Source organism: Bradyrhizobium sp. MI1.7 (genome assembly GCF_055811795.1).
On record NZ_JBVVPO010000012.1, the window covers coordinates 76,081 to 132,621 of the forward strand.

At 64.0% G+C, this 56,541-nt stretch carries 51 protein-coding genes (1 of these 51 only partly in view); 26 read left to right on the forward strand and 25 right to left on the reverse strand.

Annotation, left to right across the window (positions count from 1 at the left end):
* Positions 1-553: 553 nt before the first annotated feature.
* The 3 genes from AC0L3X_RS14235 to AC0L3X_RS14245 all read right to left on the reverse strand — a co-directional run bounded on the left by AC0L3X_RS14235 (position 554) and on the right by AC0L3X_RS14245 (position 3,128).
* Positions 554-1,423: an alpha/beta fold hydrolase gene (locus AC0L3X_RS14235; protein WP_199877122.1), complete on the reverse strand. Its 870-nt coding sequence runs from the start codon at positions 1,421-1,423 to the stop codon at positions 554-556.
* A gap of 143 nt (positions 1,424-1,566) precedes the next feature.
* The gene (locus AC0L3X_RS14240) at positions 1,567-2,427 is read right to left on the reverse strand and encodes a DMT family transporter (protein ID WP_063981099.1); all 861 of its coding nucleotides are present in this window, start codon (positions 2,425-2,427) and stop codon (positions 1,567-1,569) included.
* An 86-nt stretch (positions 2,428-2,513) separates the two neighbouring features.
* Entirely contained in the window at positions 2,514-3,128 is a 615-nt protein-coding gene (locus AC0L3X_RS14245) for a TetR/AcrR family transcriptional regulator (protein ID WP_187388042.1), read from the reverse strand.
* A 232-nt stretch (positions 3,129-3,360) separates the two neighbouring features.
* Here AC0L3X_RS14245 and AC0L3X_RS14250 point away from each other — a divergent pair, with 232 nt between their 5' ends.
* Positions 3,361-4,278: an alpha/beta fold hydrolase gene (locus AC0L3X_RS14250; RefSeq protein WP_063981100.1), complete on the forward strand. Its 918-nt coding sequence runs from the start codon at positions 3,361-3,363 to the stop codon at positions 4,276-4,278.
* A gap of 186 nt (positions 4,279-4,464) precedes the next feature.
* Here AC0L3X_RS14250 and AC0L3X_RS14255 read toward each other — a convergent pair whose 3' ends face one another.
* Together AC0L3X_RS14255 and AC0L3X_RS14260 are read right to left on the reverse strand one after the other, a co-directional pair.
* Positions 4,465-6,258: an adenylate/guanylate cyclase domain-containing protein gene (locus tag AC0L3X_RS14255; RefSeq protein WP_346283384.1), complete on the reverse strand. Its 1,794-nt coding sequence runs from the start codon at positions 6,256-6,258 to the stop codon at positions 4,465-4,467.
* A gap of 255 nt (positions 6,259-6,513) precedes the next feature.
* Positions 6,514-9,000 carry an arylsulfatase gene (locus AC0L3X_RS14260; RefSeq protein ID WP_283017561.1) on the reverse strand — a complete coding sequence of 829 codons (2,487 nt, stop codon included), beginning with the start codon at positions 8,998-9,000 and terminating at the stop codon, positions 6,514-6,516.
* A 367-nt stretch (positions 9,001-9,367) separates the two neighbouring features.
* On the opposite strand from AC0L3X_RS14260, the gene AC0L3X_RS14265 reads away from it, so the two are divergent.
* Positions 9,368-9,817 carry a MaoC/PaaZ C-terminal domain-containing protein gene (locus AC0L3X_RS14265; protein ID WP_063981102.1) on the forward strand — a complete coding sequence of 150 codons (450 nt, stop codon included), beginning with the start codon at positions 9,368-9,370 and terminating at the stop codon, positions 9,815-9,817.
* Positions 9,818-10,071: 254 nt separating this feature from the next.
* Here the strand turns inward: AC0L3X_RS14265 and AC0L3X_RS14270 are convergent, their stop codons facing one another.
* Together AC0L3X_RS14270 and AC0L3X_RS14275 are read right to left on the reverse strand one after the other, a co-directional pair.
* Positions 10,072-10,350, reverse strand: coding sequence for a hypothetical protein (locus AC0L3X_RS14270; RefSeq protein ID WP_187387924.1), 279 nt, complete (start codon positions 10,348-10,350; stop codon positions 10,072-10,074).
* 238 nt (positions 10,351-10,588) lie between these two features.
* Positions 10,589-12,076 carry a hypothetical protein gene (locus tag AC0L3X_RS14275; RefSeq protein ID WP_473316479.1) on the reverse strand — a complete coding sequence of 496 codons (1,488 nt, stop codon included), beginning with the start codon at positions 12,074-12,076 and terminating at the stop codon, positions 10,589-10,591.
* A gap of 399 nt (positions 12,077-12,475) precedes the next feature.
* On the opposite strand from AC0L3X_RS14275, the gene AC0L3X_RS14280 reads away from it, so the two are divergent.
* Positions 12,476-12,640 carry a Flp family type IVb pilin gene (locus AC0L3X_RS14280; protein WP_014492421.1) on the forward strand — a complete coding sequence of 55 codons (165 nt, stop codon included), beginning with the start codon at positions 12,476-12,478 and terminating at the stop codon, positions 12,638-12,640.
* 450 nt (positions 12,641-13,090) lie between these two features.
* Positions 13,091-13,771: a TetR family transcriptional regulator gene (locus AC0L3X_RS14285; RefSeq protein WP_063981105.1), complete on the forward strand. Its 681-nt coding sequence runs from the start codon at positions 13,091-13,093 to the stop codon at positions 13,769-13,771.
* Between the two features lie 151 nt (positions 13,772-13,922).
* Here AC0L3X_RS14285 and pyk read toward each other — a convergent pair whose 3' ends face one another.
* Both pyk and AC0L3X_RS14295 read right to left on the reverse strand, forming a co-directional pair.
* Positions 13,923-15,359 (reverse strand): pyruvate kinase, encoded by a 1,437-nt coding sequence (gene pyk, locus AC0L3X_RS14290; RefSeq protein WP_063981106.1) that lies wholly within the window; start codon positions 15,357-15,359, stop codon positions 13,923-13,925.
* Positions 15,356-15,955, reverse strand: coding sequence for a DUF1036 domain-containing protein (locus AC0L3X_RS14295; RefSeq protein ID WP_063981107.1), 600 nt, complete (start codon positions 15,953-15,955; stop codon positions 15,356-15,358). Before AC0L3X_RS14295 ends, pyk begins: the two co-directional genes overlap by 4 nt.
* Before the next feature lie 180 nt (positions 15,956-16,135).
* Here AC0L3X_RS14295 and AC0L3X_RS14300 point away from each other — a divergent pair, with 180 nt between their 5' ends.
* The 3 genes from AC0L3X_RS14300 (at position 16,136) to AC0L3X_RS14310 (ending at position 17,486) form a co-directional block, all read left to right on the forward strand.
* The gene (locus tag AC0L3X_RS14300) at positions 16,136-16,438 is read left to right on the forward strand and encodes a DUF1244 domain-containing protein (RefSeq protein WP_063981108.1); all 303 of its coding nucleotides are present in this window, start codon (positions 16,136-16,138) and stop codon (positions 16,436-16,438) included.
* A 197-nt stretch (positions 16,439-16,635) separates the two neighbouring features.
* Positions 16,636-16,908, forward strand: a complete 273-nt coding sequence (locus AC0L3X_RS14305; protein ID WP_014492426.1) for a DUF2312 domain-containing protein — start codon at positions 16,636-16,638, stop codon at positions 16,906-16,908.
* Between the two features lie 152 nt (positions 16,909-17,060).
* A complete protein-coding gene (locus AC0L3X_RS14310; protein WP_063981109.1) occupies positions 17,061-17,486 on the forward strand; it encodes a hypothetical protein in 426 nt (141 codons plus the stop codon).
* A gap of 945 nt (positions 17,487-18,431) precedes the next feature.
* On the opposite strand, the gene AC0L3X_RS14315 is transcribed toward AC0L3X_RS14310, so the two are convergent.
* The 3 genes from AC0L3X_RS14315 to AC0L3X_RS14325 all read right to left on the reverse strand — a co-directional run bounded on the left by AC0L3X_RS14315 (position 18,432) and on the right by AC0L3X_RS14325 (position 24,380).
* On the reverse strand, positions 18,432-20,039 hold the full coding sequence (locus tag AC0L3X_RS14315; protein ID WP_283017559.1) for a peptidoglycan L,D-endopeptidase MepK: 1,608 nt from the start codon (positions 20,037-20,039) through the stop codon (positions 18,432-18,434).
* 285 nt (positions 20,040-20,324) lie between these two features.
* Complete coding sequence (locus AC0L3X_RS14320; protein WP_063981111.1) at positions 20,325-22,517, reverse strand: L,D-transpeptidase family protein; 2,193 nt, start codon at positions 22,515-22,517, stop codon at positions 20,325-20,327.
* Between the two features lie 366 nt (positions 22,518-22,883).
* Positions 22,884-24,380: a sigma-54-dependent transcriptional regulator gene (locus AC0L3X_RS14325; protein ID WP_063981112.1), complete on the reverse strand. Its 1,497-nt coding sequence runs from the start codon at positions 24,378-24,380 to the stop codon at positions 22,884-22,886.
* A gap of 127 nt (positions 24,381-24,507) precedes the next feature.
* On the opposite strand from AC0L3X_RS14325, the gene AC0L3X_RS14330 reads away from it, so the two are divergent.
* The 10 genes from AC0L3X_RS14330 to AC0L3X_RS14375 all read left to right on the forward strand — a co-directional run bounded on the left by AC0L3X_RS14330 (position 24,508) and on the right by AC0L3X_RS14375 (position 36,474).
* Positions 24,508-26,415 carry a M3 family oligoendopeptidase gene (locus AC0L3X_RS14330; RefSeq protein ID WP_354132152.1) on the forward strand — a complete coding sequence of 636 codons (1,908 nt, stop codon included), beginning with the start codon at positions 24,508-24,510 and terminating at the stop codon, positions 26,413-26,415.
* A 225-nt stretch (positions 26,416-26,640) separates the two neighbouring features.
* The gene (locus tag AC0L3X_RS14335; protein WP_063981114.1) at positions 26,641-29,628 is read left to right on the forward strand and encodes a patatin-like phospholipase domain-containing protein; all 2,988 of its coding nucleotides are present in this window, start codon (positions 26,641-26,643) and stop codon (positions 29,626-29,628) included.
* Between the two features lie 140 nt (positions 29,629-29,768).
* Positions 29,769-29,921, forward strand: a complete 153-nt coding sequence (locus tag AC0L3X_RS14340) for an aa3-type cytochrome c oxidase subunit IV (RefSeq protein WP_008136857.1) — start codon at positions 29,769-29,771, stop codon at positions 29,919-29,921.
* Between the two features lie 138 nt (positions 29,922-30,059).
* A complete protein-coding gene (locus tag AC0L3X_RS14345; protein WP_063981115.1) occupies positions 30,060-31,187 on the forward strand; it encodes a Re/Si-specific NAD(P)(+) transhydrogenase subunit alpha in 1,128 nt (375 codons plus the stop codon).
* Positions 31,188-31,197: 10 nt separating this feature from the next.
* Positions 31,198-31,515 carry a proton-translocating transhydrogenase family protein gene (locus tag AC0L3X_RS14350; protein ID WP_063981116.1) on the forward strand — a complete coding sequence of 106 codons (318 nt, stop codon included), beginning with the start codon at positions 31,198-31,200 and terminating at the stop codon, positions 31,513-31,515.
* A gap of 39 nt (positions 31,516-31,554) precedes the next feature.
* Positions 31,555-32,952, forward strand: coding sequence for an NAD(P)(+) transhydrogenase (Re/Si-specific) subunit beta (locus AC0L3X_RS14355; protein WP_063981117.1), 1,398 nt, complete (start codon positions 31,555-31,557; stop codon positions 32,950-32,952).
* 212 nt (positions 32,953-33,164) lie between these two features.
* Entirely contained in the window at positions 33,165-33,965 is an 801-nt protein-coding gene (locus AC0L3X_RS14360) for an alpha/beta hydrolase (protein WP_135216416.1), read from the forward strand.
* A gap of 60 nt (positions 33,966-34,025) precedes the next feature.
* A complete protein-coding gene (locus tag AC0L3X_RS14365) occupies positions 34,026-35,123 on the forward strand; it encodes a calcium:cation antiporter (protein WP_063981119.1) in 1,098 nt (365 codons plus the stop codon).
* Between the two features lie 13 nt (positions 35,124-35,136).
* Positions 35,137-35,421, forward strand: a complete 285-nt coding sequence (locus AC0L3X_RS14370) for a cupin domain-containing protein (RefSeq protein ID WP_063981120.1) — start codon at positions 35,137-35,139, stop codon at positions 35,419-35,421.
* Between the two features lie 93 nt (positions 35,422-35,514).
* The gene (locus AC0L3X_RS14375) at positions 35,515-36,474 is read left to right on the forward strand and encodes a hypothetical protein (RefSeq protein ID WP_063981121.1); all 960 of its coding nucleotides are present in this window, start codon (positions 35,515-35,517) and stop codon (positions 36,472-36,474) included.
* Between the two features lie 86 nt (positions 36,475-36,560).
* On the opposite strand, the gene AC0L3X_RS14380 is transcribed toward AC0L3X_RS14375, so the two are convergent.
* Complete coding sequence (locus tag AC0L3X_RS14380; RefSeq protein ID WP_166080021.1) at positions 36,561-37,214, reverse strand: tetratricopeptide repeat protein; 654 nt, start codon at positions 37,212-37,214, stop codon at positions 36,561-36,563.
* A 144-nt stretch (positions 37,215-37,358) separates the two neighbouring features.
* On the reverse strand, positions 37,359-37,658 hold the full coding sequence (gene rpsU, locus AC0L3X_RS14385) for a 30S ribosomal protein S21 (protein WP_063981123.1): 300 nt from the start codon (positions 37,656-37,658) through the stop codon (positions 37,359-37,361).
* Between the two features lie 264 nt (positions 37,659-37,922).
* Here rpsU and aqpZ point away from each other — a divergent pair, with 264 nt between their 5' ends.
* Positions 37,923-38,645, forward strand: coding sequence for an aquaporin Z (gene aqpZ / locus AC0L3X_RS14390; RefSeq protein ID WP_063981124.1), 723 nt, complete (start codon positions 37,923-37,925; stop codon positions 38,643-38,645).
* A gap of 36 nt (positions 38,646-38,681) precedes the next feature.
* Here the strand turns inward: aqpZ and AC0L3X_RS14395 are convergent, their stop codons facing one another.
* Both AC0L3X_RS14395 and purE read right to left on the reverse strand, forming a co-directional pair.
* The gene (locus tag AC0L3X_RS14395; protein ID WP_063981125.1) at positions 38,682-39,788 is read right to left on the reverse strand and encodes a 5-(carboxyamino)imidazole ribonucleotide synthase; all 1,107 of its coding nucleotides are present in this window, start codon (positions 39,786-39,788) and stop codon (positions 38,682-38,684) included.
* Positions 39,785-40,273, reverse strand: coding sequence for a 5-(carboxyamino)imidazole ribonucleotide mutase (gene purE, locus AC0L3X_RS14400; protein ID WP_063981126.1), 489 nt, complete (start codon positions 40,271-40,273; stop codon positions 39,785-39,787). Before purE ends, AC0L3X_RS14395 begins: the two co-directional genes overlap by 4 nt.
* A 141-nt stretch (positions 40,274-40,414) precedes the next feature.
* Between purE and AC0L3X_RS14405 the strand changes: the two genes are divergently transcribed.
* Positions 40,415-41,128: a GGDEF domain-containing protein gene (locus AC0L3X_RS14405; RefSeq protein WP_084794966.1), complete on the forward strand. Its 714-nt coding sequence runs from the start codon at positions 40,415-40,417 to the stop codon at positions 41,126-41,128.
* A gap of 62 nt (positions 41,129-41,190) precedes the next feature.
* On the opposite strand, the gene AC0L3X_RS14410 is transcribed toward AC0L3X_RS14405, so the two are convergent.
* The 3 genes from AC0L3X_RS14410 to AC0L3X_RS14420 all read right to left on the reverse strand — a co-directional run bounded on the left by AC0L3X_RS14410 (position 41,191) and on the right by AC0L3X_RS14420 (position 42,016).
* The gene (locus tag AC0L3X_RS14410; RefSeq protein WP_063981128.1) at positions 41,191-41,442 is read right to left on the reverse strand and encodes a hypothetical protein; all 252 of its coding nucleotides are present in this window, start codon (positions 41,440-41,442) and stop codon (positions 41,191-41,193) included.
* 21 nt (positions 41,443-41,463) lie between these two features.
* Positions 41,464-41,682 carry a hypothetical protein gene (locus AC0L3X_RS14415; RefSeq protein ID WP_014492449.1) on the reverse strand — a complete coding sequence of 73 codons (219 nt, stop codon included), beginning with the start codon at positions 41,680-41,682 and terminating at the stop codon, positions 41,464-41,466.
* A 127-nt stretch (positions 41,683-41,809) separates the two neighbouring features.
* Entirely contained in the window at positions 41,810-42,016 is a 207-nt protein-coding gene (locus tag AC0L3X_RS14420; protein WP_063986093.1) for a YdcH family protein, read from the reverse strand.
* A gap of 329 nt (positions 42,017-42,345) precedes the next feature.
* On the opposite strand from AC0L3X_RS14420, the gene AC0L3X_RS14425 reads away from it, so the two are divergent.
* On the forward strand, positions 42,346-42,528 hold the full coding sequence (locus AC0L3X_RS14425) for a YdcH family protein (RefSeq protein ID WP_008131172.1): 183 nt from the start codon (positions 42,346-42,348) through the stop codon (positions 42,526-42,528).
* 141 nt (positions 42,529-42,669) lie between these two features.
* Here AC0L3X_RS14425 and AC0L3X_RS14430 read toward each other — a convergent pair whose 3' ends face one another.
* On the reverse strand, positions 42,670-43,773 hold the full coding sequence (locus tag AC0L3X_RS14430) for an NAD(P)/FAD-dependent oxidoreductase (RefSeq protein WP_063981129.1): 1,104 nt from the start codon (positions 43,771-43,773) through the stop codon (positions 42,670-42,672).
* Between the two features lie 202 nt (positions 43,774-43,975).
* Here AC0L3X_RS14430 and AC0L3X_RS14435 point away from each other — a divergent pair, with 202 nt between their 5' ends.
* From AC0L3X_RS14435 to AC0L3X_RS14460, 6 genes are all read left to right on the forward strand, one after another.
* Positions 43,976-46,654 (forward strand): sensor domain-containing protein, encoded by a 2,679-nt coding sequence (locus AC0L3X_RS14435; RefSeq protein WP_063981130.1) that lies wholly within the window; start codon positions 43,976-43,978, stop codon positions 46,652-46,654.
* A 136-nt stretch (positions 46,655-46,790) separates the two neighbouring features.
* Positions 46,791-48,251, forward strand: a complete 1,461-nt coding sequence (locus tag AC0L3X_RS14440) for a glycerol-3-phosphate dehydrogenase (protein ID WP_063981131.1) — start codon at positions 46,791-46,793, stop codon at positions 48,249-48,251.
* A 75-nt stretch (positions 48,252-48,326) separates the two neighbouring features.
* Positions 48,327-49,484 carry an ABC transporter ATP-binding protein gene (locus AC0L3X_RS14445; protein WP_063981132.1) on the forward strand — a complete coding sequence of 386 codons (1,158 nt, stop codon included), beginning with the start codon at positions 48,327-48,329 and terminating at the stop codon, positions 49,482-49,484.
* The gene (locus tag AC0L3X_RS14450) at positions 49,481-50,395 is read left to right on the forward strand and encodes an ABC transporter permease (RefSeq protein WP_063981133.1); all 915 of its coding nucleotides are present in this window, start codon (positions 49,481-49,483) and stop codon (positions 50,393-50,395) included. Before AC0L3X_RS14445 ends, AC0L3X_RS14450 begins: the two co-directional genes overlap by 4 nt.
* Positions 50,396-50,399: 4 nt before the next feature.
* A complete protein-coding gene (locus AC0L3X_RS14455) occupies positions 50,400-51,212 on the forward strand; it encodes an ABC transporter permease (protein ID WP_063981134.1) in 813 nt (270 codons plus the stop codon).
* A 13-nt stretch (positions 51,213-51,225) separates the two neighbouring features.
* Positions 51,226-51,723 (forward strand): DUF6622 family protein, encoded by a 498-nt coding sequence (locus AC0L3X_RS14460; RefSeq protein ID WP_063981135.1) that lies wholly within the window; start codon positions 51,226-51,228, stop codon positions 51,721-51,723.
* Here AC0L3X_RS14460 and AC0L3X_RS14465 read toward each other — a convergent pair whose 3' ends face one another.
* The 5 genes from AC0L3X_RS14465 to AC0L3X_RS14485 all read right to left on the reverse strand — a co-directional run.
* Entirely contained in the window at positions 51,724-52,716 is a 993-nt protein-coding gene (locus tag AC0L3X_RS14465) for a hypothetical protein (protein ID WP_063981136.1), read from the reverse strand. It abuts the gene before it with no gap.
* A 211-nt stretch (positions 52,717-52,927) separates the two neighbouring features.
* Positions 52,928-53,794: a carbohydrate ABC transporter permease gene (locus tag AC0L3X_RS14470; protein ID WP_063981137.1), complete on the reverse strand. Its 867-nt coding sequence runs from the start codon at positions 53,792-53,794 to the stop codon at positions 52,928-52,930.
* Complete coding sequence (locus tag AC0L3X_RS14475) at positions 53,791-54,663, reverse strand: carbohydrate ABC transporter permease (protein WP_063981138.1); 873 nt, start codon at positions 54,661-54,663, stop codon at positions 53,791-53,793. Before AC0L3X_RS14475 ends, AC0L3X_RS14470 begins: the two co-directional genes overlap by 4 nt.
* A 97-nt stretch (positions 54,664-54,760) precedes the next feature.
* Positions 54,761-56,146, reverse strand: a complete 1,386-nt coding sequence (locus AC0L3X_RS14480) for an ABC transporter substrate-binding protein (RefSeq protein WP_063981139.1) — start codon at positions 56,144-56,146, stop codon at positions 54,761-54,763.
* A 208-nt stretch (positions 56,147-56,354) separates the two neighbouring features.
* Positions 56,355-56,541 carry the final stretch of an AsmA family protein gene (locus tag AC0L3X_RS14485; protein ID WP_283018935.1) on the reverse strand. Its footprint extends 1,703 nt past the window's final position, so the window shows 187 of its 1,890 coding nt (coding positions 1,704-1,890); the start codon falls outside the window, past its right edge; it ends in the stop codon at positions 56,355-56,357.

Sequence of the window (56,541 nt, forward strand, 5' to 3'; positions counted from 1 at the left end):
TGGGGGTGTTTGGTTTTTTGTGGTTGTTTAGGTTTTTTTTGTGTTCTTGTCTCTGTGTGCGGGGGGGGGGGGGGGGGGGGGGGCCCCCGCGGGGGCGGGCGCGGCGCCCCCCCCCCCCCCTTCCGGGGGGGGGGGGGGGGGGCCCCGCGCGGGGGGGCCCCCCCCCCCCCCCCCCCCCCCCCCGCGGCGGGGGCCGGCCCCCCGAGCCGGGGCCCATGTCTCCGCATCTTGCCGTGTGGCCTTCTGGATCCCGGCTCAGCGCAGCAGCGTTGCACGCAGCAGCGCGTCCGGGACACGAGAGAGGTGCGTGTCGTCGGCCCGCAAACTCCGTCATTGCGAGCGTAGCGAAGCAATCCAGAATGTTTCCATGGCAGCAGTCTGGATTGCTTCGTCGCTTCGCTCCTCGCAATGACGGCGTGGATGCAGTTGGGCTCGTAATGGCTCTGCACCGGTCGCGTAGGGTGGGCAAAGGCGCGTAGCGCCGTGCCCACCATCTCTCGGCAATTGCGATAGACGCGGTGGGCACGCTTCGCTTTGCCCACCCTACGATATCTCACTTCGCTGCCGCTCCGGGCCACTCACCGCCACGTTCCAGAAAATGCAGCACGTCGTCGCTGAACTGCTCGGGATCCTGCAGGAACGAGAAGTGACTGACCTCCGGCTGGATCAGCAGTCCGGCGCCCGGAATGTTCGCCGCCATGAATTCGGTGTTCTCGCGCTTGATCGCCTCGTCGTGGTCGCCGTCCACGATCCAGGTCGGGACCTTGATCGTCGCGAGATCCGACGCCGTCCATTTCGGCTGGCTCTCCCACATTTTGGTAATCTCCGCGACGAAGCCCTTGTACTCGGTCGGGGTCGGCGACAGGCGCTTGTACTCCTCGCCAGCTCTCGCGATGTAGGCGTTGAAGACGTCGCTCGACGCAATGTCCGCAACGCCTGACGGATCCGAATTCGCCGCGAAGGCGAACAGCTTGCTCACCCGTTCCGGGTGCTTCATCGCGATGTCGAGGCCGATGATCGCGCCGTCGCTCCAGCCGACGATCGCAGCTTTCCTGATCTTCAGGTGATCGAGCAGGGCGACCACGTCCGAGGCCATCAGATCGTAGCCATAGGGCTCCTGATTGCGGCTGCTGCGCCCATGCCCGCGGCTGTCCATGACGATGACCTGATAGTGCCGTTGCAGCGCGCGGACCTGGCGGCCCCAATAGTTGGCGTTGGCGAGGCCGCCATGCAGCAGGATGACAGGCTCGCCGCGGCCGAAAATTGCGTACCAGACCTTGATGCCGTTGACGGGCGCGAAGCCGCTCTGCGTCGCCCTGGGCAGTGTCGGCGTCGGCGGCAGGTTCAGCCATTGCGGTGCCGCATGTGCCGCGCTGATCGCGATCGTGACGAGAAGCGCGGCGAGAAGATTGCGAAACATCATGATACGCCCTCCTGTTCGATCGGATATTTGCGCACGGCAAGTTGGGCGCGTCACGTCGCAACACGGTCCACCACCGAGACGTGAAGCCTCGTGATCTCCATTGCCGGGCAGACGACATCGATCCCACAACGCAACATCCGGGCTCAACTGGGTCGCGCGCTCGGTCTGACCTGTGTCATCGCCACGCCTGCGATCGCGAGCAGCCCGCCGGCGATCAACTTCGGGGTCATGCGCTCGCCAAGGAACAGCACGCTCGACGTCAAGGCGAACACCGGAAGCAGCAGGCCGAAGGGCGCGACGCGGCCCATGGAGCAGCGGGCGATCAGCCAGAACCAGAGGCCGAACCCGACAATTCCGCCGATGAAAATCGTGTAGGCGAGCGCCAGCCAGCCGCGTCCATCCGCCGTGACGAGGCTCGCCAGTTGTCCGTATTCGAGCAGCAGCGACATCAACATGACCTGCGGCACTGTGAACAGCGACGACCACCCCATCAACATCAGGGGATCGAAAGGGCCGTAGCGTTTCGTCAGGACGTTGGACACCGCGAATGCGAAGGCCGCCCCGACCACTAGCAGCAGCGGAAGCCCGTTGGCCGACAGGCCAGGCTCCGCTGCCAGCACGACAACGCCGGCGAATGCGAGCAGCACTCCGGCGGTCGTGGAGAGAGACGGCCGCTCGGCGAGCAACGGCCAGGCCAGCAGGACGGTGAAGGGCGTGGCGAGTTGATACGCGACGGCCGACATGCTTCCCGAGCCGAGCCCGAGGCCGACATAGAACAGCCCGAAGTTCAGACCGCCCAGGAAGATCGAAATGGCTGCGACAGGGCCGAGCTGCGCGCGCGTGGGCCTCTTCACGAACGGAACGAGCAGCAGCGCGATGGCCAGGAAGCGCAGCGCGAGGAAGAACAGCGGCGGAAACTCCGCGACGCCCACCTTGATGGCCACGAACTGATAACCCCAGAGCAGGGGAACGGCTACCGCGCAGACGATCTGGATGGCAGACATGGCATCCTTCCTTTCACGACCGATCGGTCCATATATTGACGCGCCAGGTGCGGAGGCGTCCGGGGGTAGTTGACCTGATTGGGTTGCTACCTGACGAACCGGTCGAGCAAAGCGTCAGCGGTGGCTTGCGATGTGGCCCGCGCCGGCGCCGTCTTGCCGACCACGCGCAGGCCCTCGACGAAACAGACCAGAATTTTGGCGGCACTCGCGGGATCGACACCGTCGGCCAGCTTGCCCGCCACCTTCGCGCGGGACAGGGCATCGGCCAGGCGGGCCTCCATGGCCCTGAAGAAGCCCGCTACGCGACGACCAATCGCGGCATCCTGGCCGGCCAGCTCCATGGCCGTGGCCACCAGCAGGCAGCCGCGCCGGCCGTTGGCACCGCTGGTGCGATCGACATAGCCGGCAAGATAGGCCCGCAGGGCGTCGACCGGCTCCCTGCGGGGGGCGAGTTCGACATCCATCCGCGTCACGGCATCGGCAATGTAGCGATCGAGTGCGCGCAGGAAGAGCGAGTGCTTGTCGCCGAACGCGGCGTAAAGGCTGCCACGCGAGAGTTTCGTGGCCCGAAGCAGGTCCGGCAGCGCCGTGGCGTGATAGCCGCGCGACCAGAACACCCCCATCGCGCGTTCGACCGCGGCATCCACGTCGAAGCTTCGGGGGCGGCCACGGGGCGACTGCACTGGGGTTGGGCGGCTCATCATCGACATATAGACCGATTGGTCTTTAAATCGCAAGTGCCCGTTTCGGGGCGAAAGCCGATGTCAGCTTTGAACGCGGAAATGGCTGCTATGGGCCAGTTGCAGACATCCGACAGCCGTGTGACCATGGCGGCCGTTGTTGCAGCCTACGATCGAGAAATTCCAAAAAGAGTTGGTTGGCTGAGACAAAGGCTCCGCGAGATCGACGAGTCATCGAGGCCCGACGGAGGGCATGCATTTGAGAAATTCAAGCAACGCTGCGTGTCCTAGCGAAGGTGCAGTCCAGATCGGCGGTCGATCACTGGCTTACCTTCAGGTCGGCGATCCGAACGGTCCGCTCGTACTTCACAATCATGGCGGACCATCGAGCCGGCTCGAAGCCAAGGTTTTTGCGTCTCACGCGCTCAAACTTGGTTTGAGATTTGTGTGCGTGGACCGTCCAGGCCAAGGCAAATCAGATCCTCAACACGGTCGCACCTTCGCAGGCTGGGCCGCAGACCTGGAAGCGATTGCCAACGCTTTTGAGACCGATCGCTTTGCGGTCACAGGCTGGTCTGAGGGTGGTCCTTGGGCGCTCGCGGCAGCGGCGTACCTTGATCCCGCGAAGCTGGTACACGTGACCAGCATCGCTCCCGGATCCTACGGCGCATTCGGTACGAATTGGGCAGCGAAGGATCTGTCCTCGACCGACGCCATAGGCGGGTTCCTTGCACTGCATTTCCGGCCGGGTTTCCAGCTGATGTATGACCTGATCGATCTCGCTGCGACGCGGTTTCCGGAGCAGTACAAGAAGGCATTGCTGAAGGCGAGCTGCCCCGCTGACCTCGCGGCGCTTGCTGATGACGATGTGCTGAGTGCCATCGTGGAGTCTGGACGCGAGTGTTTCCGGCAAGGCGTTGACGGTCTCGTGGCCGATGCGCAGATGCTCTATCAACAGTGGCCATTCGACGTCACGGCGATCCATAGGCCGGTTCATCTGTGGCAAGGCAGCGCCGATACGTTTGTGCCTTACGCAGTAAACAAACCGCTGGGTGAGCGGATGCCTGGAGCGGTATGGCACGAAGTCGCTGATGGCGGGCACTTTATCGCGAGTTCACACGCCGCCGAAATATTGGCAGTCGTTGCCAACGATCTGGCAGCAACGGCGTGATTTCGGTCTCCCATCGTCCCGATGGGAATGTCCGCTACGGGCCAAAATGCGAAGAACGCAGAGCGGGCAAAGTCAGTCCGCTCTACTCCACCAAGCGGACCTCAATGAAAGGTGTCGCCATTTCGCTGATGGGCCGAGAGCGGAAGTTGCGGCTCTCACTCTCTTGCCGCACCGTGGCCGTAGAGGTCATTCGGGCAGCCCGGCTCGCCGCAACCCTTCTTCGTATCGAGCGAGATCTTCGGCACGCCGATAGGGGCCGAGCACGCTTTTGAGATTGGAGACACGCACCGAAGGATTCAATTGCCGCAGCCGAGCCACCGCCTTTTGTGCCTGCTCCAGTCGTCCGGCCATTGCCTTGCTTGCGGCGTCCATACGTAACGCAGGTTGAAAGTCCGGATTGTCCTGCAACGCCATTGCAGCCCACGATGCCGCGTCGCCATAGTGGCCCAGGAAGAAATGGGCATGCGAGGTCCCAGTTCGTACCCCGCTCATAAACGGATCAAGCGGGTTGAGGCGGATGGCACGGGCGAAGCGCTCGATTGCCGTTTCCGGCTCGCCTAGCCAGTTCTTCACCCAGCCACTCCAAAACCATGCCTCGGCCCAATTGGAATTGAACACGAGCGCGCGATCGATCAAGGCGGCGCCTCCCCCGAGATCGAGTAAAACAAACGCTGATACATATCCGCTCGCCGCGAGGGCGATCACGTCGTCTTTTCCTAGCTCAACCGCTCTCTGAACGAGCTTTTCTACTTTGGCAGTCTCGCTCGGTGTGACTGAAATCCAGCCATTGGTCTTGGCAAAGGTGTAGCAAAGGGCGGCACGACCGTAAGCTGACGCAAAACCTGGGTCGAGCTTGATCGCCCTGTTGAATAGGCGTAACGCCTCTTCGTTCGCTTGCCGGTTAGCAAACTGATAAGAGCTGGCCAAACCGCGTAAGTAGTGATCATAGGCATCAAGACTCTCGGTAGGCTTGCGTTTGGCGCGCTCGATCTCGGCTTTTTCAACCGCCGGCGCGATCGCTCCGACTATGCTCTCGGTGACCTGGTCCTGCAGGTCGAAGATGTCGGTGAGTCCACCGTCAAACCGGTCTGCCCAGAGATGTCCTCCCGTAGGGGTATCGACGAGCTGTCCCGTGATGCGCACCCGGTTTGCCGCCTTGCGAACGCTTCCTTCCAGCACATAGCGCACGCCAAGCTCGCGCCCCACTTGCTTGATGTCGACAGCGCGTCCCTTGTATGTGAAGCTCGAATTGCGGGCGATGACGAACAGCGCCTTGAAACGGGACAGCGCGGTGATGATGTCCTCCGCTATTCCGTCCGCGAAGTATTCCTGTTCGGGATCGCCTGACATGTTCTGGAACGGCAGCACGGCGATGGACGGCTTGTCGGGCAGCGCCAGAGCCTGGGTGGTCTCGACCGGCGACCTTTTCGAGATTGCCGCAGAACCGTCCGCGTTTATCCTCAATCGCCACGCGCGCATCGGCTCAACAATGTTCTTCAGATTCTGCGGACCCATGTCCTCGAAGGCGATATCGACCTTGCCGCGGATTTGACGTTGCGTGTCCTCGGAGATGCAGATGCCGCCGGGTTCCGCGATGCCTTCAAGGCGGGCGGCGATATTGACGCCGTCCCCGAAGATATCATTTTCGTCGATTATGATGTCGCCGACGTGGATGCCGACGCGAAATTCGATCCGCTTGGCCTGCGGCACCGCGGCATTTCGCTCAACCATGCCGCGCTGCACCTCGATGGCGCATCGCGCTGCATCGACGGCGCTGGCGAACTCGACCAGCATGCCGTCGCCGGTCGTCTTGACGATCCGTCCGCGATGCGCGGCGATGGAGGGATCGAAAAGAGACTTTCTGGCGGCCTTGAGGCGAGCCAGCACGTCTTCTTCGTCCATACCCATCATGCGGCTGTATCCGGCAACATCCGCCGCCAGAATCGCCGCAAGCCTCCGTTCCACGCAATTGTTGGCCAAAACGGCCCCCGCGAGATCGGTAGATTCCGTCCCACGTATCAAAGCACAGGGTGTTCCTTTTGGGCTAGGGTCAATGTCAGGTCAGGGTCAAAATGCGAAGAACGCAGAGCGGGCAAAGTCAGTTCGCTCCACCCCACCAAGCGGACCTCAATGAAAGGTGTCGCCACTTTGCTGATGGGCCAGGAGCGGACTGGTGTTGGCGCGGGACACAAAGAGAGCCCTCCTCGCGTAACGGGGAAGGGCCAAGTCTTGCGCTCAAGCCTTGTGTTTGATCTTCACGGTGTTGATGGTGCCGGTGAAGGCGTTTTCCCAAGGATCGTAGTCATCGCACACTGGGGAGTAGGCATCCACGCCGATGTCGGCGGTCTCACCGGCCAGCGACCACACCGCGCCCTGCGTCTTATTGATGCGGCCTTCGCCGACTTTCCTGCCGTTGATCGACAGCACGCCGGTGCCGCCCTTGTGCAGGCCGCCGCCGTCATAGGTGAAATCATAGACCAGCGTGACCTTGCCTTCCGGTAGAGCCTCCTTGCCTTCGATGAAGTATTTCTCCCGCGCCAGCCAGTTGTAGGCGAGCTTGGGTCTTCCGTCCTTGACGTAAAGACTCCAGCCGCCGAACAGGCCACCCTGCGAGACCACGACGCCGTTGGCGCCGCCTTTGGGAATGACCAGGTCGGCGGTGACAACATAGGAACGGCTGAGCGTGTCGATGAAGACATTTTCAGCCATGCCGGTCATCCCGGCGTAGTAGGTCACCTCGGTACGGCCGGCCATAATGTCGGGCCGTCCGGCATTGGTCGCATTCAGCCGTGCGAAGGAGCGGTCATCCATCGGATAAACGCCGAACTTGATCGCCTCCTGATGGAATAGGTCCTGCAGTTCTTTCAGCTTCGCGGGATTTTGCGCGGCGAGGTCGGTAGCCTGTCCGAAGTCCACGGCCACATTGTAAAGCTCCCATTTGTCCTTGGCGTAGTCATCGACGCGGGGGCTGCTCTCCCATGGCGCGCGGTGCATCACGCAGGCCATCCAGCCGTCCTTGTAGATGCTGCGATTGCCGCTGCACTCGTTGTACTGGACGGTGTGGCGATCCTTTGCCGCCGCATCGTCGAACGAGTAGATCATGCTGGTGCCGGCCATCGGAATCTGCTCGACGCCGTTGACTATCTTTGGCTCGGGGATGCCGACGGCTTCAAGGATGGTGGGGCCGACGTCGATCAGGTGGGTATACTGCCTGCGGATTTCCCCTTTCGATTTGATGCCGCCGGGCCAGCGAATGACCATGCCCTGATTCTGGCCGCCGCCCTGACAGGCATTGATGCACCAGGTTGCCGGCGTGGAGCCGGCCATTGCCCAAGCCACCGAATAGTTAGGGTAGGAGTTCGGTCCGCCATACTCGTCCATTCGGGTCTTGAGATACGGGATGTCTTCGGGTGCGTCGTTGAGGTTGGACCATTCGTTGAAGGTTCCGTTTAGACCACCGATCGCGGTGCCGCCATTGTCGCCGGCGATATAGATCACGATGGTGTTGTCGAGTTCGCCGAGATCCCCGATGGCGTCGATCAAACGCCCGATCTCGCGGTCGGTATGCTCGGCATAGCCTGCATAGACTTCCATTTGCCGCGACAGCACCTTCTTCGCGTCGTCCGAAAGGGCGTCCCATTTTGGAATTTCAGGAGGGTTTTCAGCAATCTTGGTGCCCGGAGGCATCAGGCCCATCTTTATCTGACGCGCAAGAATTTCCCCGCGTAGCTTGTCCCACCCCTGATCAAATTTCCCCTTGTAGACATCGAGCCATTCTTTCGGCGGCGTGTGAGGCGGATGCGCGCCGCCCGTGGCGTAATACATAAAGAACGGACGATCCGGGGTCAGCGAGCGCGTACCACGTATCCAGCCTATCGCCTTGTCCGTGATATCGACGTTGAAATGATAGTTTGGGTCGCGCGGCACGCCGAGTTCGGTAGTGCCATCCACGAGGTAGGGCCGGAACAAGTTCTTCTCGCCGCCGATGAAGCCATAGAATTTTTCAAAGCCCTGTCGCGCTGGCCAGCGGTCGAACGGGCCGCTCATGCTGGTTTCCCACGGCGGCGTCTCGTGGCTTTTGCCGAACATCGACGTGCAATAGCCCCACTGTCGAAGAATTTCAGCGATAGGCGCAACGCTCTTTGGCCGCATGCCGGTGTCGCCGGGATATGAGGTCGCACCGTCAACTACAGCGGCTTGGCTATTTTGATGTTGATTGCGTCCGGTCAATAGCGCGGTGCGGCTCGGCGAACACAGACTGTTGACGTGAAAGTTCGTGTAGGTCAGCCCCTCTTTGGCGAGACGATCCATGGTCGGGAAGTTGATCGGTCCGCCGAAGGTCGATGGGTCCGCATAGGAAGTCTGGTCTTGAAGAATGACCAGGATGTTGGGGGCGCCCTTCGGCGGCCGGATCGAGACTGGCTTCGGCTGCGGCACCTTGCGCCAATCCGGCTCGGTGATGACAGGACGCGGCGGCTGCGGAAACGGCAGGATCTCGCCAAGCTTCGGCCCCGTCGATGCGGGTGCTGCTGCGGGTGCCGGTGCAGCCTGTTGCACTTGAGCGGTCGCTGGCGCCGTCGCCGCCAAGGCCGTCATCGCAGCGAGCGACGAACCACCCAACAAAAGGTCGCGTCGTTGCATGCCGTCATTGCCGCGCCTATTTTTTTCGAATGCGTTTGAGGAGGATTCGTTCGGGGGACCGTCTTCTGGATGATCGCTCATAAGCGTCCTCTCTTGTTCGACGATTGAACCAAACTTCCCGGATGTACCTCGCGTTGATCTAGATCAATGGAAGACCGCTATGGGTCAAAATGCGAAGAACGCAGAGTGAGCAAAGTCAGTCCGCTCTACTCCACCAAGCGGACCTCAATGAAAGGTGTCGCCATTTCGCTGATGGGCCATAAGCTGATTTTCGGATGATGACCTTTGGTGTTTGCTCATCCGGGAAAGGCTGCCTTGGAAATTGGTGCGACTGGCCTGAACGACGTGTGGGTTAGCCGGACAAGAACAGAAATTGATGCTTGAAAAGGGTTATAATCCCGCCGCGTTGAGCCGTGCCTGATTTACTTCATCCGCAGAGGACGAAGCCATGACCCAGCTGTATTTTGAAGATGCCGAAATTGGTATGACTAGCAAGGCTGGTCCTTATCTGGTCTCGAAGGAAGAGATCGTCCAGTTCGCCAAGCAATATGATCCAGCGCCCCGTCACCTCGATGAGGAGGCAGCAGCACGTTCAATTTTTGGGGGACTAACCGCATCGAGCGCCCATACGTTTTCGATCTTCATCTCGCTCACGCCGAAGCTCCAGCCTCGGCTCCATGTCCTCGCCGGAATGGGTTGGGATGAGTTAAGGCTGCCGAACCCGGTACGCCCAGGAGATGAACTCGATCTTGAGATGATTGTTCTGGAGAAGCGGGAGTCTAAGTCGAAACCTGATCGAGGCATCGTGCGCAACCAAATCAGAGTGCGCAATCAACAAAACGAAATCGTCTTGCAGTGTATAGCCAATATTCTCGTTGCGAGACGAGCGGGTCCATAGCAAGGAGCCATCGTCCGTCTTGGCGGCGCTTGCCAACACAAAATGTTCACGTCCGCTATGGGTCAAAATGCGAAGAACGCAGAGTGAGCAAAGTCAGTCCGCTCTACCCACCAAGCGGGCCTCAATGAAAGGTGTCGCCACTTCGCTGATGGGCCACAAGCTGACATCGCTGATGCCATACTCAATCACTTCATCTGCGATGCCCAGCGTGGGCGGTATCGTTACCCCCCTGCGCCTTCGCGGTCTTGCGGAAATTAGCGCGCGAATTTGTAGTAAGCGAACGCCGCCGAAGTGACCGTAAGCAATGCCGAAGCAATCCAGATCGGCCCCAGCATAAAGATGGCTATCGCGCCCTGCCCACAGGCACCGCATGCAACCCAGAACAATATTGGAAAAAAACATAACAGGATGACTACGGCAAATCCTGTACTGAGCCAAACTCCTCTCGACCCCCATCGCGCACCCAAAAACCATGGCATGGCGGGAAAGCCGAAGGACAGAATAACCAGGAGGGTCATCAGATCGTCGAACATGATTGGCTCTTGGTCGTTAACACGAGGCAGATGGTTCAAGCCCATACGAAAACCGCGCGAGCCCTTGTCATCGCTGCTACGCTGACTCCGGGCGCATAAGTCGAATTAACAGCAACTGACATTGCCGCTTGACGACCGCCTTGGGGCAAACGGCGAAATGGCCGGAATGCGTGCCTAGGTCCGCTTCACATCTTTAAGCGAACGTCGGATCTGAGAGGACGCGCCGGAAGTCGCTTCCTCACTTCGACGGCGGCGCCGCTCCGTCCGCATTGTCCCGCACATGGATCACCGCGATGTCATCCGTATAGATCCGCTTCCAGCCCTTGAGCTGATCGAGGATTTGCGGGCCCGGCGCATCGGCGACCAGGAGCGTCGCGTCGATCTTGTACTGGTCGAGCAGGCGCGGCAGCAGCTCGGGCTTCTTGCCTTCCGTCGCCTTGAAGAAGTCCATGACGAACTTTTCGCCATAGAGCTCGGCGCGGCCGTCGACGTACACAGGGACGTCGCGCGAGATCAGATAGCCGCCGAACTGATAGGCGTTGAAGATGCGCTGCACCTCGAGTTTTTCGAGCAGGTCGACCGCCGCAACCGGCGTCTGCGTCATCGTGAACGTGAAGCGATGGTGTCCCATGTAGAGCGAGGTCGAGGTCCAGCTCGCGGCCACGATCATGAGCGCGCCGAGCGCGGTGACATAGCGGGCCGGCCAGCGGTCTGCGTCGGCGGTGTCCGCTGGCGGGCGCGGGAACATCTCGCCGAGCGGCTTTGCCAGCACCAGCGGCACCAGGAAGGCGAAGGCCTCGATATTCCTGACATGGGTCAGCGCGGTCCAGGTCAGGAACAGGATCAGGAAGATCCGCGGCGCCGACAGCACGAGGCCGCGATAATAGCCGAGCGCGATCAGGCCGAGCAGTGCGCCTTCGAACCCGGTGAAGGTGGCAAAGTTCGCCGGCATCCATTCGAAGATCAGTGACAGCAATTCGCCGAGGCTGAGGATGTTGGTCGCGCCCATCAGCGTCCGCCAGCCGTAAGGCGTGCAGCAGGCAGCGATCAGCGCGCCGACGCCGAACAGCACCCAGCGCATGAACAGCTTCAGCCGCTGTCCCTTCTCGGCATGCTCGACCGCTTCGAGCGAGATCGGGCCGATCAGCGCGAGGCCCAGCACGAAGCCGCCATGCAAATTCGCCCAAAGCGCCATCAGCGGCAGCCAGGTCCAGGACGGCGCGCTTCGGCGGTCGGCAGCCGCCATCAGCAGGCCGACCCACGCCACCATGACGGGCAGCGCCAGAATATGCGGACGCGCCAGCACGTGATGGATCGACAGCAGCAGCGCCAGCATCGCGAACAGCACCGCGCGCGGCGCCTCGATCTGCGCGTCAAGGAGATAGACGAAGACCGCAGCGGTGAGCGCCATCCCGGTCGCGGTGAGGATCACGGGTCCGGCCCAGCCCCATTGCGCGTAGGAGAAGGCGAACAGCACCTGTGACAGCCACGACGTCGAGATCCAGGATTCCCCTGGGCGCGTGAAAGAATAGAAGTCGGTGTAGGGCAGGGCACCGTGATCGAGGATCCATTGCCCGATCCTGATCTGCCAGAACGAGTCGGAGTCCTGAAGCAGCGTGTCGCCGACGAAGAGGAAGAACAGATAGGTGCCGGCACCGACGCAGAGCGGCAGCAGTGCGCGCGCGCGGCTCTGCATCGCAATGCTGTTGGCAAAGGAAAGGGACATGCCGCCTCGTCGTCCTGCTTGTTCTTGTCGGTCGGAGCATGATCCGGAAAAGTGTGTAGCGGTTTTCCGAGAAGATCATGCTCAAACAATAACCTGAAGCGCGATGAACGATTCATCTCGTCGTGCTTCAGGCCGAGCGGGCGGCATTGGACCATGCGCGGTCATAACTTCGGGTAAATCGCGCCGCAGCGGCGTCGCCGCGGATAGCTACGATTTAACGGATTGTTTTCAATTCTCCTTTACCATCGTCGAATACGTGCAATCCGCTTCGTGTTTCCGCAGTCGAATTAACTGCGGCGCAATTCTTTGCCTCTAGGTTCGGTTCCATGGTCGGGCGGCGCTGGGAAGCCGAGAAGACCAGACCATTTGTAAGCCTCGTGTACTCTTTGGGAGCAGTCTATGAAGAACCTCGTTTCGCGTTTCGTGAAGGACGAATCCGGCGCCACCGCCATTGAATACGGCCTGATCGCTGCCGGCATCGCGCTGGCGATCATCACCGTCGTCAACAACCTCGGCAGCTCGCTGAACACCAAGTTCGGTTCGATCTCGTCCAGCCTCAAGTAAGACCGGACGATCTGAGAGTTTCGAGAGCCCCGTCCCGGACGGGGCTCTTTTCTTTTGCGGGGTGGAGTGAGCCGGAGGCTGCTCGGCCTGCATGGTTCGCCCGGCGATGCGGAGCATCGTCCGGAGATGCCCGCTTTGGCGAGCTCCTCACCAAGAGGGTCTGATATCTTGCCGCGAAACGCGACCTCATCCCGAGGGCCCGCCGTAGGCGGGCGTCTCGAAGGATGGGCCCGCAGGCAAGCTTCCCCGCACGTTCTTCTTCAAAGCCCTCCAGCCGGCGTCAGCAGGCTTGGCGCTCCCGTCCGTCCGGCGTGACGTTCTACGCATTTGCATCTTGTCATTCACTTTGAATAGTTGTTCAGTCCTTGCGGGACGATTTGCATCTATTGCAGGGACGACGCGTTCGGCCGCGCGGGGCGTGCGGCTGGCGTGTGGGACAGGAAGCGCGCCATGGTTTATCGGCGAACGCATCAAGTGGTGAAGCGCCTTGCGGCCAGGCGCAGTGCGATTCTTGCTGCAGCGCGGGAAGCTGCGGCGGAAGGCGGGATGGCGGCGGTGCAGATCGCGCCGGTTGCGGTCCGGGCCAGTGTCGCGGCCGGAACGGTCTACCGCTACTTCCCGTCCAAGTCCGAGCTGATCTCCGAATTGATTGCCGAGGTGTCGCGCGACGAGCTCGCGGCGATCCGCCGGGCGGCCGATGCCGCGCCCGGCCCATCCTCGGCGCTGGCGGCGGCCGTCACCACCGTGGCGGTCCACACGCTGTCGCAGCGCAGGTTGGCCTGGGGCATCCTGGCCGAGCCGGTCGACGTCGATGTCAGCGCGTCCCGCCTCGCCAGCCGCCGCGAGATCGCCGGCGAGATGGCCGCGCGGATCGACGCCGCCGTGCGGGCCGGCCATTTGCCGGCGCAGGATACCGCGCTGGCGGCCACCGCGCTGTTGGGGGCGCTGCATGAGGCCCTGGTCGGGCCGCTCGCGCCCGACAATCTCGACGATCCCGCCAGGATGCGCGATGCGGTGCAGACCGTGACGCTGCTGGCCCTGCGCGCCGTCGGCGTGATGGACGCCCGCGCCCGCGGTCTGGTGGTGCAGCAGACGCTGCTGCCGACCGCGAAAGCGCTGGTCGGGGCCTGAAGAGCAGGTCGCGACCGGGGCCGAGACCCGATTCCGCTCAGGTCATTGCCCGAGCGCGCCTTTCCACAAAACCCGAGCACCTTCGCCGGCAACGCCGGCTACTGTGCATGGGGTTGTTTTCGTCTTTTTTTGTTTGCCGGGCTCCCGCGGACTAGATATCCGCGCCGCCCTCGGGGCCGACCGAGGCGATGCGCACCATGTTGGTGGTGCCGGGGATGCCGAGCGGCACGCCAGCGACGATGATCACGCGCTGGCCGGCGCGGACAAAACCGTCGCGGAAGGCGATCTGGCCGGCGCGGCTCACCATGTCGTCCTGGTCGCGCGCGTCTTCCGCCACCACACAATGCACGCCCCAGACCACCGCCAGCCGGCGTCCGGCCGCGATGTTGGGCGTGATCGCCACGATCGGCGGCTTCGGCCGCTCGCGCGCGACGCGCACTGCAGTCGAGCCCGAGCTGGTCCAGCAGATCAGCGCCGGCAGATCGAGCGTCTCGGCGATCTGGCGGGCGGCGTCCGCGATGGCGTCGCCGGCGGTGGATTCCGGCGCGGGGCGCTGCGCGGTGAGCACGGAACGATAAATCGGGTCGCGCTCGACCTCTTCGCCGATGCGGTTCATGGTCGAGACCGCCTCGACCGGGAATTTGCCGGCCGCCGATTCCGCCGACAGCATGATGGCGTCGGCGCCTTCATAGACGGCGGTGGCGACGTCCGAGACCTCGGCGCGGGTCGGCACCGGCGACTGGATCATCGATTCCAGCATCTGGGTCGCGATCACCACCGGCTTGCCGGCGCGGCGCGCCATGCGCGTCATCTGCTTCTGCAGGCTCGGCACGCGTTCCAGCGGCAGCTCGACGCCGAGATCGCCGCGCGCCACCATCAGCGCGTCGGAGGCCTCGATGATGTCGGCGAGGCGGTCGATCGCCTGCGGCTTCTCGATCTTGGCCATGACAGCGGCGCGGCCGCGGATCATCTTCTTGGCCTCGATCACGTCGTCGGCGCGCTGCACGAAGGACAGCGCGATCCAGTCGACGCCGGTCACCAGCGCGGCCTCGAGGTCAGCGCGGTCCTTCGGCGTCATCGCGGAGACCGGCAAATCGGTGTCGGGCAGGCTGACGCCCTTGCGGTCGGACATCCGGCCGCCGACCACGACACGCGTCACCGCGTGCTCTTTCGAGGTCTCCTCCGCGATCAGGCGCACCTTGCCGTCGTCGAGCAGCAGCGAATGGCCGGGCCTGAGTGCAGCCAGGATCTCCGGATGCGGGAGATTGACGCGCGTGGCATCGCCCGGCGTCTTGTCGGAATCGAGCGTGAAGATCTGGCCGTTCTGGAGCTGGACTGCGCCTTCCGCGAAGGCGCCGAGCCTGAGCTTCGGGCCCTGGAGATCGACCAGGATGCCGATCGGCCGGCCATAACTGCTCTCGACGTTGCGGATCGTCGCGACCAGCTCCCGCATCTTGTCATGCGGGGTGTGGCTCATGTTGATGCGGAACAGATCGGCGCCGGCCTCGAACAGGCGGCGGATCATCGCGAGGTCCGAAGAGGCAGGTCCCAGGGTCGCGAGAATCTTGATACGGCGAAGACGCCTCATGGCTTATTTCCAGACGGTGGCGAGGGAGCTGGCGGAAGGCCAGGCGCGGCGGGGGGCGTACCACCGGGCGGACTATTGGGCAAACCCGGAACGCCGCCACCCGGGCCGACAGGGCCCGGCAGGCCGGGCACGCGCTGCTGCTGTGACGGCTGCTCGTTGGCGTCGGTCAGCTGCACTGTCCAAGCCCGCTGCTCGCCGGTATCGACCTCGAAATAGCCGGTCCGGTCGTAGCCGCGCGCGAGGCAATCCTCGGTGCCGCGGATGGTGAATTCCTTGTCGCGCGAGCACATGAAGGCCTGGCCCGACCATTCGCCGCCGCGGTCGTAGTCGATCGCGTAGATGTAATAGTAGCGCGCGACCAGCGTTCCCCGCAGCAGGGTCTCGCAGGAGCGGGACGAGATGTTCCACCAGCCCTCGGTGGTCCAGCCCTCGGCGTCCTTGTAGCCGAGCGCAATGCCGACCCGGCTCGAGGTGTTGTTGCAAAGCCGGAAGTCGGCGGAGGCCGGGCTGGCCCACAGGCACAGCAGGCCACCCACCAGCACCGGGACCAACCGGGCGAGCAGGCGAAGGGGGGCGCGGGGAGATTCGGCGATCATTGTCGCGGAACGTATACCAGATGATTGACGATTTGGCGTAGGGCCGGGGAACCGGCCTTCGGGTTGGCTCTGGCGCCGTTTGCGCCGTGATATGGCAAAATCTGTGACAAGGGCCCACCTGATCCCGTAAGGGTGACCCCCATCGGGGGCAGAACCAATTCAGGCCGAAGGGATCCAGCCATGGCAATCGACGACAAAACCAGAACGGAGCTCGAGGCGGCCGCTTTCCGGCGCCTGGTCGATCATCTGAAGACGCGGACCGACGTCCAGAACATCGATCTGATGAATCTGGCCGGCTTCTGCCGCAACTGCCTGTCGAACTGGCTCAAGGACGCTGCCGACGCGCAGGGCGTGAGCTTAAGCAAGGACGAGAGCCGCGAGGCCGTCTACGGCATGCCCTACGAGACCTGGAAGTCGAAATACCAGGGCACGGCCGCGCCCGAGCAGCTCGAGGCGATGAAGAAGGTTCACCCCGGGCACTGAACGGCCTCGCCGGCAGTCCGGCGGTGAGTCGCACCACACAACTCTTTCTTGGCCTCGCCGCAGGAAGGTGTGGGCGCGCTGTGGACGAGCGCGATGCTTGCTTGAACGCGAGAGCCGCGAACCCTAAGGGTCAACCAGCACGCGCGGTGAGGATGCCGGCGTCACCTCGTTTTGCCAGTTCCATTGGGAGTACCAAGATGGCCACCTCCGCCGCCGTCCGCGACGACGAGCCCGCGACGAAATTTGCCAAGGACCAGCTCAAATCCATCATCGAGCGCATCGAGCGGCTGGAGGAAGAGAAGAAGGCGATCTCCGACGACATCCGCGACGTCTATGCCGAGAGCAAGGGCAATGGCTACGACGTCAAGGCGCTGCGCACCATCGTGCGCATGCGCAAGCAGGACCCGAACGAGCGCGCCGAGGCCGAGACCATCCTCGAGACCTACATGCAGGCGCTGGGAATGCTCTGAGGCGATGCGCCTCTAGCACTGCTGCCGTAGCCCGGATGGAGCGCAGCGAAATCCGGGTTCTCGCAGTATGGAAGCATTCCCCGGATTACGCTTTCGCTCCATCCGGGCTACAAGCGTGGCGTGTTGCACTTCGTTTGTGAACGGAGACCGCTGTGACTGCGCCGCCGCTGCCGCGCGAGGTGAGCCGTGCCTTCGGCGCTCTTCCGGCGCCGATCGGCAAGCGGTTGCTCCAGGTACGTGAGCTGATCTTCGCGACCGCTGCGGCACATCACGATGTCGGCAAGCTCACCGAAACGCTGAAATGGGGCGAGCCGGCTTACCTGACCGATGAGACCGGCAGCGGCAGCACGATCCGGCTCGGCCGCCTGAAGGACTCCGAGCGCGCCGCCATCCTGTTCAACTGCAAGACGACGTTGATCGATACCTTTCGCGAGCGCTTTCCCGATGAGTTCGAATATCGGCAGACCAGGGCTTTGCTGTTGCCCCTATCCGGCGCGCTGCCGAAGCAGGAGCTCACCGTCTGCCTCTCGCTGGCGTTGACATATCATCTGGATCGGCGGGTCAGGAAAGCGAGATAGAAGCTGCAGGCTTCGACACTGTAGTCTTGGAAGTGGCGAGGACGCCATTGCGCCGGTCCGGCACGCAGCCTCGATCCGCAAGATTGTCGGTCTCGGTCTCAATTGCCGCGTCCGCGTTTGGCGTCTCGTCGGGCCTGCGCCCGCTTGTTGGCCTGCGAGACTCTTCCGATTTTTTCCGGTGGGAGTTTCTTGAGCCGGCGACGGCTTGGGATGGACCGCATGCCGTCATGCGAAGTTGGGGTCGTCTGCGGGCGAGAAAACTGACGCGCCCGACGGAGTGCTAACGCCCGTCGCGCCGCTTCCCCGAGCTCCCGTCGTGCTTCAAACTTCCGGATGCGCCTCAGCTCGTTCTTGACGCGCTTGATGGCGGCAGCGAAAACCGATTGGCGCCGGTTTGCATGCTCTGCCGTGCCGGAGAAACTCTTGCCGCGCGGGTCGGCTGTTCCCTTTGTTTCGCGGCGTCGATGCCGCGACAATGTACGCTCCCTGTCGCGCAGATCCCGAAGTCGGGCGCGAAGGCTCTCAAGTCCATCGCGCTCCATCTCTCCGACCACGGGATGGTGCGTACTCAATATGACTTCGCGCTCGTCGTGGTTCAGAAGGCTGAGCTCAGACTTGCATGGAACTGACATCGCATGCTCCTACTTCGCTGTGGCGACTTCCCTTGAGATGCGGCGCCGCTGCGGAAACGCGGAACACCAAGGCAAACGCAATCGCGTCCTCGGACTTTGTCATCGCGTCCGTTCTGGGCGCATTGCCACAATGCGCGTTTGGAATGCGTAGCGATACCGGGTGGATTACCCGTTGGAAGTGGGGGAATCTCCCTTAGTGCGGATGCGCACCAGGCCGGGACGACACTTGAGCGTGTGGCGCTGTCGTGCCCCAGGATTGCGCTGCGCTTCATCCCGGCTTGCGGGACTACCGAACGGCGTGAGGGGAAAGATCTCAGCGCAGCGCCGCGGTGCGCATGACGAACGACGTCGTCTCGAGCTTCGCGGTCGCACTGCCCGTAAAGCTATCGCAGGACAGGCCCTGCATCGGATCGTCGGCAAAGCCCATCGCGATCACGGCCTGCGGTTTGACGAAATAGCCGCGCAGGGCAACGGTATCCAGCTCGCCCATCAACGTCACCGACATCGCGCGGCTGGCGCTCGGCGACAGCATCACGATCTTGAGCCAGATGCTTTCGCCCCTGGCGGCGGAGAGGCGGGTCGCGGTTGCGATCCTGCCGTCGATGCTCTTGCCGACCACCGTGTTGATCTCGGTCGCGGGCGCAAGGCCGCGCGTCGTGGCAACGGGGCGGCCTGTGCGCGGGACCAGCGCGGAGGCGGCGACGACGTTGGCGCGGTCGACCGGGGAGGCGGACGCCGGCGCATAGGCCAGCGCCTGATAGGCCGCGCTGGAGACGGACGCGGTTGCTTGCGGCTCGGTGGCGGCGGCGAGCGCCTGGCGGGCCTTCAACGCCGCCACTTGAGCTGGCGTCGCCTGCTGCGGGGTCGCAGGGGCATCCCAGAAGCCGCGGGCATTGATGATGTCGGCCGGGGTCTCCGGCTTGCCGGCCGCAGGCTTGTCAGCCACGGGCGCGGGCTTCGGCTTGGGCGGTGCAACGAGCTGCGCATCGGCCGAAGCGAGCTGGATCGCAGCGGCGATCTGCGGCTTGGCGCGCGGTGTCGGCACCGGATCGGCCGGCTTGGCCGCGGCGGCAACCACGGTCGGCGCAACAGACTTCGCGGCCGGGGCGGGCGCGCCCTCGTCATCCTCGTCGCTGCTCGTGGCGGCGGGAGCCGACTTGCTCTTGAACAGAGCGGCAAAGAAACTCGGCTTGCTGCCGGAATCGTCGCCGGTGCCGCGGCGCTCGATGTCGGCCTTGGCCAGCTCATAGCCCTTCAGCGGCGTGCCGTCGGTCGGAACGTGGACCGTGCGGCCATCCGGGAACACGCGGGCGAGCTGGTCATGCGTCATGCGCGGCCAGTGCCGGATGCTGCCGGTATCCAGATGGACGAAGGGCGAGCCGGAGGTCGGATAGAAGCCGACGCCGCCGCGCTGCAGGCGCAGGCCGGCGAAGCGGATCTGCTCCAGCGGCACGCCCGGAATGTGGAAGTCCATCGCATGCCCCAGCATGTGCTGGCTGAAGCGCGCCACGCCGGAGGAGCGGCGGCGGAGCATCGCGTTGGTGGCGGGGGAGCGGTAGGAGGAAATGATTTGGATCGGCTGCTTGCCGTCGACGTCGCGATAGACTTCCCAGAGGATGTCGAACAGGCGACGGTCCATGACCGTCTCGTCCTGGGTCCGCCAGTCGCGCAGGAAGTGGTTGAGCTGCTTCAGCGCGGCCTCGTCGAAGCGGCCATCGCGCTTGAAGGTGACGGTGAGGTCTTCGCCGGAATGGGTGTGGTGGAACGAGAGCGTCTTGGTCTCGTTCAGCGCGGCGGCGTCATGGACCGAGCCCGCGGCAGCAAGCAGCAGTGCGGAAGCGAGGCCGATCCGGGATCCGGCCTTCACTCCCGCATGGGACAACGACAGCACTGCGAATTTGCGTGCGAAACCTGTCAGCACGAATGAGCCCACCCAGTCGACGAGCGTTCAAAATGGACTCTCCCGGCAACCCCGTTAGCGCGCGAAAGAGGATGAACGCTTTCTTAAAGCGAGAAGGTTAATTCGAGGTTGACCTTCTCGACCCCAAACCAAGTCAGAATACGAACCTAAGCGGTTCAGTGTGGCAAAAAAACGCCCGCTGCCGGAGTTCGGGTGGAGAATGGTTAACGTTAAGCGACCCCATCCAGGGGGATGAGGTCGCTGATCTTACTAGAGAATTTCCGACAAAGACCGATCGGGGAGGCCTCAGCGGGTAAACACCCGCTGCTGCTGCGGCCGGCGGCCGACCGGAGCCGGCGGCGGGGTCGGCGCCCCGAACAGCCGCTCGAAGAAGTTCGGACCCGACGAGCCGAAGCCGCCGCCATTGTTGGCAATCGCCACGCCCGAGGGCAGCGTCGTCGCCGGGCGTGAATAGCTCGGCTGGGAGTGAGCAACGACGTTCTCGAGGTCCTTGCCGCGGCCGTTCTTCAGGATGTTGATCATGGTCGCATCACGGCCATAGACGTCCTTGCGGATTTGCAGCTTGCCGCCATCGTCCACGAACGCGGTCTGGTAGGTGATGTTGACCGGGATCGGCGTCGGGAATTTCAGGTCGATCTCGCTCTTGCCGTACATGCTGCGCACGCGCTCCGGCGTGTACTTCTCGTTCGGCATGGCGATGTTGAGCAGAACGGAGGCGTACTGATCCGGGTTCTGCACGCGCATGCAGCCATGGCTGAAGGCGCGATCGTCCCTGGCGAACAGGTTCTTGTCCGGCGTGTCGTGCTGATAGACCAGGAACTTGTTCGGGAAGTTGAAGCGGATGCGGCCGAGCGCGTTGGCTTCACCGGGCGGCTGCGAGATGTGCACGGAGCCGTCGCGGTTCTGCTCGAGCTTGAGGCCCATGCGCTGGAGCACGGTCGGGTCCTGCTGAAGCGCCGGCAGGTATTCGTTGTAGACGATCGACGGCGGCACGTTCCAGGTCGGATTGACCGTGATGTACTTCATCGTCTCGGTGAGCAGCGGGGTCGCATGCGTGCCCGGCTTGCCGGTGACGACGCGAGTGGTCCAGACCTGCTGGCCACGCTGCATCACCTTCAGTGTGTAGTCAGGAATATTGAGGATGACATAGGCATCGCCCAGCGAGGGGACGCCGAGGTCGCGCGGCAGCCAGCGCCAGCGCTCCATGTTCACCAGCACAACGTCGATCTGCTTGTCGCGCTTCGGCGTGTTGATCGCCTTGACGGTCTTGTCGTCGAGGATGCCTGTTACCTTCATCTCGGCGCTATTCTGGAATTTGCGCACGGCTTCGGCGACGGTGGCGTCATAGCGGGTGTCGCCGGCGTTCTCGGGGAGGCCGAGCTTGGCGCGGAGCTGCGGCACGCGCGGATCTTCGACGACGATTTCAGCCTGCTTCTTGCCGGCCGGGGTGTATTTCAGCGCCGGACCGTCGCCGATCTCGATCACCGGGCCGCTGCCCTGGCCGCGCAGCTCGGCGAGCTTGGCCTTCAGCTCCTTGTAGAGCTTCTGCGGCGGGTTGTAGCTGTCGAGCGCTGCGGAGGCGTCGGCTGCGGTCGTGACCTTGGCGAGCACCTCGCTCGAATCGACCGGATGCTCGGGATAGAGGATGTCGCCGCTGACCTGCGACCAGTGCATGCGGCCGCTCTGGGCCTGGCGCGCATAGTCGAACATGCTGGCGGTGAGCTTCAGCTCGGCATCGGCGAGCGCATCGGGCGTCGTGGCGGCGGCGAAATCCGGCACCGGATAGTCGGCGGGATTGAGACCATCGGAGGCCGCATCCTTCAGCCGCGCGATCACGCCCTTGGCCGCGGCGGTCAGGCTGCCGGCCTGGGTCCAGACCGGCGCGAAGTCGCGTGCACCGTAAAACTTCTCGATCGCGGCGCGCTCGTTCTTGCGGTCGAAATGGCGCGAGGTCTTGGCGCCGATGATGTCCTTGAGCTTGTCGGCGACCGGCTGGTCGGCGGCGGGAACGTTGCTCGCGGCCTTCACCGGCTCGGCGGCCGGAGCCGCAGCGGGGGCCGCAGGCGCGGCCGGCGTTGCCGTCGCGGTGTCGGCCTTTGCCGGTTCGGATTTGGCAGGCTCGGTCTTGGCGGTTTCGTTCTTCGGCGCCTCAGCTGCAGGCGTGGTGGCGACGTCGGAAGGTTTGGTCTCGACCTTGTCGGGAGCCGGTGCGGCTTCGGCCTTCACCGGTTCCTTGGCCGGCTCCTTTGCGGAATCCTGAACCGTCGCGGTGGTGTCGAGCTTGATGTCGGATGCGGTCGGGGGCGGGACGTTGGCGGGCTCGGGGCGCGGGATCGCGGCTTCGATCGCGAGTTCGGCGGCGCTGCTGCGCGCCTGATCCTGCGCCAGGGCCGAGCTGGCCGATACCGTGAGGAAGGTCGCCGCGACCGTCATCAAGACGCGGTCAAAGCCCGCACGGTGGTTCAAACAGTCACGCATTGTGTCGCACCCCTCGGGTGAACTGTCCCTCGTGGAACAGCTTCATTATCGCCTAATGAGCTTCGGGCTAAACTGCGCCGGCCGCTCGAAAGTTGCACGCCTGCACGCAACGATTCATACGCGGACGAACGAATCCTACGCAGACGATATACAGGCCCCGTTTGGGCGGCCAGCGCTACCCGGGACAACTCACGACAAACTGACTTCAAGAAAGCCCGTTTGCAACGGATTGTGCGGCTTTGGCAGACGCTTTTCCATGTGTCTGTCACTTCCAAGTCACGGTTCACGTCGCAGCCGGATTTTGCCGTAATGCGAAGGGCTTGCGGCGTCATCGCAACGCCAGGCGAACCTCCGTTCGCATGAGGCTCAGGGCGTCTCCTCACCGCTTTTGCCGCCATGTCCGGGAACCCCGGCTTCGTCGAGCTTGCGGTAGAGCGTGGACCGGCCGATTTTGAGGCGGCGGGCGACCTCGGACATCTGCCCCCGATAATGCGAGATCGCGAAACGGATGATCTCGCTCTCCATGTCCTCCAGCGGGCGGACGTCGCCGGTGGGGGTCAGCATGGAAAGGGTGCCCGCCAGCGGCAGCGGCGCGATCGGTATTTCACCACCCGACACCACCGAGGGCGCCGCGATCGGCTCGAGCATCAGCGGCGCGGTCGGGATGTCGGTCTCGAGATGCGGCTGCGAGGTGAGCAGGGGGAAGTCGGCAAGGTCGAGCTGGTCGCCCTCGCTCATCACCACCGCGCGGTAGACCGCGTTTTCGAGCTGGCGGATGTTGCCGGGCCAGTCGAGCTGGGCGAGGTGCGCGACGGCCTCGCCGCTGATGCCGGTGATGAGGCGATTCTCCTCGGCGGCAAAGCGCGCCAGGAAATGCCGGAGCAGATACGGGATGTCCTCACGCCGCGCCCGCAGCGAGGGGATCGTCAGCGGCAGCACGTGGAGGCGATAGAACAGATCTTCGCGGAAATGGCCCTGCTTCACCCGCTCCAGCAGCCTGCGGTTGGTCGCGGAGATGATCCGGACGTCGACCTTCAACGGCTTGCGTCCGCCGACCGCTTCGACCGCGCCTTCCTGAAGTGCGCGCAGCAGCTTGACCTGCGCGGTGAGCGGCAGCTCGCTGACCTCGTCCAGGAACAGCGTGCCGCCATGAGCCTCGACGAACTTGCCGGTGTGCCGTTCGGTGGCGCCGGTGAAGGCGCCCTTCTCGTGACCGAACAGGATCGACTCGACCAAATTGTCGGGGATCGCACCGCAATTGACCGCGACGAACGGCTTAGCCTTGCGCTCGCCGCTGCCATGGATGGCGCGTGCGAACATCTCCTTGCCGACGCCGGACTCGCCCTCGATCAGCACTGGGATCGACGAGCCCGCGGCCTTCTGCGCGGCACGCATCACGGCCGCCATCGCCTCGGCGCGGGTGATGATGTCGGAGAAAGTCAGCCGGCCCTCGCGGCTGTGACGGATACGCTGCAACTCGCCCTTGAGCGCGGAGGCATTGAGTGCGTTGCGCAGAGAGACCTGGAGCCGCTCCAAGCCAACCGGCTTGACGACGAAATCGGCCGCGCCCGCGCGCATCGCCGAGATCACGTTGTCGATGCCGCCATGGGCGGTCTGCACGATGACGGGGACGCCGAGGCCGGCCTCGCGGATTTTCGCCAGCACGCCCATGCCGTCGAGGCCGGGCATCACGAGATCGAGGATGACGGCGTCGATCGCCGGTGCATCGGGGGCGGTGAGGGCGGCGATCGCGGCGTCGCCGGAGTCCACGACGACCGTCTCATAGCCGCATTTCTGCACCATGTTCTCGACCAGCCGGCGGGCTACTGCGTCGTCGTCGGCGATCAAAATACAGGCAGCCATGGTGTTCCCCGCACGCTACTACTATCTGTCTCGAATCGGGTCACTCTGGCCGAAGCCGATTAACGCACTCTTAAACCTTGATGCCCCCGCCCGCCGTCGCGCTTGTTGAACACAGGTTTCCCACACAATGAATTCGCGCTCCAAATCTGCTCTCAAGAAATCTGCCTCCAGCAAGCCCGCTCTCCGCAAGCCAAGCACCAGGAAATCCGCCGCCAAGGCAAAGTCCTCCAAATCTTTGCCCGCAAAGCCTGCGGGCAAGACCGGCAGGCTTCCGGAGTGGAACCTCGCCGACCTCTATTCCGGGATCGATGCGCCGGAAGTGGCGCGCGATCTCGAAAGGATGGACGCCGATTGCGTCGCGTTCGAGACCGACTACAAGGGCAAGCTCGCTACAGGGACAGCAAACGAAGATGGCGGAAAATGGCTCGCCGAGGCGGTGCGACGCTATGAGGCGATCGACGATCTCGCCGGCCGTCTCGGCTCCTATGCCGGTCTCGTCCATGCCGGCGACAGCGTTGATCCCACGATTTCAAAGTTTTACGGCGATGTCTCCGAGCGGCTAACGGCGGCGTCCACGCATCTCTTGTTCTTCGCGCTCGAGCTCAACCGCGTCGATGACGATATTTTGAACCGCGCGATGCAGGCCGCCGAGCTCGCGTATTACCGTCCTTGGATCGAGGATCTGCGCAAGGAGAAGCCGTACCAGCTCGACGACAAGCTCGAGCAGCTCTTCCTCGAGAAGTCGCAGACCGGCTATTCCGCCTTCAACCGGCTGTTCGACCAGACCATCTCCGGCCTGCGCTTCAAGGTCGGCGCCAAAGAGCTCGCGATCGAGCCGACGCTCAATTTCCTGCAGGACCGTGACGGCACAAAGCGCAAGGCTGCGGCCGAAGCGTTGACAAAGACCTTCAAGGCCAATGAGCGCACCTTTGCGCTGATCACCAACACGCTCGCCAAGGACAAGGACATCTCCGACAATTGGCGTGGGTTCAAGGACGTCGCGGATTCTCGGCATCTGAGCAATCGCGTCGAGCGCGAGGTGGTGGACGCGCTGGTCGCCTCGGTGCGCGCGGCCTATCCAAAGCTGTCGCATCGCTATTATGCGTTGAAGGCGAAGTGGTTCGGCAAGAAGCGGCTGGCTTATTGGGACCGCAACGCGCCGCTGCCGTTCGCCGCGACCGACGTCATCGGCTGGCCCGATGCGCGCAACATGGTGCTGACGGCCTATCGCGGCTTCTCGCCCAAAATGGCCGAGATCGCCGAGCGCTTCTTCACCGATCGCTGGATCGACGCGCCGGTTCGCCCCGGCAAGGCGCCGGGCGCGTTCTCACATCCGACCACGCCGTCGGCGCATCCTTACGTGCTGATGAACTACCAGGGCAAGCCGCGCGACGTGATGACGCTCGCGCATGAGCTCGGCCATGGCGTGCACCAGGTGCTGGCCGCGAAGAACGGCGCGCTGATGGCGCCGACGCCGCTGACGCTGGCCGAGACCGCGAGCGTGTTCGGCGAGATGCTGACCTTCCGGCGGTTGCTGGCGCAGACCAAGAGCGCCCGGCAGCGCCAGGCGCTGCTCGCCGGCAAGGTCGAGGACATGATCAACACGGTGGTGCGGCAGATCGCGTTCTATTCGTTCGAGCGCGCGGTCCACACCGAGCGCAAGAACGGCGAGCTCACCGCGACGCGGCTCGGTGAGATCTGGCTGTCGGTGCAGGGCGAGAGCCTCGGGCCGGCGATCGAGATCAAGGCGGGCTACGAGAACTACTGGATGTACATCCCGCACTTCATCCACTCGCCGTTCTACGTCTACGCCTATGCCTTCGGTGATTGTCTCGTGAACTCGCTCTACGCCGTCTACGAGAATGCGGCCGAGGGCTTTGCCGAGCGCTACCTCGACATGCTCGCCGCCGGCGGCACCAAGCATTATTCCGAGCTGCTGCGGCCGTTCGGGCTCGATGCCAAGGATCCCAAATTCTGGGACGGCGGTCTCTCGCTCATCGCCGGGATGATCGACGAGCTCGAGGCGATGGGCTGAGGCGAAGCGCGAGTTCCTTCCGGGCGCACGGAATGCGGGTGCCGCAGGTTTTTTTGCGGCCCCCAGTTCCATCCGTGGGCGTGGGCGACCTTCGCGGCGGAGGCCGGCGATTTGCTACGTGCGATTGAACGTTCGCGCGGCCCGCAAGACTAACTCAACAGATACTCGGAAATGATTTTCTACTATTGATTGTGGATTGATCGGTTTCTCCCTGGGGAGGCACCCATGCTCCATCAAGGGCCCGCCACGCCGGTTCCGATGGCGAGAAATGCTGCCGCCGTCGATCAGGAAACGCCCTGGTGCGAGAAGCACCATCAGATCGTTTGCGATGAGATCGAGGCGATCAACACCCGCCGCGAGCCGGAACGGCGCCTCGACGCCGACGGCCTGCAACCCTGCCAGTTGCTCGACGTCGTCGGACTTGCGTTGTCCGGCGGTGGCATTCGCTCGTCGGCCGTTTGCCTCGGCGTGCTCCAGGCACTGAACCACCACAACCTGATCGGCCGGATCGACTATCTCTCCACGGTGTCGGGCGGCGGCTATATCGGCACCTCGCTCAGCGCCACCATGACGACCGCACGGCGCTTTGTGTTCGGCGAGAGACCCGCCGGCGGAACCGTCACGTCCGCCGAGATCAGCGATACGCCGTCGGTCGGACACCTGCGCAACTATTCCAACTATCTGATCCCCGCCGGTGCCCGCGATCTCCTGACCGGAGTTGCGATCGTCGTGCGGGGACTGGTCGCCAATATCGGGTTGACGTTGCCCATCGTGCTGCTGCTTGCCGCCATCACCATCTGGTCAACGCCGCTGCGGAGCTGCCTGACGGATGCGAACATCTTCGGCATCAGTCTCAACAACAGGTCGTTGTGCGAGCTGCATGATTTCAGCGACATCGATCGTTACGGTTTCAGCACATTCGGCCTGGTCGTCGCGCTCGTGATGTTCGCTTGCAGCGGGCTCGCCTATTTCACCTCCCGCTCCGTCCGCGGCAGCGGTCCCAGCGTCGTGTTCGCCTATATTGGCGGGATCGCATTGTTGCTGGGCGTCGCGTGCGACTTCGCCCGGTTTCTCAAGGTCCAGCATTTTGCGTTGAGCCTGTCGATCGCAATCATCGGGGGCGTCCTGTTTTTCGGATGGGCGCTCAAGCAGTCGCTCGCGAGCCCCGGCAAGCGGCAGGAGTTCCGTTCGCACTGGCCGAGCATGGGCGCGACCTTCCTGGTGCTGCTGGCGGTGATCGCCTTCTTCGAGTTTCAACCCTTCATGCTGGAGCAGATGTTCGATGTCGCCGAGAGCAGCGCAATCGGTGGACCGGCTGCTGCGGTTGCGATCACCTGGATCAAGTCGCTCGCGGCAGTGGCTGCGCCAATCGGTGTCTTCGTCACCGCGTTCAGGCAGCAATTCGTGGAATTGCTGAAGGGCAACAGCGCATCCTCGCAATGGGGTTCGCTTGTGCTCGCGGTCGTGGCCAAGGTCGCGCTATGGATCGCGGGCCTTGCGCTTCCGCTCGTCATCTGGGTCGCATACCTCTATCTATCCTATTGGGGCATCGCCAACGATCTGTTCGAGAGGTGCCCGTCCGTTATGGGCGCAACCTCCCAGCGAGAGTGCCTGGTCAATGCCAAATCGAACGCGCCGTCCGGAAGCCTCGCAGGCAGGATTCAGTTCGATGTCAGCAAGGGGACCTTGTCGGCGGAAATCACGCCGAAAGCCGCACCGCAGGTCGTGGCAGATGCCGAGCAGTTGACGCCGATCTGGCACACGCCCGCCTGGCTCCTGTTCCTGGCTCAGAAAGCGGGGCAGGTGGTTCAGGTTCGTTTTCCCAGCCTGTTCCAGGGCAATGCTTCGGAGCTCGCCTACTCCTACAGCCTGCACATGGTGATCCTCTACACGTTCGCCGGCGCCCTGCTGTTCGCCATCTCGTTCTGCCTGACGCCGAATGCGAACTCGTTGCACCGGCTCTATCGCGATCGCCTGAGCAAGGCCTTCCTGTTCGATCCGACGCGTTCGGCCGACGGGCGCGTCGCGCCCGCCGAAGCCAGTCTCGACCAGGGGCGCGATTTCAAGGCGCTCGATCGCATGAAGCTGACGGATCTCTACGCCGCTCCGGCCGCGACGGCCCGGATTCCAGGGCAGCCGGCTGCGCCGAAGCTGCACGCGCCCTATCAGCTCATCAATACGGCGCTGAATATTCAGGGCTCCGACTTTGCCAACCGGCGCGGACGCAACGCGGACTTCTTCGTGTTCTCCGCCCTGAACGTCGGCAGCGAGGCGACGGGCTATGCGCCCACCGATCTGGTGCAGGACGACGAGCAAAGTCTCGATCTCGCCACCGCAATGGCGATTTCCGGAGCCGCGGCCTCCTCGAACATGGGTTCGAGCTCGATCAAGGCGCTGACGCCCACGCTTGCGCTCCTCAACGTCCGGCTCGGCTATTGGCTGAAGAACCCGCGTTACGTCGATGAGCGTGTCCGGCCGCAGCGCCGCTCCACGCCGATCTATTTCTGGTCGGAGATCTCGGGGCGCCTGTACGAGAACAGCGACAGCGTCTATCTGACGGACGGCGGTCATATCGAGAATCTCGGCGTCTACGAGCTGTTGCGCCGCCGCTGCAAGGTGATCATCGCGGTCGATGCGGAAGCCGATGCGCCGATGAATTTCGGTTCCCTGATGACGTTACAGCGTTACGCCCGCATCGATCTCGGCGTCCGCATCGACCTGCCATGGACGCCGATTCGCGAGCGCACGCGTGCGCTGATGGCGCGCAATGCCGACAAGGCGGGTGATCCCGGCGCGGCCGACGAGCGCGACGACATTGCGCGAGACCACGTCCACGTCGCGATCGGCACCATCGACTACGGAGGCGACGAGCAGGGTTATCTCGTTTACGTCAAATCGTCGCTCAATGGCGACGAGAACGACTACATCCGGGACTACGCGCGGCGAAACGACCGCTTCCCGCACGAGACCACGGGTGACCAGTTCTTCTCGGAGGAGCAGTTCGAGGTCTACCGCGCGCTGGGCTTCCACATGGCGCACGGTTTCCTGTCCGGTGACAATCCGGTCGCGGTCGGGTCCGGCGTCGATCCGCATATGGCCCGATTCACTGAAGCGGGCGAGCCGGCGATCGACGCGGTCCGCGAGGCGCTCGGTCTTCCGGTACCTCGGCGGCAAACCGCGAGCGTCACCGCCACGATGATCGATCAGGGCTGAGCAGCGCGACAGCCGGATTCCCGGCAATCGGAATTCCAAATCACCTGATTTGCCCGAAAACCGGCCATCGGTGCCGTTGCCCTGCCCGAAGGTTTGCGGTATCCCAGCCCAAGAATTCGACTTTCGACTGGGGACAATACATGGCTGACCATAGCGAAGTGGCGTACACCACCGCCGACGGCAACGACTACGTTGCCCACGAGCAGACCTATGAGGGCTTCATCAAGCTGGTGAAGTACGGCACGGCCTCGGTCGCGCTCATCGTGATCCTGATGGCGATCTTCCTGACCTGACCTATCGGCAGCTGCACACGTCAGCAGCAGCTGCCGCCTACAAAATTTGCATCCAAGCCGGTCCCAAAACCGGTATCGAACGCTGCGGGAGTAACGCTTAAGTTTGCGCGCGCGCTGTCCCGCGTCGCCGGAGGGCCTATGAAGATCGCCGTTGCCAAGGAAATCGATCCGTCGGAGCCGCGTGTCGCCGCTTCGCCTGATACGGTGAAGAAGTTCAAGGCGTTGGGCGCCGAGATCGCCGTCGAGCCGGGCGCTGGCCTCAAATCGGGCCTGCCGGATTCCGAATTCACCGCCGTGGGCGCCACCGTCAGCGCCGATGCGCTGAAGGACGCCGACATCATCATCAAGGTGAAGCGTCCCGAAGCCTCCGAGCTCGCGCAGTACAAGCGCGGTGCGCTCGTCATCGCCATCATGGACCCCTACGGCAACGAGGCCGCGCTGAAGACGATCGCCGATTCCGGCGTCTCCGCCTTCGCGATGGAACTGATGCCGCGCATCACCCGTGCGCAGGTGATGGACGTGCTGTCGTCTCAGGCGAACCTTGCCGGCTACCGCGCCGTGATCGAGGGGGCCGAGGCCTTCGGCCGCGCCTTCCCGATGATGATGACTGCCGCCGGCACCGTGCCCGCCGCAAAGGTGTTCGTGATGGGCGTCGGCGTTGCCGGCCTCCAGGCGATCGCGACCGCGCGCCGTCTCGGCGCCATCGTCACCGCGACCGACGTGCGGCCCGCGACGAAAGAGCAGGTGGAATCGCTCGGCGCAAAATTCCTCGCCGTCGAGGACGAGGAGTTCAAGAACGCGCAGACCGCCGGCGGCTACGCCAAGGAAATGTCCAAGGAATACCAGGCCAAGCAGGCCGCGCTCACCGCCGAACACATCAAGAAGCAGGACATCGTGATCACGACGGCGCTGATTCCGGGCCGGCCGGCGCCGAAGCTCGTTTCGGCCGACATGGTCAAGTCGATGAAGCCGGGTTCGGTGCTGGTCGATCTCGCCGTCGAGCGCGGCGGCAATGTCGAAGGCGCGAGGCCGGGCGAGGTCGCCGATGTCGATGGCATCAAGATCGTCGGCTACACCAACGTTGCCGGCCGCGTCGCGGCGTCCGCCTCCAGCCTCTACGCGCGCAACCTGTTCAATTTCATCGAGACCCTGGTCGACAAGGGCAGCAAGGCTCTTGCCGTCAATTGGGACGACGAACTCGTGAAGGCGACGGCGCTCACCAAGGACGGCGCCGTGATTCACCCGAACTTCCAGCCGAAAGCTTAGGAGAGCCGCCATGGAGCATGTTGCACAGGTCGTCGACCCCTTCGTCTTCCGGCTGTCGATTTTCGTCCTTGCCGTCTTCGTCGGTTATTTCGTGGTGTGGTCGGTGACGCCGGCGCTGCACACGCCGCTGATGAGCGTGACCAACGCAATCTCCTCGGTGATCGTGGTCGGCGCGCTCCTCGCCGGCGGCGTCGCCAATGTCTCGAGCGGCTCGGGCTGGGCACGCGCCTTCGGCTTCGTCGCTCTGATCTTCGCCTGCATCAACATCTTCGGCGGCTTCCTTGTCACCCAGCGGATGCTGGCGATGTACAAGAAGAAGTCGAAGTAAGCGGCCACCTCGGGCTGAAGGGATCAATGGGGACCTGAGATGAGCGCCAACCTCTCTGCATTTTTGTATCTCGTGGCGGGAGTGCTGTTCATCCTGTCGCTGCGCGGGCTGTCGAGCCCGGCTTCGTCGCGCCAGGGCAATCTGTTCGGCATGATCGGCATGGCGATCGCGGTCGCCACCACGCTCGCCAACCATCCGCCGGCAGACGGCCTCGCCTGGGTGCTCGTCATCGTCGGTATCGCGATCGGCGGCGGCATCGGCGCGGTGATCGCCCGCCGCGTGCCGATGACCTCGATGCCGGAACTGGTCGCCGCCTTCCACTCGCTGGTCGGCATGGCCGCGGTGCTGGTCGCCGCCGGCGCGTTCTACGCGCCGGAAGCCTTCGACATCGGCACGCCCGGCAACATCCATCCGCAGAGCCTGGTCGAGATGTCGCTCGGCGTCGCCATCGGCGCGCTGACCTTCACCGGCTCGGTGATCGCGTTCCTGAAGCTGTCCGCGCGCATGAGCGGCGCGCCGATCATCCTGCCGTTCCGCCACGTCATCAACATCGCGCTCGCGATCGCGCTCGTCGTCTTCATCGTCGGGTTGGTGATGTCGGGCAGCGCGCTCGACTTCTGGCTGATCGTCATCATCGCGCTGGCGCTCGGCGTGCTCATGATCATCCCGATCGGCGGCGCCGACATGCCGGTCGTGATCTCGATGCTGAACTCCTATTCCGGCTGGGCTGCGGCCGGCATCGGCTTCACGCTGGGCAATTCCGCGCTGATCATCACCGGCGCGCTGGTCGGCTCGTCGGGTGCGATCCTGTCCTACATCATGTGCCACGCGATGAACCGGTCCTTCATCTCGGTCATCCTCGGTGGCTTTGGCGGCGAGACCGCCGCGGCCGGCGCTGGCGGCGGCGAGCAGAAGCCCGCCAAGCTCGGCTCGGCCGACGACGCCGCCTTCATCATGAAGAATGCGCAGAAGGTCATCATCGTGCCCGGCTACGGCATGGCGGTGGCGCAGGCCCAGCACGCGCTGCGCGAAATGGGCGACATCCTGAAGAAGGAAGGCGTCGAGGTGAAGTACGCCATTCATCCGGTCGCGGGCCGCATGCCCGGCCACATGAACGTGCTGCTCGCCGAGGCCAACGTCCCCTACGACGAGGTGTTCGAGCTCGAGGACATCAACTCCGAATTCGCGCAGGCCGACATCGCCTTCGTGATTGGCGCCAACGACGTCACCAACCCGGCGGCCGAAGAGGACAAGACCTCGCCGATCTACGGCATGCCCGTCCTCCAGGTCTGGAAGGCCGGCACCGTCATGTTCATCAAGCGCTCGCTCGCCTCGGGCTATGCCGGTATCGACAATCCGCTGTTCTATCGCGACAACACCATGATGCTGCTCGGCGACGCCAAGAAGGTCACCGAGAACATCGTCAAGGCGATGTAGGGCGGGAAGGCGAGCGGACCGTGGCCCTGAACAAGGAGTGGCACCGGTCCCATCGCATGCCACCGAAGGCGACGCGCGAGCAGCGTGTCGCGTGGCACGTTGCCCATGCGGCGGCGTGCGGCTGCCGCGAGATTCCCTTGAGCATCCGGCCGGACGTTCTCAAACTGCTCACGAGCCGCCGCAAATCCTGAACTCCGGAATGGCGGGCCGCGATGACATTCCTGAAATGGACCGCCACCATCCTCGCGGCCGGCTACCTCGCCGGTCTCGTCCTGTTGTTTGCCAAACAGCGCGCCATGCTGTTTCCGATTCCGACGGCCGAGCGCACGGCGCCTGCCGCCGCGGGACTTCCAGACGCCGAAGAGCATGTCCTGACGACGTCTGACGGCGAGAAGGTCATCGTCTGGCACGTGCCGCCAAAGCCTGGCCGTGCCGTGGTGCTGTTCTTCCACGGCAACGGCGATTCTCTGGCCGGCCTTGCCGGCCACTTCAAGGCGATCACGGCTGACGGCACCGGTCTCGTCGCGCTGTCCTATCGCGGCTATTCGGGCTCCAGCGGCGCACCGGGCGAAGATGGCCTGCTGCGCGATGGCGCGGCCGCGTACGCGTTCGCGGTGGCGCGCTATGACGCCCGGCGCCTCGTCGCCTGGGGCTTCTCGCTCGGGACCGGCGTTGCGGTCGCCGTCGCCTCCGAACATCCGGTCGGGAAGCTGATCCTCGAGGCGCCCTATTCGTCGATCGCCGACGTCGCCGCCGCGCATTTCTGGTTCGCTCCGGTTCGCCTCCTGATCCGCGACCCCTTCCACTCGGATGAGCGCATCGCACGCGTCACGGCTCCGCTCCTGATCATGCATGGCGCGCAGGACCAGACCATCCCGATCGCATTCGGCGAGAAATTGTTTGCGCTGGCCCGCGAGCCGAAGCAGTTCGTCCGCATTCCCGGCGGCGGGCACGACGATCTCGGCAGCTTTGGCGCCATCGAGATCGCACGAAACTTCATCAATGGGTCCTGAGGGCTGACGGATGCGATCTTCTCGCGCATAATCGGTCTCCCATTGGAAGGAATCGCCCGCATGAGCGCACACGGACCGATGCCGCGGTCGTCCTGGATCTTCCCCGCTCTGGCGGTGCTGCTGTTCCTGATCGTGACCGCGACCGGCTACAGCTTTACGCTGACGGCGGGCGGAGCCCTGTTCGCGATCGTGCTCCTGGTGATCCTGTTCGGCACCGTCTTCGCGGCCGTTCATCATTCCGAGGTGATCGCCGAGCGCATCGGCGAGCCCTATGGCACGCTGCTGCTGACGCTGGCGGTGACCATCATCGAGGTCGCACTGATCACCACGATCATGCTGGGCGACAAGCCGGCCCCGGAGCTCGCCCGCGACACCGTGTTCGCGGTCGTGATGATCGTCTGCAACGGCCTGGTCGGCCTCTGCGTCTTCATCGGCGGCATGCGCTATCGCGAGCAGGGCTTTCAGGTCTCGGGCGCCAACGTCTATCTCAGCGTGCTGATTGCGATGGCAACCATCACCCTGATCATGCCCAACTACACGCTGACGACGCCGGGCCCGATCTATTCGACGCTCCAGCTCGGCTTCGTCGATCTCGCAACGATCGTGCTCTACGGCGTGTTCCTCTACACCCAGACCGTCCTGCACAAGGACTACTTCGTCCACGAGAGGGCGGACGGCGAGGGCGGGGAGGCGCATTTGTCGGGCAGAATGCTGGTGCTCAGCATCGTGCTGCTGCTGATCTCGCTGCTGGCGGTCGTCCTCCTCGCCAAGAAGTTCTCGCTGGTGGTGGACGCGGTCGCCGTTCAGATCGGCGCCCCGCCGGCGTTCGCGGGCCTCCTCGTCGCCCTCCTGATCCTGATGCCGGAGGGTGTCTCGGCGATTGCGGCGGCGCGCAAGAACGACCTCCAGAAGAGCATCAACCTGGCGCTCGGGTCCTCGCTCGCAACCATCGGCCTGACCATTCCGGCGGTCGGGATCGCCACCTACCTGCTCGACCAGCCGCTCGTGCTGGGCCTGAACCCGGCGAACACCGCACTCCTGTTCCTGACATTCTTGTTGAGCATGCTGACCTTCGGCACCGGCAGGACCAATGTCCTGTTCGGGCTGGTCCATATGGTGGTATTTGCCGTCTACGTGTTCATGGTTTTCGTGCCGTAGAAGGAAATTCCCGATGCTTGCCGCCAAATCCGAGGTTCAGATCGACAACGAGCAGGTCCGGGTGACCGAGTGGCGGCTCGACCCGGGCAGCGCGACCGGGCATCACACCCACGGCATGGACTATGTCATTGTTCCCGTCGTCGCCGGCGAGATGACCATCGTGGCGCCCGGCGGCGAGCGTTCCAAGGCGCAGCTCGCGGCCGGAAAATCTTACTTTCGCAAGGCCGGCGTCCAACACGACGTACTTAACGAAACCTCAACCGAGATCGTGTTCCTTGAGATCGAGCTGAAGCCGTAAGGCGGGCGAACCCTTTGCCATCGATCCGTCGCAGTTGATCCCTTACAATGCCCCAAAGTTCCCGCATCTGATCGCGCGGGGAGTGGCCGAGAAATGCTGAAATACCTCGCTAAAATCTCGATGGATATTCTCCCCTCGGTGCTCGCGACGATCATCGGGGCGTACATCGTTAACCACTACATCAACGCCAAGCCGGCGGCCGATGCCCCCGCGGCCGTGGTAGCGCCTGCCGATGCCGGCAAGAGCGGCAAGCCCTCCGATGTGGCCAACCTCCCGGCGCCCGGCGTCAAGGCCAAAGGCGTCTCCGAGAAGAGCGTGACCGACAAGGCGGCGGCCGAGAAGCCGGCCGACAAATCCGGCGAACACCCGGCCGAGACCAAGGCCGCGGACGTTGCTCCCGCCGAGGCCGGCCCGCGCGGCCGCAACCCGGCGCGTGAGAAGGCGGCCGCCAAGTCCGCTCCGGCTGTCACGGCTCCCGCCACCACCCCGGTGGTCGAGGCCAATTCGGCACCGGCGTCCCCGGCTGCGACGCCCGACGCCAACGATCTCGCGCGCGCCGCGATCGAGCGCCTGCGCAAGTCGCCTGAGGGCAAGGCCGCCGAGGCCAGATCTTCCGAAACCAAGTCTTCCGAGAGCAAGCCTTCCGAAGCCCGGCCGGCTGAAACCAAGTCGGTCGAGAGATCGCCGGAGCCTGCGGTTCGGGAAGCCTCCCGCACCCCGGAAGCCCCGCGCGTCATTCCTGCTGAGCCGTCCGCGCTCCGTCCGCTGCCGCCGCCGATCACGGTGTCGACGCCTTCGTCCGAAGCCTATGGCAATGGCGGCGCGTCGCCGGTCAATCCGCCCTACACCGCCTCGATCGGCAACGACGATCCGAACCGGATGACGCCGCCGGCCGACATTCCGGTGCCGGTGATCGCGCCGCCACTCGACCTGCGTGCCGATGCCGGCGCGACCATGCCGCGGCCGAAGAAGACCAATGTCGCCGACGAGATGCTGTCGGGCATGAAGTCGATGTTCCACTCCGTCCTGCCGAAGAGCGCCACCCCCGATTAAGGCGGTGGCTGAGAGCGTCTTCGAGCGACGTGGACACCGCTTCGCGTGAAGAAAACGCGTCAAAACGAGCAGCTCTAGCCGCGCTGTCAGCCGCCGACGCGGGCGAGACCGCTGCGGGCGGTATCGTCGCGTGGACGTAGCGCGACCGCCTTGTTGTAGGATGTGGCCGCCTTGGCCTTGTCACCCAGCCGCTCATAGGCCTGTCCGCGCGTGGTCCACACCTGCGCGTTGTGCGGATCGACCTCAGAGGCCTCATCGAGATCGGCCGCCGCTTCCTTGACCTTGCCGAGGGCGAGATAGCTGATGGCGCGGCCGAGCAACGGCTCGACCTTTTGCGGATTGAGCCCGTTGGCGGCGCTGAAATCGGCGATGGCGAAATTATGCTCGTTGTTGCCCTGATAGATCAGGGCGCGACCATAAAGTGCCTGCGCGTTATAGGGATCGAGCGCGACGGCCCGGTTGAACTCGTCCAGCGCGCCAGCCGTCTCCCCCGCCTTTGCCAGGGTCTGGCCTTTTGCGGTGTGAGCCTGGGCCTCGCTGACATTGCCGGCGCTGACCGCGCTGTCGGCGGCCGTCGCAGCCGCCTTGGGCGCCTCCTGCGGCTTCTCCTTCTCGGGCATCATGGAGCCGAGATCGAAGGAGCAGCCGCACAGCACGATCCCCATCAAGCCGAGCGCGAACGGCTGTCGCCAGATCTGGCGTAGCCGCGCCAAGCGGCGTTCGGGGAAAGGGGAGGCCATCTACGGTTCGCTCGCGCTGGTGCCGCATCGGTAGTGCCCCCGTCCCAGAGAAGGCACCGCTCACAAAACAATAACGCGGGCCAAGGGCCCGCGTCATCGAAAACTGAAGTCTTGGAAAACTGAAGTCTTGCAAGTCAGGCGGAATCAGCGCGGTCCGCGCGGACCCGCACCCGGGCCGCTGCTACGGCCGCCACGATCACCACCGGGACCGGCGCCGAACACCGGCTTCGGCTTCATCGGCAGCAGGCCTTCGCGCTGCAGCTTCTTGCGGGCCAGCTTGCGCGCGCGGCGCACGGCCTCGGCCTTTTCACGGGCCTTCTTCTCGGAGGGCTTCTCGTAATGACCGCGGAGCTTCATCTCGCGGAAAATTCCCTCACGCTGCATCTTCTTCTTCAGCGCCTTGAGGGCTTGATCGACATTGTTATCGCGAACGAGAACCTGCACGCGGCATCCTCTTCAGTGGATCGGATTTGAATTCTGGTAAGTCAAAGGGGATGGCGAAACGCACAAGCCCTTAACCTTGAGGGCGCGGATGTATCAGACAAAACCCGCGATGTCCACCTGCCAAGCAGATTTTCGGGCCAAGTTCAGCCATTAAATAAGGCGAAAATACCTCCGTACGGCCCCGATTTGGGTGATTCGGCGCCAAGGGTGGGGCAGTTCCCGGAGCTTTGCTCCGGAAATTCCTGGAATTAGGGGAGACGTCACATGGATATGAAGAAATACGCTGCCGAGGCGATCGGCACATTCTGGCTCACATTCGCAGGCTGCGGCAGCGCGGTGATCGCCGCCGGCTTTCCGCAGGTCGGAATCGGCCTGGTCGGCGTGTCCCTGGCGTTCGGCTTAAGCGTCGTCACCATGGCCTATGCAATCGGGCACATCTCGGGCTGCCACCTCAACCCGGCCGTCACCGTCGGGCTTGCCGCCGGAGGACGCTTCCCGGCGGGACAGATCCTGCCTTACGTGATCGCACAGGTCTGCGGCGCGATCGTCGCCGCCCAGCTGCTTTACATAATCGCCAGCGGTGCTCCCGGATTCGACGTCAGCAAGGGTTTTGCGTCGAACGGCTACGACGCGCATTCGCCCGGCCAGTACAGCCTGATCGCCTGCTTCGTCACCGAGGTGGTGATGACCATGATGTTCCTGTTCGTCATCATGGGCGCCACCCATGGCCGCGCGCCCGCGGGCTTCGCTCCGCTCGCGATCGGGCTCGCGCTGGTGATGATCCATCTCGTCAGCATCCCCGTCACCAACACGTCGGTGAACCCGGCGCGCAGCACCGGGCCCGCACTGTTCGTCGGCGGCTGGGCGCTGTCGCAGCTCTGGCTGTTCTGGGTCGCTCCGCTGATCGGCGGCGCGCTGGGCGGGGTGCTCTATCGCTGGCTCAGCGAGGAGCCCTCTGGCGTCGTCGCGGGCGTGAAGACGGCCTGATCGAAAGGCGGGATCGCGGCATGCGCCGCGGTCCCGCTACTTGCCCTTCGTCGGCCTGACTTCGGTGACGTGGCCCATCTTGCGGCCGGGGCGCGGCGCGCCCTTGCCGTAGATGTGCACGGTCACGCCCGGCACGCTCAGCCACTTCTCGTAATCGTTGATCTCGTCGCCGATCAGATTGGTCATGGTGACGATTTCGCCGTGGCGCACGGCCTTGCCGAGCGGCCAGCCGGCAATGGCGCGGATGTGCTGCTCGAACTGCGAGACTGAGGCGCCGTCGAGCGTCCAGTGTCCGGAATTGTGCACGCGCGGAGCGATCTCGTTGACCAGCACCTTCGGCCCGGTGCCGTTGGCGAGCACGAACATCTCGACCGCGAGCACGCCGACATAATCGAGCGCCCCGGCGATCTTGCCGGCGATGCTGCGCGCTTCTTCCGCGAGCGCATCCGGAATCTGTGCGGGGGCGCGGGATATCTTCAGAATGTGGTCGCGGTGCTCGTTCTCGGTGACGTCGAAGCACTCGACCTGGCCGGTCGCCGAGCGCGCCGCAATCACGGAGATTTCGCGCTCGTACGGGATGAAGGCTTCGAGGATCGCCGATTTGGTGGCGAGGCTGGTCCACACCTTGGCGATGTCGTCGCCCTCGCGGATGATGGCCTGGCCCTTGCCGTCGTAGCCGAAGCGGCGGGTTTTCAGCACCGCAGGGAGGCCGATCCGGACGATCGCCTCGCGCAGCGAGGAGACCGAGGTGACGTCGGCATAGGCTGCGGTGCCGATGCCGAGCCGCGTCACGAAATCCTTCTCGGCGAGCCGGTCCTGGGTGGTCTCGAGGATCTTGCGGTTGGGCAGCACCGGGCGGCGCGCGTCCAGCACCATCGCGGCGGCAGACGGCACGTTCTCGAATTCGTAGGTGATGACGTCGACGTCGTTGGCGAACAGCTCGAGCGCTTCGACGTCGGCATATTCGGCGCAGGTCGCGTTCAGCACGACGTCGAAGGCGGGCGAGTCCGGATCGGGCGAGAATACCTGGCAGCGCAGGCCGAGCCGCGCCGCAGCCATGGCGAGCATCCGCCCCAATTGTCCGCCGCCGAGGATTCCGATGGTGTCGCCGGGCTTCAGCTTCACCTGCTTTGCGTCAGTCACGCCTTGTCCTCCGGGCGCTCCGCAACCGCCTCGGTCTGTGCCTTGCGCCAGGCGGCGAGACGGTCGGCCAGGGCCGGATCGGACAATGCGAGCACTGAAGCCGCAAGCAGCGCCGCGTTGATCGCGCCGGCCTTGCCGATGGCGAGGGTGCCGACCGGGATGCCCGCGGGCATCTGCACGATCGAATAGAGCGAATCGATGCCCTTGAGCGTCCTGGATTCGACGGGAACGCCGAACACGGGCAGTTCCGTCAGCGCCGCCGCCATGCCGGGCAGATGCGCAGCGCCGCCCGCGCCGGCGATAATGACCTTGTAGCCCGCCGCCTTGGCGCCCTTGGCGAATGCAAACAGCCGGTCGGGGGTGCGGTGTGCCGAAACGATGCGGGTATCGGCGGCAACGCCGAGCGCTGCGAGCGTGTCGGCGGCATGCCGCATCGTATCCCAGTCCGACTGGCTTCCCATGATGATGGCGATCGGCGCGGTCATGACGTCAATTGTGCTCGGAAAACAGAAAGATAGGCCAGATTAACGGTTCCGGCCGGTGGCTCGCAAGGCGGTGGCAAGGAGAAGGGAATGCACTATCCTGTCTTGGTGAATCCCCGCAAGCCTTCATTGAGCAGGATGCCCATGAAGAAACCAAAAAGGGCGAGCGCTGCGAAGGCCAAAAAGGGCCGAAAGACCAGCGCCAGCCGCTCCAAAGCCGCCCCCAGGCGACTGGCGAAGCGCTCGGCCAAGCCGGCGCGGCGCGGAGCGTCGGCCGCCGACGACCTCAGGGCGACCATCCGCGGCTTGCGGGGCAAGCTCAAGGAGGCGGAACGCCGGGTCGCGGAACTGGAAGCTGCGGCCGACACCGATTTCCTGCTCGAGATTCCGAACCGGCGCGGCTTCGAGCGCGAGCTCGCGCGCGCCATCGCCTACATGAAGCGCTACCGCGCCAGCGGCGCGCTGATCGTCCTCGACGTCGATCGCCTGAAGCCCATCAACGATTCCTTCGGCCATGCCGCCGGAGACGAGGTGCTCAAGGCGATTGCGGCCACCCTGACGCGGCAGGTCCGCGCCTCGGACGTGGTCGGCCGGCTTGGTGGCGACGAGTTTGCGTTGCTGCTCTGGAATCTCAGCGAGACCGACGCCAAGGCGAAGGCAGCGGCCTTCGAGCAGGCGATCGACGAATTGTCGTTTGCCTTTCGCGGTCAGCGCGTGACCGCGGGCGCCTCCGCAGGTGTCGCGCTGCTGGGGGCGCAGTCCGATGCAGGCCGCGCGCTGGAGGAGGCTGATGCCGCCATGTATGTGCGCAAGGCGCACCGGCGGCACGAGCCGCTGATCAGGCTGGTCAGCAACTAGGGCACGATCTTCGCGACAAATGCGGACCGCGTTGCGCGGAGATCATGCTCAAGCAACAACCCTTACAGCGTGGCCAGATCTTCCGGCACGTTGCCGAATTTACGCAGCAGCGTGGCGTCGCCGAATTCGCCGGTCATGGGATCGCCGCTGCGGCTGAACGCAACCGCGCCGATATGGCCGGCACCGTGCGCCAGGATCTCGGCGCGCCGCAACGCGGCCGCCGAGCTCTGGCATTCCTCCGCGGCGCCCGCGACAGGCGATCCGTCGGCATCGATCAGGAAGGGCATTGCAACGTAGTAGGTCACATCCGACATGGCGTTGCTCCGATGTTGAACTCAGGCGGCGCTGCTGTTGCTCCGCACCTTGCTGCGTGCGGTCTCGGGAATGCAGCCGGCTGAAATCGCCGCCTGTAATTCTTCCAGCTCTGCTTCCAGATATTCGTTGGCCATGATCAGCGCCTTGATGGTGCTACGCAGATTGCCGTCGCACATCGCGATCGCCTGGTCGCAGGCCTGTTCATAATGGCTGTTGTCGAGAAGGGCGGTTGCCGACATCTGCGTTGTCCTCGGGGGTTTCCTGGGCGTTTCCTGGGCGTTGGGATGTCCAAATGTTCCTATTTTGTTCTTTTCGAGTCAAGCGGATTCGGATGCGGCGTGCTGCCACGAAAAAGGGCCTCGCGGTTCAGGCGATGATGTCCGGCGTGATCTGGTCTTCGATGAACGCGATACGGTCGCGCAACAACAGCTTGCGCTTCTTCAACCGTTGTAACCGCAACAGGTCGGGGGCAGGCGATTGATGCATCGCATCGATCGCGGCGTCGAGATCTCGGTGTTCTTGCTGCAACCGGGTGAGCTCGGCTTCGAGCTCACGCTCGTCTTCATTGGTCATGTTCGCGGTGGCCGAAAACCCGATGGGCGTGAGATTCAAGGCTGTGGATGCCCTGTGGAAATTATCGTCCTTGCGCGCCGTGATCGCAAGCGATCTCGGGCCGCCGCTCACCGAACTCTCGCAAGATATTTCGACGATTCGTTGCGGCGTTGCGCAAGCACGTTGATATCATGGATTTTTCCAGCGTGGTTCCTTACTCACGATTCGTTACATATGAATTTTCAAAAATGACGCTGCGACGACGGATACATATCGACAGAACGAATCGGTGATGTACACTTGTTTGTCCGGATCGAATCCAAGGTTTCCCCCTACCGAGGAGGTTTCGAATGACAATTCAGGCACATCTGGTTGAATTGGAACGGAAGCACAAAACGCTCGAAAACGAATTGCACGAAGCTCTCGTGCACCTTTCAACAGACGACCTGCAAATTGTTGAGTTGAAGCGACGGAAGTTGATGGTCAAGGACCAGATCGAGCGTTTGAAGCACACCGGCGACACGCTCCACTAGTAACCCCTGTAACAGTGTAGAGTTGAACTTACCCTTTCATGCAGGGGTGAGAGCTGTTGCGCTCATCCCTGCATGAAGGTGCGCAGCGTGCAAAGTTATTTGCGCGGCGCTTGGAGCCTTTCCGCTCCGATGGAAAATCCCCTAGATGCCTGCGAGCTCAGCGACGTGATCCGCGATCGCGAGCGACGACGTCAGTCCCGGCGATTCGATGCCGAACAGGTTGATCAGGCCTTCGACGCCGTGATCGCGCGGGCCCTGCATCAGAAAATCCTGCGTGGCCACCGCCGGCGGCACGATCTTCGGGCGAATGCCTGAATAGCTCGGCATCAGCGCGCCGTCGGGCAGCGTCGGCCAGTATCTCCGGATCGCCGGATAGAAGCGTTCGGCGCGTGACGGATCGACCTCGTAATTGATCGTCTCGATCCACTCCACGTCGGGGCCGAAGCGTGCCTGCCCGGCCATGTCCAGCGTCAGATGCACGCCGAGCCCGCCTGGCTCGGGCACCGGATAGATCAGGTGCGAGAATGGTGCTCTGGCGTTGCAGCTGAAATAGTTTCCCTTGGCGAGATAGGCCGGCGGAATCCGGTCGATCGGCATGCCGTCGATATGGCGTGCGACCGTTGTCGCCGAGAGCCCGGCGGCGTTGACGAGCAGGCCGCATTGCAGCGTCATCGGCGCTTCGCCGCCGGCCTCGATCTCGATCACATCGCCGGCTGCCTTGGCGCGGATCAGCGGGGTGTGAAACGCAAAGGCCGCGCCGGCCGCCTCGGCCTCGCCGCGCAGCGAGAGCATGTAGGCGTGGCTGTCGATGATGCCGGTCGATGGCGAGAGCAGCGCGGCATCGCAGGCGAGCGCCGGCTCCAGCGCGCGTGCGGCTTCGCCCGTGAGCAGCTGCATGTCGAGCACGCCATTGGCCTCGGCATGCGCCTTGATCGATTGCAGCTTCTCGGTCTCCTTGGCGCTGGTCGCGACGATCAGCTTGCCGCAGTTCTTGTGCGGGATGCCGCGCTCGCCGCAGTAGCGGTACAGCTCATGCTTGCCGCTGACGCACATGCGCGCCATCCAGCTGCCGGCGCGGTAATAGATCCCGGCATGGATCACCTCGCTGTTGCGCGAGGAGGTGATGGTGCCGATGGCCTCGGCTTCCTCGAGCACGATCACCTCGCGCCCGGCCTGGGCAAGCTTTCGAGCCACCGCGAGCCCGACCACGCCGGCTCCGATGACGACGCAGTCGACCCTATCCATGGTTGTGCAGTGTATCCATTGAAAGCATCGGTGGCATCAGGCCTGAGAACCACGGCACCGGGCCGTTTTCCATTAAGGAAGCATTTATCATGTCAGGGCAATTGCCGTATTTGGCGTCACATTTTTCTGTTGCGCGTACAGGCGTTTACCCGATCCAAACCCGTGAAGCCAGACAATCCGACGTTGAAAGCGCGGGTGGCTGATGGCTGAGAAGAACTGGCACGTGGGCAGCACGCTTCCGATTGCTGTGCAGGCCGTCGTGTGCCTGGGCAGCGCGGTCGCGCCTGCGCGCGCCTTTGCGCTCTCGGACAGCTTCGCGCCACCAGGCAAGCTCGATCCCAATTTGGTCTGGGAAGCGCTGATCGGCGGCATCGTCGTCTGTGCGTTCCTGGCCGCCATCGCGCTGTGGATCCATTCCTCGCTGCGCCGCACCAAGCGCTTGCAGCTGCGGCGCAACGCCTTCGTCTCCTCCGCCATGAACAATCTCAACCAGGGCGTGGTGATGACGGATGCGCAACGACGCATCATGTTCTGCAACGACCGCTATCTCGAGATCTACGGCCTGGCGCGCTCGGATCTGTGGACCGGGATGACCGGCTACGACATCCTCGAACTCAGGCGCAAGCGCGACGTCCTCGGCGGTGTCTCCGACGATGAGTTCTACGAGAAGGCGGCGAGCCCCAACGGCCTGATCACCGAACTGCCTGATGGCCGCGCCATCCTAGTGAAATATTTCGTGTTGCCGAACGGCGGCTCGGTCGCGACGCATCTGGACGTCAGCGATCAGCGCAAGCTGTCACGGCAGCTCGCCTCCACCAAGCAATTCCTGGAAACCGTGCTGGACCACGTGCCGGCCTGCGTCGCCGCGAAGAACATCGAGGACGGTCGCTACATCTTCGCCAACAGCGCCTATGAACGGTTCTGGGGGTTCTCGCGCGACCACGCCGTCGGCAAGAATGCGCGGGAGCTGTTCGCGCCCATCTCGACGGCCAGCATCGAGGCGGCCGACAAGGCGGCACTGAATTCGCCGGACGGCCAGTTCCGCAATGAATTCGAGGTCGACCGCGCCGGTGAACGGCGCATGGTTGCCTCGATCCGGATCGTGGTCCGCGACGAGAGCAACAAGCCCGAATTCCTGATGCTCGTGTTCGAGGATATCACCGACCGCCGCTCGCTGTCGCAGGAGCTGGAGAGCACGAAGAAGTTCCTGGAGCTCGTGGTCGACAACATTCCGGTGGCGCTGATCGTGGAGCAGGTCAAGGACGGCCGCTACCTGCTCGCCAATCGCAGCGCGGAGACCATCCTCAACCGCCGGCGCGAGGAGGCCACGGGCCTGACCGCCTCCGACATCTTCAATCCCAAGGAAGCCAAGCTGATCATCGCGCGCGACGAGGCCGCGATCAAGAAGCGCGGGATGATTACCGAGGAGCACCCGATCTCCACCAAGGACGGCCTGCGGCTGTTCCTGACCCGGCGGGCGACCGTGCTCAGCGATGCCGGCGAGCCGCAATATCTGATCAAGACCCACGAAGACGTCACCGACCGCCGGCAGACCGAGTCGCGCATGGCGCACATGGCCTATCACGACGGCCTGACCGATCTGCCGAACCGCGCCGCCTTCCTCCAGGCGCTGACCCAGATGATCGAGGCCTGCGAAGGCACCAGCGAGGAGTTCGCCGTGCTCTGCCTCGACCTCGACGGCCTCAAGGAGGTCAACGACGTCTTCGGTCATGCGCTCGGCGACAAGCTGTTGATCGAGGTGGCCCAGCGGCTTCAGGATTCCGCGCGCGGCGGCGTGGTGGCGCGCCTGTCCGGCGACGAGTTCGGCCTCATCATCGACGGCAAGCAGCCGGAGGCGGGCCTTGCGCTGGCGCAGCAACTCGGCGAGGCCGTTGCCCAGGAATTTCAGATCGACGGCCGGGCGGTCCGCGCCGGCGTCACCACCGGCATGTCGATCTTCCCGCATAATGGTGCCGACGGCGCATCGCTGCTGGCCAATGCCGGCGCGGCGCTGTTCCGCGCCAAGCAGAAGTCGCGCGGCACGATCGGCCTTTACCAGCCGGAGATGGACCAGCAGATCCGCGACCGCCGCGTGCTGCACCAGGACCTGTCGAAAGCGATCAAGAACGGCGAATTGTCGCTCGCGTTCCAGCCGCAGGGCATCGCGCGCCACAGCGTCGCCGAGAGCGAGATTATCGGCTTCGAAGCGCTGGCGCGCTGGCAGCATCCGGTGCGCGGCCAGGTCTCGCCGGCCGAGTTCATCCCGATCGCGGAGGAGAGCGGCCTGATCGTCGAGATGGGCGAGTGGATCCTGCGCGAGGCCTGCCGCGAGGCGGCGTCCTGGCCGAAGCCGCTCCAGGTCGCGGTCAATTTGTCGCCGGCGCAGTTCATGCACGGCGACGTGGTCGGGCTGGTCCATTCAATCCTGATCGAGACGGGCCTGGCACCCGGCCGGCTCGAGCTGGAAATCACCGAAGGCGTGCTGATCGAGGACTTTGATCGGGGTCTTGCACTGCTGCGCCGGCTGAAGGCGCTCGGTGTGCGCATCTCCATGGATGATTTCGGCAGCGGTTACTCTTCGCTGAGCTATCTCCAGGCGTTCCCGTTCGACAAGATCAAGATCGACCGCGCCTTCATCATGAATCTCGGCCGCAACCCGCAATCGGCGGCTATCGTCCGCGCCGTGATCGATCTCGGCCACGGCCTCGAAATGTCGATCATCGCCGAGGGCGTCGAGACCCTCGATCAGCTCGTCTTTCTTGCCAAGGAGGGCTGCGACGGCGTGCAGGGCTACCTGCTCGGCAAGCCGCTGCCGATCGGCAAATATGCCGGCCTCGTCGGCCGCGCCGAGACCATGGAGCTTGCGCTGAAGACCGGCTAGAGCGTTATCGAGCCAAGCGGATACCGGTTCGCGCAAAGAAAACGCGTCAAAACAAGAATCCAAAGCCTCGTTCCGATTTCATCGGAATGGAAATGGCTCTAGTGATGGCGGGCGCTAGCTCCCATTCGACGGCTTCATGGCGGATTACGACCTTGCGATCATCGGCGGTGGCCTGAACGGTGTCAGCCTCGCCCGCGATGCGGCCGGCCGCGGCCTGCGGGTCATTCTGCTGGAGCAGGGCGATCTCGGCGGCGCGGCGTCATCCGCGACGCCACGGCTGATCCATGGCGATCTGTCGGTGCTGGAACGCCGCGGTTTTCGGCGGGTGCGCCGGGCGTTGGCCGAGCGCCGGACGTGGCTTGCCATCGCGCCGCATCTGGTCCGGCCGATGCGCTTCGTGATCCCGGCCCATTCCGAGGAGCGTCCACCCTGGCTGCTGCGTGCCGGCTTATACCTCTATGACGGCCTCACCGGTCGGAGCGGCCTGCCTGCCGCGACCACCCTCGACATCACGCATCATCCGGTCGGCAACGCGCTGAAGCGCCCGTTCGGAACGGCTTTCGAATATTCGGACTGCGTCGTCGATGATTCCCGCCTGGTGGTGCTGACGGCGCTGGACGCCGCCGAACGCGGCGCTGCGATCCGGACCGGGACGCGCTGTGTCCGCGCCGATCGAACCGACACATGGCGCCTCGCGGTGGTCGATCGTGGCCATCGCCGCGTGGTCACGGCCCGGGCGCTGGCCAATGCCACCGGCGGCTGGACGTCGATCGTCGCAGAGACCGTGCTGCGCCAGCCGCAGCCTGCCATGGCGGCCATGCAGATGAGCCAGATCATCGTGCCGCGGCTGTTCGAGTCCGATAACGTCTACGTCTTCCAAAACAGCGATGGGCGGCTGATCTTCGCGAGCCCCCTTGAGCGCGATTTCACGCTGATCGGCACGGTCACTCGTGATTTCACCGGTGATCCCGCGATCGTGGCGATGCCTGGGGCTGACGTCAGCTATCTCTGCGAGGCCGCCAGCCGCTATTTCCGCGAGCGCGTCGCGCCCACCGACGTGGTGCGCGCGGTCTCCGGCGTCAACCTGACGCTGGCGTCCGTGCGGCGGCGCGACGGGACGACGCTGTTCCACGCGCGCCGGCGCAAGGCGCCGCTGATCACGATGTTCGGCGGCGACGTCACCACCTCGCGCCTGCGCGCCGAGCGCGCGGTGACGAGGCTGACGCCGTTCTATCCGATGTCGCCGCCCTGGACCGCCGGCGCCGCGTTGCCCGGCGGAGACTTTGCCTGGGATCGTTTCGACACCGAAGTCGACCTCGCCCGCGACCGCTGGCGCTTTCTGTCGGAGACGCAGGCTCAGCGTCTGGTCGCGGCCTATGGCTCGCGCTTGCCGGCCGTGCTGGGCGAAGCGAAGACGCGCGACGAACTTGGACCCGCCTTCGGCCCCGAACTGACCGGTGCCGAAGTGCGCTATCTGATGACCCGGGAATGGGCCCGCTTTCCCGAGGATATTCTGTGGCGGCGTTCCAAGCTCGGCCTGACGATGCCCGCGGCGGACCGTGACGCGCTGGCCATGTTCATGGCGAATGTGATGTGAACGACGCGCTCCGAACCGGTTGAGATAGGGACGATCGGCCGCTAGCGTGCGGCGGAATCGGGGTTGGCAGGGACCATGACGGACGAATTGCCCAAGATAGACGCCGGCGCGGATGCGCTTCCCGCGGCGGGGCAGCCGCTGCTGCGCATTGAGGGCGTCGCCAAGACGTTCGGGACGTTCCGGGCCGTGGACGGCGTGTCGCTCGAGATCAAGGCCGGCGAGTTCTTTGCGCTGCTCGGGCCCAGCGGCTGCGGCAAGACCACGCTGCTGCGCATGCTCGCCGGGTTCGAGGCGCCGGACGAGGGACGCATCCTGCTCGGCGGCCGGGACATCGCGCAGGCGCTGCCGCATGAACGCCCGATCAACATGATGTTCCAGAACTACGCGCTGTTTCCGCATCTCTCCGTGCGCGACAACATCGCCTTCGGCCTGAAGCGGGCCGGCATGGCGCGTGCCGACATCGCCACGCGCGTGGCGGAAATGATTGCGCTGGTGAAGCTCGAGGGGCTGGAGAAGCGCAAGCCCGACCAGCTCTCCGGCGGTCAGCGTCAGCGCGTGGCGCTGGCGCGTGCATTGGCGCGCCGGCCGCAGCTTCTGCTGCTCGACGAGCCCCTCGCGGCGCTGGACAAGAAGCTGCGCGAGAGCACGCAGGGCGAGCTGATGGAGCTGCAGCGCCGGCTCGGCATGACCTTCATCATCGTCACCCACGATCAGGAGGAAGCCATGACGATGGCGAGCCGGATCGGCGTGATGAGGGCCGGGAAGCTCGCCCAGGTCGCGAGCCCCCGCGAGCTTTACGAGGCGCCGCGCTCGCGATGGATCGCGGAGTTCGTCGGCGACATCAATCTGTTCGACGGCGAGTCCAAATTGCGCGACGGCCATCGTCTGATCATCGGCACGCGCGATGCGGGTGCGCTGGTGGTGGCCGAGCCGCGCGAAGGCGTCGGCGCGGGAAAATTGTCGGTCGCGATCCGCCCCGAGAAGGTCAAGCTCTCGCGCCGCGGGCCGGTGAGCGAGGCCGGTCGTGAGACGGCGATCAACAGCCTGGACGGCGTGGTCGCCGACATCTGCTATCTCGGCGGCACCACCACCTTCAAGGTGAAGCTCGATGCCGGCGGAATCTTGCAGGCGTCGGTCCCCAACAGCGCGCGCCTCGACGTCGACGCCTACAGCCTGAACCAGCGTGTCGTCGCCTGGTTCACGCCCGACGACTGCGTGGTGCTGCAATCATGAGCTCGCGCCGCATCTTCGCAAGGCCCGCGCGCTTTGCCGCGATCGCGCCCTATGTCTGGATGCTGCTGTTCTTCCTGGTGCCGTTCGGCTTCGTGCTCAAGATCAGCCTGTCGCAGACGGCGATCGCGCAGCCGCCCTACGAGCCGGTGTTCGACCTGATGGCGGGATGGGAGGCGCTCAAGGCAGCGTTCGCCGCGCTGTCGATCGACAATTTCAAGCTGCTCGCCTCAGACGACATCTACGTGTTCGCCTATGTGCGCAGCCTCACCGTCGCCGTCACCGCGACTGCGCTATTGCTCGTGATCGGCTATCCCATCGCCTATGGCATGGCGCGGTTGCCGAAGCGCTGGCAGGCGGTGGCGATGGTGCTGGTGATCGTGCCGTTCTGGACCTCGTTCCTGATCCGCATTTACGCCTGGATCAACATCCTCCAGCATGACGGCCTGCTGAACCAGATCCTGCTGGCGCTGCATCTGGTCAGCCAGCCGGTGGTGTGGCTCTCGACCGACAGTGCGATGTATATCGGCATCGTCTATTCCTATCTGCCGTTCATGATCCTGCCGCTCTACGCCACGCTCGCGAAAATGGAGCCGGTGCTGGAGGAGGCGGCCTCTGATCTCGGCGCGCCGCCCTGGCAGGTGTTCTGGCTCGTGACCTTTCCGCTGTCGCTACCCGGCGTCGGGGCGGGCGTGCTGCTGTGCTTCATCCCCATCGTGGGCGAATTCGTGATCCCGGACCTTCTGGCCGGCTCCAATTCGCTGATGATCGGCCAGACCCTTTGGCTCGAATTCTTCACCAACAAGGATTGGCCTGTCGCCTCCGCGGCAGCCATCGTGCTGCTCGTTGTGCTGCTGGTGCCGCTGCTGCTGTACGAACGGCTGCAGAAGCGGCAGCTGGAACAGGGGCGCTGAAGCGATGCGCAAGGTCTCCCGCCTGTCCCGCTTCAACATCGCCTCGCTCGCATTCGGCCTGGCATTCCTCTATCTGCCGATCCTCATCCTCGTCATCTACTCCTTCAATGCCTCGCGGCTGGTGACGGTGTGGGGCGGCTGGTCGCTGCGCTGGTACCACGAGTTCTTCAACGACCGCGCCATGATCGAGGCGGCCTGGATGAGCCTGCGGGTCGCGGTCTCCTCCGCGACCATCGCCACGTTGCTCGGCACGCTCGCAGCCGTTGCGCTGTCGCGCGGCGAGCGCTTTCGCGGCCGCACGCTGTTCTCGGGCATGCTCTACGCGCCGCTGGTAATGCCGGAGGTGATCACCGGATTGTCGCTATTGCTGCTGTTCGTCGCGCTCAACGCCGAGCGCGGCTTCTGGACGGTGACGATCGCCCACACCACGCTGACGATGTGCTTCGTCGCGGTGGTCGTGCAGTCCCGCCTCGGCTCGCTCGACCGTTCGCTGGAGGAGGCGGCGATGGACCTAGGCTGCAACCCGGTTCGCGCGTTCGTCGCCGTGACGCTGCCGCTGATCGCGCCCGCGATCGTGGCGGGCTGGATGCTGGCCTTCACGCTGTCGCTCGATGATCTCGTGATCGCGAGTTTCACCACCGGCCCCGGCTCGGCGACGCTGCCGATCCGGATCTATTCGGAGGTGCGGCTTGGCGTGAAGCCCGAGATCAACGCGATCTGCACGCTGGTGATCGCCCTGATCGCGGTGGTCATCGTCATCGCCTCGCTTGCCTCGAAACTCTCGAGTTCGCAGGGCGAGAGCGCGGCGCCGCTGTAGGCGAGGAGCAATCATGACATTCGCCTACCAGATCCTGATCCACACGCCGGTCTGGGTCTGGATGCTGCTCGCCTATCTGGTGTGGCAGGGCGTTCAGGCGATGCAGCCGCGCACGACGCCGATCTGGCGCGCGCTGATCGTGCCGGTCGTGTTCATCGTCTGGGGGATTTCGCGGCTCGGCTTCGGCCACCAAGACAGCGTTTGGCCGCTGGTCGCATGGATCGCGGCCGCGCTGGTGCTGCTGCCGCTCGGCGTGCTGACGCCGCGCCCGTTCGACGTCGATCACGCGACCGGGCAGATCATCCGTCCGGGCAGTCCATTTGGTCTGGTCCGCAACCTGATTGTCTTCGCCTCGCAATATGCGGTCGGCGTGATCTCGGCGATCGATGCGGGCGACCGCGCGCTGGCGATCGTCGTCGGCCGCGCCATCTCGGGCGCGACAGCCGGCTACTTCATCGGCTCGACGATCGCCCTGCTGGTCGCGTATCGACGCAAGAGCGCGGAGAGATGATCAGCGTGACCGGGTTGCGCGTTTCGCGGCCTTGGTGCCCGTAGAACGCGACCGCGTCGCGGAGGCCGCGATGGGCCCCGCATATCGCGCGCGCACCGCGCCCTGCATCGCGGCGCCGAGCTGCCGCAGCGCGAGGCTGTCGAGCGGAAACTCGAGCAGGATGTGAATCAGGCTCAGCGCCAGCAGGAAGGTGAAGCCGAAAGCGTAGTCGTAGAAGTACAGCGCGGTGGAGGCGGCGCTTGCGGCGGCCATCGCCGCCAGCCGCGCCTTGGGCACCTCAGTCCAGCGGATGACGTCGGCTTTGATGAACCAGTTGAGGTAGTGGTAGGTGTAAACGAAAGCGAGCAGGCTCGTCAGCCTGGTGTCGAGGACGAGGCCGGGCACGCCGAACAGCCGGCCGAGGGCAGGGCCGACATTGCCGAAATAATCCTGGCCGACCCGGGCAAAGCTCGCGATCCGGACTCCGGCAGTCGGCGGCAGCAGCAGGATCGTGGCGATTGCGACGAGGTAGACGGCCACCAGCGCAGCTTGCGTGCGGCTGCCGGATCGGTGTGCGCCGAGCACCATGAAGATCAGTGTGAACAGCGAGACGTGGATCAGGGTCGGAATCAGGATGCCGATGACCGCAAGCGACGATCCGCTCGAATACATGATCGCGGACAGGGCGATCGCCACCATGAACAGCAGCATGCTCTCGATCGCGGAGGTGGTGGCTGCCAGCATGGCGCAGACGACCAGCGCGCCCCACATCGCAAGGCCGAACCACGAGGCGTTGTCGATCAGCACCGCGACCACGGCGACGATCGCGAGCATCGCCGCGATCCCGCGATGGGGCAGATAATAGCTGCGATCGTGCAGCCACGAGATCTCGGTGAAGTAGTGCGCCGGGCCGAGCACGACATAGGCCAGCAGCAGCAGCTCGAACGGCACCAAATAGGACGCTGCGAACGCCAGCAGCATCAGGCCGAGATGGATCGCGTCGTTGCCTCGCATGGTGACGTGCCCCGTGACAGGGCTGCGAGGTTAGAGCAGGCGTGGACAACCCGCAATTGTCCACGTCGTCGCTCGAACGCCCTGCTTGCGGCGACGCGATGCGTCCGGGAGCGATTTCGAGCGAAGTGGATACCGGTTGGCGTAAAGAAAACGCGTCAAAACAAGAATCGAGAGCCCCGTTCCGATTGCATCGGAACGAGGCTCTCGATTGTCAGGACTTCACCGCGCCTGCCGTGAGCCCGCCCACCATGTAGCGGCGGAAGGCGTAATAGACCGCGGCCGGCGGCAGCGCGTAAATGAAGCCGGTGGTCATCAACAGCTCCCAGGGCGAATCGTCGGCAGCGAGGAAGTTGCCGAGCGCGACGGGGAGGGTGATCTCGCGGTCGTTGGACAGAAGCAGGAACGCGTAGAGATATTCGTTCCAGGCGAGCAGCACCGCATAGGTGCCGATCGCGACCAGCGAGGGCATCATCAGCGGCAGGTAGACCAGGCGGAAGATCTGGAGCGTCGTGGCGCCGTCCATCACCGCGGCCTCGTCCAGCTCGACAGGCAGCTTGTCGGAGGCCTGCTTGAGCACCCAGATCGCGTAGGGGCTAGCAATCGTCACCATGGCCAGGATCAGCGACCAGTGATTGTTGAGCAGGCCGTAATTGCCCATGGTGCGGTACATCGGCACGGCGAGGAACGCCGCGGGGATGAAATAGGTGAAGAGCGCGAGGTTCAACACGGTGCGGCCGCCCGGCACCTTCAATCGCGAGATCGCGAACGCCGCGGCGGTGGCGATGAACAGCGTCATCACGCCGACGGAGACCGCGATCACCGTCGAGTTCCAGAACTGGATGTAGAAGTCGCGCAGGAAGTAGTGCTGCTGCTTGAACACGATCTCGAAGTTGTGGAGCGTCGGATGATCCGGCCACAGCTTGCCCGAGAACGCGTCCTCCTTCGGGGAGATCGCGAACAGGAACATGTGGTAGATCGGAATCATCGTCCACAGGAAGACGGGAATACCGATCAGCAGCAGCCGCGCTTCGACCGCGACGTCGCGCCAGGAAAATTCGCTTACGCCGGGAAGCTTCATCGCGACAACCGTTTCATCATAAAGTACACGAGCGGCAGGACGAACGGCATCGCGCAGACGATGGAGGCCATCGCGAGCGAGAGCTGGTCGAGCCGGAGATAGCGGATACCGAGCGTCGCCAGCACGTGCGTGAGGTCAGCCGGGCCACCGCCGGTGAGCAGATAGACGCTGTTGAAATCGCCGAGCGTCCAGATCATCGAGAGCAGTGTGCAGGTGATGTAGAGCGTCTGCATCGACGGCCAGGTGATGTAGCGGAATTTCTGCCACCAGCTCGCACCATCGACCTCGGCGGCCTCGAACAGATCGTGCGCGATCGCAAGGCGTCCGGTGATCAGGATCAGCGTCCAGAACGGCAGTGATTTCCAGATGTGCACGCCGATGGCCATGCTCAGCGCCACGGTCGGGTCGTTCAGCCAGTTCGGGCCGTCATCGCCGGTGAGGGAGAAGATGAGGTGGTTGACCACGCCCCATTCGGGATTGAACATGAAGCGCACCGACAGGATGGTCGGGATCGACGGTACCGCCCAGGGCAGGATGAAGATCACCGAGAGCCATTTGATCCAGGTGCGCTGCTGCGCGAAGAAGCCGGACAGGAACAACGCGATCAGCATCTTGATGTTGATGCCGATGACCAGGAAGATCAGCGTGTTGACCGCGGCGCGCGCGAAGATCGGATCGTGAAACAGCGCGACATAATTCGACGGGGCCCGCGCCAGCCACAGCCCGTAGCAGACGGGATAGACGACGAAGGCGAGGAAAACGAGCAGATAGGGCGCGAGCAGCACGATGCCCCAGACCTGCGCCGGGGTCAGCCGCGACGACAAGGGCGGAGCGGGCATCGACTGATCGCCAGAGAGCGTAATCGCCATTCTTCAGGACTCTTTGAAAGGACTTCCGGCCGCACGAGGCGGCCGGTATTAGCGTTTCGCCTCTCCCCGCGCCAGCGGGGAGAGGAAGAAAGAGGATTTAGCCTGCAACCTGCTTGATGCGGGCGATCAGCTCGTCGACGGCCTTGTCGACCGGGACCTTTTCGCTGACGACCCGGTTCATCGCCTTGGCCCAGACGTTCTCGTTGTTGAGGATCGTGAACTTCCAGTTCTTGGTGAAGTCGAACGCGGCGGTACCGCCGGTGAACTGGGCGTAGACCGCCTTGCGATGCTTGTCGGCCTGCCAGAACGGGCTGGCCTGGCTTTCCTTCGTCACCGGGAACCAGCGGCCGAGCGCGCCCTCGATATAGGGACGAACATTCTCTTCCTGGAGCAGGAAGCTGATGAACTGCTTGGCCTCGGCCTTGTTCTTGGCCGCGGTGAACACCAGCCCGGTCTTGACGTCGGAGCGGTAGCGGATGGTCGAACCGTCGGGCGCCTTCGGGAAGGACGCCGTGACGATGTCCTGCTCATAGGCCTTCTTGCCGGCGTCGCGTTGCTCCTGCGTGAGCGCCTGATTCTGCGAGTCCTCGAACCACTTCGCCGCGATCGAGATCGTGAAGTTGTGGGTCATCACGATGGTCTTGTTGTGGAAGGCGACGTTGTTGTCGGGGTCCTTCCAGGTTGTGGAGGAGGGCGGCGTGCAGCCCTTGATATAGGTGTCGGTGTAATCCTTCAGCGCGCTGATCAGATTCTCGCGCACCTTGGGATCGTCGACCAGGAGCTTGCCGTCGTCGTCGACCAGCTTGACGTGGTAGGCGTCCATGAAGGTGTAGAACGACTGGAAGGCGTCGGTGGATTCAACGCCCATCGGCTGGCCGACGCCGTAGATGCGCTGGCCGGTGGCTTTACGGATACCCGGCTGCACCTTGTCGCACCAGAACGTCCAGTAGCCCGCCCAGTCGGTCGGGATGTCGGCGAGCTTGAAGCCGGCCTTCTCCAGCATGTCGTTCCAGATCTCGACATGCATGCTCTGCTGCTTCAGCGGGAAGCCGTAATAGGCCTTCTTCTTGGTGACGTCGTTATAGAGGATCGACGCGTCCAGCGTGTTCTGCACGAACCGGCCCTTGATCGGCTCCATGACGTCCGTGAGGTCCTCGAGCTTGCCCTCATAGGCCCACTTGCCCTGCGCCTGCACGTCGTAGGAATCGGAATAGGCGACATCGGGCACAGTGCCGGCATCGAGCGCGGCCACCGTCTTCGGAATCATGTCCTGGATCGCGTACTGCGACAATTCGACCTTGATGCCGGTCTTGGCTTCGAACTTCTTGATCGTCTCGATCAGTGCGTCGTCTTCGGACCGATAGAAGCCCTTGCCCCACCAGACCGTGATCGTTTTCTGCTGCGCAAAGGCGGGTGCAGTGGCCGCAAAAAGCCCAACCGCAGCGACCGCCAATGAAACTGCGCCAATAACCTTGGATCTCACGTTTTTCTCCCTCAAACGGCCGGTGTTTTTAACCGGTCGTATAAAACACTAGCGCATGGCCGTCAGCCGATCTAGCGGCATCTTGTCAGACATAGGTCGTGGGGTGTCGGGCCAGCGGAGATGCTTAATCCGCGCATCGATCCAATCGCCGCATCAATTCGGCCGGATCAATTCGCGATGGTCCGGCAGCGCCGGACGATCGCCGTCCTCAGTTGGACTTCGCGTTGTCCTTGGCGTTATCGGCCGTCGGCGAATCTGTCGGCGCAGGGTGCTTCTCGCCGGTGATCCGCCGCTTCAGGAGGTCCAGGAAGGGGGACGCCGCAGGCGACTGGCGGATCAGGCTTTCAGGGTCGGGGAAGATCAGCGGATCATCCCAGGGACCCTGCACCATGAAG

Coding starts and splice junctions, on each gene's coding strand:
- AC0L3X_RS14265 (WP_063981102.1), top strand. CDS start 9,368: ATGACCCAGCTGTATTTTGAAGATGCCGAAATTGGTATGACTAGCAAG.
- AC0L3X_RS14350 (WP_063981116.1), top strand. CDS start 31,198: ATGGAGCATGTTGCACAGGTCGTCGACCCCTTCGTCTTCCGGCTGTCG.
- AC0L3X_RS14330 (WP_354132152.1), top strand. CDS start 24,508: ATGAATTCGCGCTCCAAATCTGCTCTCAAGAAATCTGCCTCCAGCAAG.
- AC0L3X_RS14250 (WP_063981100.1), top strand. CDS start 3,361: ATGCATTTGAGAAATTCAAGCAACGCTGCGTGTCCTAGCGAAGGTGCA.
- AC0L3X_RS14415 (WP_014492449.1), bottom strand. CDS start 41,682: ATGTCGGCAACCGCCCTTCTCGACAACAGCCATTATGAACAGGCCTGC.
- AC0L3X_RS14345 (WP_063981115.1), top strand. CDS start 30,060: ATGAAGATCGCCGTTGCCAAGGAAATCGATCCGTCGGAGCCGCGTGTC.
- AC0L3X_RS14360 (WP_135216416.1), top strand. CDS start 33,165: ATGACATTCCTGAAATGGACCGCCACCATCCTCGCGGCCGGCTACCTC.
- AC0L3X_RS14370 (WP_063981120.1), top strand. CDS start 35,137: ATGCTTGCCGCCAAATCCGAGGTTCAGATCGACAACGAGCAGGTCCGG.
- AC0L3X_RS14440 (WP_063981131.1), top strand. CDS start 46,791: ATGGCGGATTACGACCTTGCGATCATCGGCGGTGGCCTGAACGGTGTC.
- pyk (WP_063981106.1), bottom strand. CDS start 15,359: ATGAGGCGTCTTCGCCGTATCAAGATTCTCGCGACCCTGGGACCTGCC.
- AC0L3X_RS14450 (WP_063981133.1), top strand. CDS start 49,481: ATGAGCTCGCGCCGCATCTTCGCAAGGCCCGCGCGCTTTGCCGCGATC.
- AC0L3X_RS14460 (WP_063981135.1), top strand. CDS start 51,226: ATGACATTCGCCTACCAGATCCTGATCCACACGCCGGTCTGGGTCTGG.
- AC0L3X_RS14430 (WP_063981129.1), bottom strand. CDS start 43,773: ATGGATAGGGTCGACTGCGTCGTCATCGGAGCCGGCGTGGTCGGGCTC.
- AC0L3X_RS14285 (WP_063981105.1), top strand. CDS start 13,091: ATGGTTTATCGGCGAACGCATCAAGTGGTGAAGCGCCTTGCGGCCAGG.
- AC0L3X_RS14295 (WP_063981107.1), bottom strand. CDS start 15,955: ATGATCGCCGAATCTCCCCGCGCCCCCCTTCGCCTGCTCGCCCGGTTG.
- AC0L3X_RS14320 (WP_063981111.1), bottom strand. CDS start 22,517: ATGCGTGACTGTTTGAACCACCGTGCGGGCTTTGACCGCGTCTTGATG.
- AC0L3X_RS14380 (WP_166080021.1), bottom strand. CDS start 37,214: ATGGCCTCCCCTTTCCCCGAACGCCGCTTGGCGCGGCTACGCCAGATC.
- AC0L3X_RS14365 (WP_063981119.1), top strand. CDS start 34,026: ATGAGCGCACACGGACCGATGCCGCGGTCGTCCTGGATCTTCCCCGCT.
- AC0L3X_RS14240 (WP_063981099.1), bottom strand. CDS start 2,427: ATGTCTGCCATCCAGATCGTCTGCGCGGTAGCCGTTCCCCTGCTCTGG.
- aqpZ (WP_063981124.1), top strand. CDS start 37,923: ATGGATATGAAGAAATACGCTGCCGAGGCGATCGGCACATTCTGGCTC.
- AC0L3X_RS14465 (WP_063981136.1), bottom strand. CDS start 52,716: ATGCGAGGCAACGACGCGATCCATCTCGGCCTGATGCTGCTGGCGTTC.
- AC0L3X_RS14420 (WP_063986093.1), bottom strand. CDS start 42,016: ATGACCAATGAAGACGAGCGTGAGCTCGAAGCCGAGCTCACCCGGTTG.
- AC0L3X_RS14375 (WP_063981121.1), top strand. CDS start 35,515: ATGCTGAAATACCTCGCTAAAATCTCGATGGATATTCTCCCCTCGGTG.
- AC0L3X_RS14445 (WP_063981132.1), top strand. CDS start 48,327: ATGACGGACGAATTGCCCAAGATAGACGCCGGCGCGGATGCGCTTCCC.
- AC0L3X_RS14270 (WP_187387924.1), bottom strand. CDS start 10,350: ATGTTCGACGATCTGATGACCCTCCTGGTTATTCTGTCCTTCGGCTTT.
- AC0L3X_RS14475 (WP_063981138.1), bottom strand. CDS start 54,663: ATGGCGATTACGCTCTCTGGCGATCAGTCGATGCCCGCTCCGCCCTTG.
- AC0L3X_RS14425 (WP_008131172.1), top strand. CDS start 42,346: ATGACAATTCAGGCACATCTGGTTGAATTGGAACGGAAGCACAAAACG.
- AC0L3X_RS14245 (WP_187388042.1), bottom strand. CDS start 3,128: ATGAGCCGCCCAACCCCAGTGCAGTCGCCCCGTGGCCGCCCCCGAAGC.
- AC0L3X_RS14235 (WP_199877122.1), bottom strand. CDS start 1,423: ATGATGTTTCGCAATCTTCTCGCCGCGCTTCTCGTCACGATCGCGATC.
- AC0L3X_RS14455 (WP_063981134.1), top strand. CDS start 50,400: ATGCGCAAGGTCTCCCGCCTGTCCCGCTTCAACATCGCCTCGCTCGCA.
- AC0L3X_RS14470 (WP_063981137.1), bottom strand. CDS start 53,794: ATGAAGCTTCCCGGCGTAAGCGAATTTTCCTGGCGCGACGTCGCGGTC.
- purE (WP_063981126.1), bottom strand. CDS start 40,273: ATGACCGCGCCGATCGCCATCATCATGGGAAGCCAGTCGGACTGGGAT.
- AC0L3X_RS14275 (WP_473316479.1), bottom strand. CDS start 12,076: ATGTCCCTTTCCTTTGCCAACAGCATTGCGATGCAGAGCCGCGCGCGC.
- AC0L3X_RS14305 (WP_014492426.1), top strand. CDS start 16,636: ATGGCCACCTCCGCCGCCGTCCGCGACGACGAGCCCGCGACGAAATTT.
- AC0L3X_RS14280 (WP_014492421.1), top strand. CDS start 12,476: ATGAAGAACCTCGTTTCGCGTTTCGTGAAGGACGAATCCGGCGCCACC.
- AC0L3X_RS14325 (WP_063981112.1), bottom strand. CDS start 24,380: ATGGCTGCCTGTATTTTGATCGCCGACGACGACGCAGTAGCCCGCCGG.
- AC0L3X_RS14435 (WP_063981130.1), top strand. CDS start 43,976: ATGGCTGAGAAGAACTGGCACGTGGGCAGCACGCTTCCGATTGCTGTG.
- AC0L3X_RS14355 (WP_063981117.1), top strand. CDS start 31,555: ATGAGCGCCAACCTCTCTGCATTTTTGTATCTCGTGGCGGGAGTGCTG.
- AC0L3X_RS14335 (WP_063981114.1), top strand. CDS start 26,641: ATGCTCCATCAAGGGCCCGCCACGCCGGTTCCGATGGCGAGAAATGCT.
- AC0L3X_RS14340 (WP_008136857.1), top strand. CDS start 29,769: ATGGCTGACCATAGCGAAGTGGCGTACACCACCGCCGACGGCAACGAC.
- AC0L3X_RS14410 (WP_063981128.1), bottom strand. CDS start 41,442: ATGTCGGATGTGACCTACTACGTTGCAATGCCCTTCCTGATCGATGCC.
- AC0L3X_RS14300 (WP_063981108.1), top strand. CDS start 16,136: ATGGCAATCGACGACAAAACCAGAACGGAGCTCGAGGCGGCCGCTTTC.
- AC0L3X_RS14405 (WP_084794966.1), top strand. CDS start 40,415: ATGAAGAAACCAAAAAGGGCGAGCGCTGCGAAGGCCAAAAAGGGCCGA.
- AC0L3X_RS14260 (WP_283017561.1), bottom strand. CDS start 9,000: ATGAGCGATCATCCAGAAGACGGTCCCCCGAACGAATCCTCCTCAAAC.